Below are 57,067 nucleotides of genomic sequence, written 5' to 3'. Positions count from 1 at the left end.
CGCCATGTGCGCCTTCTACATGGGCAGTATCCCGAAGGCCATGCGCGACCTGGCATTGGCCGGTGACAACAGCTGGGCGGCACCGGCGCACATCAACCTGGCTGACTATCATCTGTTCCGCGGCCTGGCCCTGGGCAGCCCCGAGGCCCCGTGCAGTCTTGCCGACAAGCTGCGCCAGCTGCAGGCCCTGCGCGAGCGCTTCAGCCGCTGGGCCGGCTTCAACCCGGCCACCTTCCGCAGCAAGCAGTTGCTGATCGAGGGCGTCATCGCCAAGCTCGAAGGCGACGGCCTGGCCGCGATCCGCTGCTTCGACCAGGCGCAAATCGCCGCCACCGCTGCCGGTTTCATCCACGAGCAGGCACTGGCCCATGAACAGCTGGCCGAGGTGTGCATCCCCAGCGGCCTGATTTCCGGCGCCAACCTGCACCTGCGTATCGCCCGCGACTGCTTCCATATCTGGGGCGCGACCGGCAAGGTGCACCAGCTTGAGACGTTGCATCCGTTTCTGCGCACCCAGCCGATTCAGGAGACCTATCGGGCCACCCACCAGGCCAGGCTGGACCTCGAAGCCGGCATCGAAGCCGCGCGGGCGCTGTCCGAAGAAGTGCTGCTCGAAGGCCTGATCGAAACCCTGATGGGCCACCTGACCCAGCACTCCGGTGCCGACCATGGCGCGCTGCTGATTGTAAGCGGCGCCGAATTCCAGATGGCCGCCCTGGCCTACATCGACGATGCCGGGCTGCACGTGAGCATGGACAACTGCCAGAAGTTCATGACCCAGGCACCGCTGTCAGTCATCAACACCACCATGCGCACCCGCAAACCGCTGGTGCTCAACGATGCCCTCAGTGAGTGCCCGGAGGCCTTCCGCCAACAGCTGCAGGCGCGCAACGCCCGCTCGGTGCTGTGCCTGCCGCTGGTGATCCAAGGCGTGCTGATCGGCCTGGTGTACCTGGAAAACCGCCTTGTGCCCAACCTGTTCGGCGGTCAGCGCCTGGCCATGCTGGAAATCCTCGCCTCACAGGCAGCGGTGTCGCTACAAACGGCCAAGTTCTACACACGCCTGGCCGAAGAAAACCAGATCCGCGCACAGATGGAGGCTGAGTTGCGCCGCTCGCGTGCGGAACTGGCGCGCAGTGCGCACTTGCAGGCGATGAATGAGCTGTCAGCGTCCATCGCCCACGAGATCAGCCAACCGCTACTGGGCATCGCCTCCAATGCCGCGGCCAGCCTGCGCTGGTTGAAACGCCCCAACCCCGACCTGGAAGAAGCAATTGCCGGCCTGGAAGACATCCGCAACGACAGCGAACGGGCCGGCAACATCGTGCGGGCGCTGCGGTCCCTGGCCAAGCAGTCACCGATGCAACTCAAGGCGGTGAAGCTGGACGAATTGATCCGCGAGGTGGTGCGCCTGACCTCGGCCGACGCCGCCAAGGGCAAGGTGGATGTGCAGACGCAGCTGAAGGCCGGGGTGTGCGTGACAGCCGACCCGGTGCAGTTGCAGCAGTTGGTGTTCAACCTGATTACCAATGCCCTGGAAGCGTTGTCGGGGTATCGCAGTGACGGGGTGCTGAAGATTGCGTCGGCGGTGGTCGAGGATGGGGTGGAGGTCTGCGTGGACGACAACGGGCCGGGTATCGCGGCGGACGAGCGGGAGCGTGTATTCGATGCCTTTCACTCCACCAAGACCGGTGGCATGGGGATGGGCTTGGCGATCTGCAGTTCGGTGGCCCAGGCCCACGGCGGGCAGTTGCAGGCGCTGGTGTCGCAGTTGGGTGGATGCCGGATTCGTTTCAGTCTGCCTGTGAGTCACGCATAGCCTGTGCCGGCCTCTTCGCGGGTTTACCCGCGAAGAGGCCGATTCAGGATTACATCAACGCGAGGCCAGCGCCGCGTAGCTGTTCATCAGGTTGCGGTAGTTGGGAATACGCTGCGACAGCAGGTTGCCCAGCCCTTCGATGTCGTTGCGCCAGTCGCGGTGCAGTTCGCAGGCCACCGAGAACCAGTTCATCATCTGCGCACCCGCCTGGGTCATGCGCACCCAAGCCGCTTGCTGCACGGTTTCGTTGAAGGTGCCCGAGGCATCGGTCACCACGAACACTTCAAAGCCTTCCGCCAGCGCCGACAGGGTCGGGAATGCCACGCACACATCGGTCACCACACCGGCGATGATCAGTTGCTTGCGGCCCGTGGCCTTGATTGCCTTGACGAAGTCTTCGTTGTCCCAGGCGTTGATCTGGCCCGGACGGGCAATGTACGGCGCATCCGGAAACATTTCTTTCAGCTCGGGCACCAGCGGGCCATTCGGGCCTTGCTCGAAGCTGGTGGTGAGGATGGTCGGCAGGCCAAAGAACTTGGCCAGGTCGCCCAAGGCCAGCACGTTGTTCTTGAATTCGTTGGGCGAAAAATCCTGCACCAGCGAGATCAGACCGGTCTGGTGGTCGACCAGCAGCACCACGGCGTCGTCTTTGTTCAGGCGCTTGTAATCGGGTTGGCTCATGGGGTGACTCCTTGGGTTGGGATAACGGGCCGGCACTGTCCGCAGGGGGTTATACCGGTGGATAGCTTCGGCTTAAGAAAGTACCTGCGCCTGCCGCCAGGCCTTGGGTGGCTGGCCGACCAGGCGGCTGAAAGCGCGGGTGAAATGGGCCTGGTCGCAAAAACCGCATTCCAGGCTCACATGGGTGATAGGCGCCTCGGTGGTGAGCAAGCGCTTGGCCTTTTCCATGCGCGCCAGCAGGCGCCAGGCCTGCGGCGAAAGGCCGGTGTTGACTTTGAAGGCGCGGGAAAAGTGGCTGCGTGTGAGGTTGCATACCGCAGCGATCTCAATGATCGACAACGGGCTATGCAACATCAGCTCCTTGGCCCGGCGCAGCCGCGCGGGCGTGAGTGCGCCGGGGGGTTGCAGCGGCGCTTCGGGCGTCCCAGGGTACATGGCGACTCTCCTGTTCAATGCAGAAAGTCTCGCCCCCGGCACATGACGAAGTCCTGAGCCAAACCTGAATTGTTGTTAATTGTGCGCTGCTGGCCCTGGGCGTTTTGCCGATATCTTAAGATGCGTTTCGTATTCAGCTTCTGGCCGCTACCTGCGGCCGGCATTCAAGGCGACAGAGGCATGCAGGAAAAACCCGCCCACCGCACCGTGGCCATGGTGCTGTTCAACGATGTGCTACTGCTGGATGTCACCGGCCCCATGGATGCATTCGCCATCGCCAACCGGTTCTTGCCTGCAGCACGGCAATATCGGCTGCTGACCTTGGCCGAGGGGCAAGCAGTGGTGCGCGGCTCATGCGGCCTGAAGGTGGTGGCAGACCAGCGCCTGGAGGACTTGCCGGAGGCCGTCGACCTGTTGCTGGTGCCGGGCGGCCCAGGGGCCTATGACACCGCCCTGCCAGGGATTGAGCGCTGGCTGCCCAAGGCCGTACGCCAGGCGAAGCGCTTCGGCGCCATCTGCACCGGGGTGTTCCTGCTGGGGCGGGCCGGGTTACTGAATGGCTATCGCTGTACCACCCACTGGAACTACGTGGAGCGCCTGGCACAGGCGTTCCCCGAGGCCAAGGTGGAGACCGAGCAGATCTACGTGATGGACCGCTGCCTGATCACCTCGGGCGGTATCACTGCGGGGATCGACCTGGCATTGGCGGTGGTGGCCGAGGACCATGGCAAGGCGCTGGCCCTGGAAGTGGCCAAGGTACTTCTGGTTGCCCGCCACCGTCAGGGCGGGCAGACACCCTACGGGCCGTTGCTGGCTGCGGTACCACGCGATGACTCGCCGATTGCACGGGTACAGGCCTATATCGTCGACCACATCGAGCAGGCGTTCACCGTGCAGAAAATGGCCGAACTGGTGGCCATGAGCGGGCGCAACTTTGCCCGGACGTTTCAGCGTGAGGTGGGCATTACGCCGCTGCAGTACCTGCAGAATGCGCGCATCGATCGCGCACGCAAGCTGCTCGAATGCGGTGACCTGCCGATGAAGGTGGTGGCGGCGCAGTGCGGGTTTGGCAGTGACCGACACATGCGCAAGGTATTCTTTGAGCGAATTGGCATGACGCCGGCGCAGTATCGGGCACAGTTTGGTGGCGGTGAACAGTCGGATTAGCGCTGCCTTCCTCGCGGGCGCGCCCGCTCCCACAGAGACAGCAATGGCCTTGAAGCCTGGGTAATACCTGTGGAAGCGGGCATGCCCAGATAAGCGCCGGCACCGATTGTCACCCTGAACAGGACAATGTTTCTTCCCGTCAGATGATTGTCTGACCCCACCCCACCCCTCAGAATTGTCCGTCAAACTGTTCGAACGCTGCCCCGGCAGCTCATGGAGTACGAGCCAATGCCACACGAAGGCAGCCTTCTACAAACCGCGGTGATCTTCCTGCTTGCCGCCGTCCTCGCCGTCCCCCTGGCCAAGCGCCTGCAACTGGGTGCCGTGCTCGGCTACCTGCTCGCCGGTGTGGTCATCGGCCCGCAAGCACTTGGCCTGATCCGCGACACAGAAAGCGTGGCGCACATTTCCGAACTGGGCGTGGTCTTGCTGCTGTTCATCATCGGCCTGGAACTGTCGCCCAAACGCTTGTGGCTGATGCGCAAGTCGGTGTTTGGTGTCGGCACTGCCCAGGTGGTGCTGACCGGTGCAGTCATCGGCGCCATCGCCCTGTTCGGTTTCAGCCAGACGCTGCCAGCAGCCATCGTGCTCGGCCTGGGCCTGGCGCTTTCGTCCACCGCCCTTGGCCTGCAGAGCCTGGCCGAGAGCAAGCAGCTCAATGCACCGCACGGCCGTCTGGCGTTCGCCATCCTGTTGTTCCAGGACATCGCCGCGATCCCGCTGATCGCCTTGGTACCGCTGCTGGCCGCCAGTGGCCCGGACACCAGCCAAGGCGACAGCCTGCAACACGGCCTGAAGGTATTCGCCAGCATCGCCGTGGTGATCATCGGCGGTCGCTACCTGTTGCGCCCGGTGTTCCGCACCGTGGCTCGCACCGGCCTGCCGGAAGTGTCTACTGCCACCGCACTGCTGGTGGTGATTGGCACTGCCTGGCTGATGGAAGAAGCGGGTATCTCCATGGCCCTTGGCGCTTTCCTCGCCGGCCTGCTGCTGGCCGACTCGGAATACCGTCACGAGCTGGAATCGCAGATCGAACCCTTCAAGGGCCTGCTGCTGGGGCTGTTCTTCATCAGCGTGGGCATGGGCGCCAACCTGCGCCTGCTGCTGGAAATGCCACTGGTGGTGCTGGGCCTGACCCTGTTGCTGGTGGCCGTGAAGCTGCTGTTGCTGATAGGCGTCGGCCGCTGGGTCGGCGGCCTGAACAGCGCCAGCGCCCTGCGCCTGGGCATGGTGCTGGCGGCCGGTGGCGAGTTCGCCTTCGTGGTGTTCAAGCTGGGCAAGGACCAGGGCCTGTTCGACACCCAGACCTACGACCTGCTGCTGATGACCATTACCCTGTCGATGGCCATCACCCCGCTGCTGATGCTGGGTTGCGCCCGCGCCCTCAAACGCCCGCAACCGGCGCGTGAAGTGCCCGAGCAATATAAGCAGATCCAGACGGATACGCCGCGGGTGGTGATCGTCGGCATGGGCCGCATGGGCCAGATCGTCGCGCGCATCCTGCGGGCACAGAAGATCCCGTTCGTTGCCCTGGAAACCTCGGTGGACACCATCGAGATGACCCGTATGTTCGAACAGGTGCCGGTGTTCTACGGCGACCCGCTGCGCCCGGAGGTGTTGCACGCCGCCAAGGTGGGTGAAGCGGAGTACTTCATCATCACCATTGATGACCCTGAAGCCGCCATTCATACCGCCGCACGGGTGAAGCGTCTGTACCCTCACCTGAAGGTGCTGGCCCGGGCGCGCAACCGACAGCATGTGCACAAACTGGCGGATGTGGGCGCCGAGCCGATTCGCGAGACGTTTTATTCCAGCCTGGAAATGACTCGCCGGGCACTGGTGGGGTTGGGCCTGAGCGATGAACAGGCGGCGGACCGCATTGCGCGGTTCACCCAGCATGACGAAGAGGTGCTGGAGGCCCAGGGGCAAGTGCGTGATGACCGGGCCAAGGTGATGCAGACGGCCAAGGAGGCGCGGGTGGAGTTGGAAAGGTTGTTTGATTCGGATGCGGATTGAGGCCTTTTGGCACATGCCTTGAGGGTTGTAGTGCCTGTGAGATCGAGCGCCGCCCGCGCGGCGCTTCGCGGGTAAACCCGCGCCTACGTTTGTTTCGGGCCAGTTATTCCTGTGGGACGCGCACGCGAGCCCCCTGGCGCACGCCTCGATATCGCGTCGTACAAACAAGGCGGTCGCGCGCGCCTGGCGCAGGAGGGACTGGCCAGAAACAAACGTAGGAGCGGGTTTACCCGCGAAGCGCCGCGCGGGCGGCGCTCGATCTCATGGGCGCCCAAAAACTATCGCCAGGCACCTAGAAGCCATCCTGCAATGTCCTGACGATCACCTCGCCGCCATTACGCGAACACACAAAAGCCATCACAAAATCGTCTAATTCTCAGCTGGGTCCTACTTCCCCGCGAACCATTTCCTACGTTCACGCCAATCCCAAGGAATTATCCTACACACCGTGTCGACGCCCGTCTGATTGTCCAGGGAAGGCCTGCTCTCTAGGCTAACCGGGTCGCTGTCGGTTCAGCGATCGGGTGTGGAAACCCGGATGTGATGAAGGGCTGCCGTTATGGCAGTTGTGCGCGTGAGGCCGTTTGGCCTACCGGCTTGCCTTCTCACCGGTTTTCCACCCCGCGCACAACTGCCGCCTTCTGCGTGGAAACGGGTGGTTGCAGTTCAATCCTGGAGAAGGAATTGCCATGAAAAGAATCGTCCCCGATCCACCCCTCCCCAACACCACACAACGCTCTTTCAGCCGCTGCGATGCCGGCCATCCCCCATTGTTCACCGTAAACCCAGGCGTTTCCGCCCACGATGCCCTGGTGCATGTCGCCCAATACCTGCGCGGTGCCTACGACTGTGGCTACAAAGCCTTGGAACATCTGGATGACACAGGCAAGAGCATGTTCTGGAGCAACCTGAACGCGCTTGAAATGGCAGAAGGTCTGGTTGAGGCATTGCTGGATGGGATTGAGTCACAGCCCATGAACTGAGTCGCCTGCACCGGCCCTTTCGCGGGCACGCCCGCTCCCACAGGTACTGCACTGGCGTTGAATCTTGCGCGATCCCTGTGGGAGCGGGCTTGCCCGCGAAGAGGCCGGTACAGCAAACAGAAAAGGCCGGCTCCCTACAGAGAGAGCCGGCCTTTGTGCGCGTTGCTGATGGTTGATTACTTACCCGCAGTCAGCGCGTTATAGCTAGTCATCAGGTTGCGATAATCCGGAATGTGGTTGGAGCAAAGTGCAGCCAGCCCTTCGACATCGTTGCGCCAGTCGCGGTGCAGCTCGCAGGCCACGCCGAACCAGGTCATCAGTTGGGCACCCGCCTGGCTCATGCGGTCATGCGCGGCATCACGGGTCATTTCATTGAAGGTGCCGGAAGCATCGGTCACCACGAACACCTCAAATTCTTCCTCCAAGGCCGACAGCGCCGGGAACGCCACGCAAACCTCGGTCACAACACCTGCAATGATCAGCTGCTTCTTGCCGGTCGCCTTCACCGCCTTGACGAAATCCTCGTTGTCCCAGGCGTTGATCTGGCCAGGGCGGGCAATGTACGGCGCGTCCGGGAACAGGGCTTTCAGTTCCGGCACCAGCGGGCCGTTGGGGCCTTGCTCGAAGCTGGTGGTGAGGATGGTCGGCAGGTTGAAGAACTTGGCCAGGTCAGCCAGCGCCAGCACGTTGTTCTTGAACTTGTCCGGCTCGATATCGCGCACCAGCGACAGCAGGCCAGCCTGGTGGTCAACCAGCAGTACGGCAGCGTCGTCTTTGTTCAGGCGGTTGTAGGTGAATTTGCTCATGGTCTGTGCTCCCAAGGGTTATGAATTTTTCAGCAATCCGGGGTGTTTCGCGTTGATGGGCACAGATTAAAATCATCACCTTTGCGGCGGTAGTTAGCAGAATCTGGCTTTAGCGTTCTGAATTATGAACGATGGATTTGTAGGGGCTGTGCCGGCCTCTTCGCGGCTAAAGCCGCTCCTACAAGCGAAGAGGCCGGCACAGGCAACCAAACACCCGGAGACCGATCATTGGAAGACCTCAACTCCCTCTACTACTTCACCCAGGTCGTCGAACATGGCGGCTTCGCCCCGGCCGGGCGGGCGCTGGACATGCCCAAGTCAAAACTCAGCCGGCGCATCGCCGACCTTGAAGACCGCCTGGGTGTGCGGCTGCTGCACCGCACCAGCCGGCACTGCTCGCTGACCGAGATCGGCCAGGCCTACTACAACCGTTGCCTGGCCATGCGCGTGGAGGCCGAGGGCGCAGCAGAGATCATCGAGCGCAACCGCAGCGAACCGCGCGGCTTGGTCCGCATCAGCTGCCCGACCACCCTGCTCAACTCCTGGGTCGGGCCGATGCTGACCCGCTACATGCTCAAGTACCCGCAGGTGGAGCTGTTCATCGAAAGTACCAACCGCCGTGTCGACCTGTTGCACGAGGGCTTCGATATTGCTCTGCGGGTGCGCTTTCCGCCGCTGGAGAACACTGACATGGTGATGAAGGTGCTGAGCAACAGCACCCAGTGCCTGGTCGGTCAACCTCAATACCTGGCGCAACTGCCCAAAGGCTTTGATCCGCAGCTGCTGGGCACGCTACCCAGCGTGCATTGGGGCAGTGCCCAGCGCGAGTACCAGTGGGAACTGTTCCAGGGTGAGGACAACAGCCGCAGCATCGTCATCCCGCATACACCACGCATGGTGACTGATGACCTGTTTGCCTTGCGCCACTTCGTGGTAGCCGGAGTGGGGATTGCACACTTGCCGCGGGTGGCGGTGCGTGAGGACCTGGCGGCAGGACGCCTGGTTGAGCTGATTCCGGACTGGCACCCGCGTTGCGGCATCGTGCATGCGATCTTCCCATCGCGACGTGGGTTGCTGCCTTCGGTGCGAGCGCTGATCGATCATCTGGCTGAGGAGTTCGCCATCAGCGACATGGCTTGAGTGCCTGGCTGGCTGAGCCGGCCTCTTCGCGGGCCTGCCCGCGCCCACAGGTATTGCACAAGGCTCGGGGCCGGTGGTGGCCCTGTAGGAGCGGCTTTAGCCGCGAAAGGGCCGGTACAGGTAATGCAAATCCCCACCCAGCACACCCTTACAAGACCTTGGGTCTACTCTTCTTCCACACTCCCGGATCATCCCCCGGAGCCCCTCATGATCCGCGCCACTCACGGACCAGGCCGCGCCCTGCTCGCCACCCTCGCCCTCTGGCCGGCGCTGAGCCACGCCGAGGCGCCCGGCTGGTCGCTGCTCAGCCGCAACTATTTCCTGCACAGTGACTTCCGCTCGCCCTCCGGCAGCGGCCAGAACTACCGCCAGGAATGGGCCCAAGGCTTCATCGGCGAGGTCCGTTCCGGCTTCACCGAAGGCACTGTCGGCGTCGGCATCGATGCCCATGGCTTTCTTGGCCTCAAGCTCGACGGCGGCCGCGGCCATAGCGGCACCGGCCTGCTGCCACGCGACAGCGATGGCCGCGCCGAGTCCGAGTACTCCAGCGCCGGTGCCGCGCTCAAAATGCAGTTAGGCAACACCCAACTGCGCTATGGCGAGATGATGGTGGAAACCCCGGTGTTCGACACCGGTGACAAACGCCTGCACCCGGAATACGCCACCGGCTGGTGGGTGGAAAACACCGACCAGCCCGACTGGCGCCTGCAGGCCGGGCGTTTCACTGCCTTCAACAACCAGGACAACAGCTCCACCCACGACGACTTCAGCGGCTACGGCGCGACCACCCATAACCGGGCCATCAGCCTGGCCGGTGCCACCTTCGCACCCAACGGGCCGTTCGGCGCCGCACTGTATGCCGGGCAGCTGGAAAACACCTGGCGCCAGGCTTACCTCAACCTGAACGTGGCCGAGGGCAACTGGCGCGTGGACGGCAACCTGTACAAAACCCGCGACACCGGCAACGCCAGCGCCGGGGCGATCGGCACCCTCGCCTACAGCCTGCTGGCCAGGTACAGCTTCGGCGCCCAGGCGCTGAGCCTGGCCTACCAGAAGGTCGAGGGCGACACCCCGTTCGACTTCGTCGGCGGCGACGCCATCTACCTGGCCAACGCGATCAAGTACGCCGACTTCAACGGCCCTGGCGAGCACTCGTGGCAACTGCGCTATGACCTGAACTTCGCCACCCTCGGCGCACCTGGCCTGAGCCTGATGGGCCGCTATGTCAGCGGCCGCGGCATCGACGGCAGCCATGCGCCGGCGGGCGGCGCCTATGTGAACCAGTACGGCGACGGCGGCAAGCACTGGGAACGCGACATCGACCTGAAATACGTGGTGCAGTCGGGGGCTGCCAAGGACCTGAGCCTGTCGCTCTCCCACGTCAGCCACCGCGCCAACCAGGCCCAGGCGGGCAATGATATCGACCGCATCTACCTGATCATCGAATACCCACTCAAAGGCAGCTTCTGACATGAGTACATCCCCTTCAGGTGCCTGGAGCCCGTTGCGTAACACCACCTTCCGCATGCTGTGGATCGCCACCATCGCCTCCAACATCGGCACCTGGATGCACGAGGTGGGCGCCGGCTGGCTGATGACCACGCTGTCGGCCAGCCCGCTGCACGTGGCGTTGATCCAGGTAGCCGGCTCGTTGCCGATGTTCTTCCTGGCCCTGCCGGCGGGCGCAGCGGCGGACATCGTCGACAAACGCCGCTACCTGTTGCTGGTGCAACTGTGGATGTCTTGCGTAGCGGTTGTGCTGGCGGCCCTGACCTTGCTCGGGATGATGAACGTCACCTTGCTGCTGGTGCTGACCCTGGCACTGGGCATTGGTACAGCGCTGATGATGCCGGCGTGGAGCGCACTGACACCGGAACTGGTGGGCAAGGAGGACCTGGCCAACGCGGTGGCGCTTTCCAGTGTCGGCATCAACGTGTCACGGGCCATCGGCCCGGCACTGGCGGGGGTGGTGGTGAGCATGGTCGGCCCGTGGCTGACCTTTGCCCTGAATGCCATCTCGTTCGCGGGTGTGATTCTGGTGTTGTTCCTGTGGAAGCGCGAGGTGAAGGAACCACTGCTCCCGGCCGAACGCTTCGTTGGCGCCATGCGCACTGGGTTGCGCTTTGCCCGCAGTGCCAAGCCTTTGCAGGCCGTGATGCTACGCGCGTTGGCGTTCTTTTTCTGCGCCAGCGCCGGCACTTCGCTGCTGCCACTGATCGTGCGTGGCGAGATGCACGGCACTGCAGCGGACTTCGGCCTGCTGCTGGCGGCCATCGGTATTGGCGCAGTGGCGGGTGCCACCTTGCTGCCGCGCCTGCGTGAGCGCATCAGCCGTGACCGCCTGGTGTTACTGGCCAGCCTGCTGTATGCCCTGTTCCTGCTGGCCCTGGCGTTGGTACGCAATTTCTATGCGCTGCTGCCCGCGATGCTGCTCAGTGGCGCGGCGTGGATCGCGGTGCTGTCCAACCTGCAGGTGGCTGCGCAGACTTCGGTGCCAGCCTGGGTACGGGCGCGGGCTTTGTCGGTATACATTCTGATTTTCTTCGGCGCCATGGCCTGTGGCGGCCTGCTGTGGGGCACGCTGGCCAGCCATGCAACGCTCACCTTCAGCCTGCTGGTGGCCGCAGGCGGCCTGGCGCTGGGTACCTTGCTGACCTGCAAGGTGACGCTGCCGGAAACCGAGGCAGAAGAGCTGACGCCGTCGCTGCATTGGCCGGTGCCGGTGTTGAGCGATGACATGGACAAGGAAGTCGGACCGGTGATGGTCACCGTCGAGTACCACATCGCCCCCACCAAGGCCGAGGCCTTCCAGCAGGCGGCGCGGGAGCTGGAAGCGATGCGCAAGCGCAATGGCGCATTGTCGTGGGGGTTGATGCGGGACAGTGCTGATCCGGCGTTGTGGCTGGAGTTCTTCTTCGAGGAATCGTGGCTGGAGCATCTGCGGCATCACCACCGGGTGACCCGTGGTGAACTGAAGATCGAGGCGCGGGTCAGGATGCTGCAGACCGATGGGGTTGAAGTGCGAATTCGGCATTTGTTGGCTGGCGGGGAGCATAAGGCTCACCATTGATGCTGGCCTTTGCGGCCCTTTCGCTACAAGGACCGCGCAGCCCCCGTATGCGCGGGTTTACCCGCGAAAGGACCACAAAGGCCCCGTAGGTGCGGGTTACCTGCGAAAAGGCAGCAAAGGCCCTGTAGGAGCGGGTTTACCCGCGAAAGGGCCGGCACTGAAGACACAAGAAAGGGGCCAGTTATTGGCCCCCGTTCTTCAAATCAGCTCAGCTTAGAAAGCGAAGCACGAACAGCCCAGCGCCCCCCAGAATCCCTGGAAATCATTGACCGGAACACTCGATTTGCGCGCCTTGTCATGGCTGTGTGCATGCACCCCGCACGGCCCCGAGCACTGGTGCACCGCGGCTGCCAACGATGGCGTACCAACGCGCCAGTGCCCAGGCACCTTGGTCACCGGCGACCACTCTGGCAGCACCGGCACCTGCGGCGGGCCAAGCTTGTCGAACTCGCCAGCACCGTACACCACCTTGCCATCAACGATGGTCAGCACCGACTCGATGCCCTTGATCGCCTCTTCATCGACACTGAAGAAGTCCAGCGACAATGCTGCCAGGTCAGCCAGCTGGCCTACCTTGATCTGGCCCTTCTTGCCTTGCTCGCTGGAGAACCAGGCGCTGCCCTGGGTGAACAATTGCAGCGCGGTGTCACGGCTCAGGCCTTCCGGGTACAGCTCCATGCCACCGACCGTCTTGCCGCTGACCAGCCAGTACAGCGAAGTCCACGGGTTGTAGCTGGACACTCGGGTGGCATCGGTACCGGCACCGACCGGCACGCCCATCTCGAGCATGCGTTTGATCGGCGGGGTCTGCTCGGCGGCCTTGGCGCCGTAGCGGTCGACGAAGTACTCACCCTGGAAGGCCATGCGGTCCTGGATGGCAATACCACCGCCCAGCGCACGCACGCGCTCGATGTTCTGCGGGGTGATGGTTTCGGCGTGGTCGAAGAACCAGGGCAGGCCGTTGAATGGAATGTCGCGGTTGACCTTCTCGAACACGTCGAGCATGCGCGTGATCGATTCGTTGTAGGTGGCGTGCAGGCGGAATGGCCAGCGCTGCTCGACCAGGTGGCGCACCACCGGCTCCAGTTCTTCTTCCATGGTCTGCGGCAGGTCCGGGCGCGGCTCGAGGAAGTCCTCGAAGTCGGCGGCAGAGAACACCAGCATTTCGCCCGCGCCATTGTGGCGCAAGAAGTCGGTACCGCTGTGCAGCTTGACGCTGGAGGTCCACTTCTTGAAGTCGTCCAGTTCTTCCTTGGGCTTCTGGGTGAACAGGTTGTAGGCGATGCGTACGGTCAGCTGGTTGTTGTCGGCCAGCTCCTGGATCACCGAGTAGTCATCGGGGAAATTCTGGTAGCCACCGCCGGCATCAATGGCGCTGGTCAGGCCCAGGCGGTTGAGTTCGCGCATGAACTGGCGGGTGGAGTTGACCTGGTACTCCAGCGGCAGCTTCGGCCCCTTGGCCAGGGTGGCGTAGAGGATCATTGCGTTGGGGCGGGCGATCAGCATGCCGGTCGGGTTGCCGAACTTGTCACGCTGGATTTCGCCACCTGGCGGGTTCGGGGTGCTCTTGTCGTAGCCGACGGCCTTGAGCGCAGCGCGGTTGAGCAGCGCGCGGTCATACAGGTGCAACAGGAACACCGGGGTGTCGGGCGCAGCCTGGTTGATTTCTTCCAGGGTGGGCATGCGTTTTTCGGCGAACTGGAATTCGTTCCAGCCACCGACTACCCGCACCCACTGCGGGGTTGGCGTGCGCGCGGCCTGGTCCTTGAGCATGCGCAGGGCATCGGCCACCGACGGCACCCCTTCCCAGCGCAGCTCGAGGTTGTAGTTCAGGCCACCGCGGATCAGGTGCAGGTGCGAGTCATTGAGGCCCGGGATCACCGTGCGCTGCTTGAGGTCGATGATTTGCGTGGCGGCGCCCTTGTGGGCCATGGCCTCGGCGTCGCTGCCCACGGCGATGAAGCGGCCGTCCTTGATGGCGACGGCGGTCGCGGTGGGCTTTTCGCGGTCAACGGTGTGCAGTTTGCCGTTGAACAGAATCAGGTCGGCGGTCATGGAACCTCCTTGGCTGGATGCGTGAGCGGAACCGGCTTGGCCGGTGAAGGGCAATGCGGACCAGAGCGCGCCAGCGGCACCGAGCACAGTGCTGGTGGCGAGGAACTGGCGACGGGTCTTGTCGTTGCGATCCTGGGACATGGGCTTCTCCGACTAGGGGCCGGCAGGGGACTGCGAAGCATGCCGGTTGATGCAAGGCCTGGGCTTGAATGGATGTGCGGTGGGTTGAAGAAGGTTAGTCCTGGTCAAGCTTTTTGCTGCCTGGGCCGGCCTCTTCGCGGGTAAACCCGCTCCTACAACGTCTGTAGGAGCGGGTTTACCCGCGAATGTTTCCCACCATTACCGCTGAAGGAACGCCAGCAAGTCCTCATTCAGTTGCTGTGCATGGGTCACCGCAAACCCGTGCGGCGCCCCGGCATACACCTTCAGCTCGGCGCCGCGAATCAGCTCCGCCGCCTGCTTGCCGGTGGTCTCGAACGGCACGATCTGGTCGTCATCGCCATGGATCACCAACGTCGGCACATCGACCTTGGCCATGTCGGGACGGAAATCGGTCTCCGAGAAGGCTGTCACACAGTCCAGGGTGCCTTTGATTGACGCCATCAGCGCAATGTTCAGGGTCTGCGTCTGCACACCCTGGGACACCTGCTGCCCATGGTTCAGGCCGTAGAACGGCGTGGCGAAATCGGCGATGAACTGCGCGCGGTCGGCACGCAGGCCGGCCTGGATGCCCTCGAACACCGACAGGTCGACACCGTCAGGGTTGTCCTCACGCTTGCCGAACACCGGCGTCACCGCGCCCAGCAACACCAGCCCGGCCACCCGCTCGCTGCCGTGGCGGGCGATATAGCGGCTGACGTCACCGCCCCCCATCGAGAAGCCCACCAGGGTGACATCGCGCAGGTCGAGGTGCTCGATCAGCTGGGCAATGTCATCGGCGAAGGTGTCGTAGTCGTAACCGTTCCACGGCTGGCTCGATCGGCCGAACCCCCGGCGGTCGAAGGCGATGGCGCGGTAACCGCGGCTGGCCAGGAACTCCATCTGCGAGTCCCACATGTCGGCATCCAGCGGCCAGCCGTGGCTGAACAGCACGGGCTTGCCGCTGCCCCAGTCCTTGAAATAGATCGAAGTGCCATCGCGGGTAACGAACGTGCTCATAGCGGTATCTCCTTGAAAGTGTCGAGATGAAGGCGTCGGCTCAGCCGCGCAGCCAGTTGGCGCAGCGGCGGGTTACCCAAGGCATGATGTAGAACACCACGGGCAGGATGACGAACAGGTTGACGATCAGGTTGCCGGTGATCACGCCGCCCAACTGCGGGAAGCGTGCAAACAGCGGCGCCAGCAGTTGCGGGATGACCATGGTCATCGGGCAGATCACCAGGTAGGTCAGCAGCGCCTGTTTCCAGCGCGGCGGTTGCGCTGCGGGGGTGCCCGGCGAGCTATCAAGCACCTTGTGTTGCAGGCATACGGTCACCACTTCGCGGTTGTCATGGAGTGCGGTGTTCATCGGCGTTCCTTGGGATGAGCTTGCCCGCATCCACTGTGCAACGGCGGACGGGCGCTGGATTGGATAGGTGTGCTGCCCTGGGCGGGCACCGATTGGCGGTGCCCGCGGCGTTTGCGCTTACTTGTTGGCGTTGAAGGCGTTGTAGCTGGTCATCAGGTTGCGGTAATCCGGGATGTGGTTGGAGCACAGTGCGGCCAGGCCTTCGATGTCGTTGCGCCAGTCGCGGTGCAGCTCACAGGCCACGCCGAACCAGGTCATCAGTTGCGCACCTGCCTGGCTCATGCGGTCGTGGGCGGCGTCGCGGGTCATGGCGTTGAAGGTACCGGAGGCATCAGTGACCACGAACACGTCGAACTCTTCTTCCAGGGCAGACAGGGCCGGGAAAGCTACGCACACTTCAGTCACAACGCCGGCGATGATCAGTTGCTTCTTGCCAGTGGCCTTCACGGCCTTGACGAAGTCTTCGTTGTCCCAGGCGTTGATCTGGCCAGGGCGGGCAATGTACGGGGCGTCCGGGAACAGGGCTTTCAGTTCTGGCACCAGTGGGCCGTTGGGGCCTTGCTCGAAGCTGGTGGTGAGGATGGTCGGCAGGTTGAAGAACTTGGCCAGGTCGGCCAGGGCCAGCACGTTGTTCTTGAACGCGTCCGGCTCGATGTCGCGGACCAGGGACAGCAGGCCAGCCTGGTGATCGACCAGCAGTACGGCGGCGTCGTCTTTGTTCAGGCGGTTGTATTTGAAGTGGGTCATGGGGGTAGCTCCTAAGGGTTTTGATGTTCAGTAAGTTGGGTGTTTCGCGTTGATGGGAGAAGATTAAAACCATCACCTTTGGAGCGGTAGATAGCGGTTTTTGGCTTTAGCGTTCTGTTTTGGGAACGATAGATTGGCGTTGGTTTTGCTGGCCTTTTCGCGGGCTCGCCCGCTCCCACAGGGATCGCACAAGGTTCAAAACCAGCGCTTTACCTGTGGGAGCGGGCAAACCCGCGAAGGGGCCAGCACAGGCTTGCATTGCCTGCCCGGCAAACCTGCTCTATTACTACCCACAGCCCTCCCCTCACCCCCGAGACCACCATGCTGGCGTTCATCCAGTCGTCCCCGTTGTTGCTCGGTTGCGCCCTGATCCTGCTCGACCTCGTGCTTTGGCAACTGATCCCCATTCAGCGTCATGCCTGGCGCATCAGCGCGCGCCTGGTGATCTTCCTGCTGTTCAGCGCGGTGCTGATGGCCGCCGGCATGAGCCCGCTGCAACCACCGCCGTGGCCCGACGATCTTTCGCGCAACCTGATGGCCACGGTATTGGCCATCGGCTGGTGGCTGTTCGGTGCGCGCACGGTGACCGTGGTGTTCGGCCTGTTGCTGGTGGCCCGTGGCAGCCATGGCGGGCGCTTGCTGCAGGATGTGCTGGGGGCGTTGATCTTCCTCGCCGCCGTGGTCGCGGCCGCAGGCTACGTGCTGCAACTGCCGGTGAAGGGCCTGCTGGCCACCTCCGGGGTAATGGCCATCGTCATCGGCCTGGCGCTGCAGAGCACACTGGCTGACGTCTTCAGCGGCATCGTGCTGAACACCACGCGGCCCTATCAGATTGGCGACTCAATCTCCATCGACGGCACCGAAGGCAAGGTCCTGGACATCGACTGGCGCGCCACGCGCCTGCTGACCGGTACCGGCAGCCTGGCGGTAATCCCCAACTCGGTGGCGGCCAAGGCGCGGCTGCTCAACCACAGTCGCCCGGCCGATGTGCACGGGGTATCGATCAGCGTGGTGGTCCCGGCCAAGGTGCGGCCCAAGCGTGTGTTCGATGCGCTGGAAAAAGCCTTGCAGGGCGTCAGTGCCATCCTTGCGACCCCGAAGCCGAAGGTGACGGTAAAGGCCTCGACTCTGGAGTCGGTGGAGTACGAGGCCAGCGGCTTCGTGGCCGATGCGGGCACCAAGGGCGATGCACGTAACCAGTTGTTCGACCTGGCGCACCGGCATCTGGAGGCCAGCGGGGTGATGTGGAACGTCGACCTGGCTGTGCCGCCGCGCAGCCGCCAGCGCGAGGTGCTGGATGAGGTTCGAGTGTTCCGCTCGCTAAGTGATGAAGAGCGCGATGCGTTGAGCCAGCGCATGACTGCAGTCGAGTACCTGGCGGACCAGGTGATCCTGGAGGTGGGCGAGCATTCCGATCATCTGCTGGTGATTGGCAGCGGTGTGGTATCGGCCTCGGTGCGCGACGGAGACAAGCGGCTGGAGGCCGGGCGCATGGGGCCGGGAGAGGTGCTTGGGATCGAGGGGATCATCGACGACGAAGATTCGCTGGCCGAATTCCGCACGCTGACCAGTTGCGTGCTGTACCGGATCGACAAGGAACAGGTGAAGAGCTGTTTGCAGCAGCGTGGCGAAGTGCAGACGGCGTTGAGCAAATTGCAGCGGTTCCGGCGGCAGAGCCGGGAGTCGTTGTTGCTGCAGAAGCCGGCCCTGATCAAGAAAGGTGGCTTCCTCAGCTGGCTGCACAAGTAAGCCTGTGCTGGCCTCTTCGCGGGTAAACCCGCTCCTACAGGTTCACCACAGCCCTCTCAGGCGGTGAACAATTTGTAGGAGCGGGTTTACCCGCGAATAGGCCAGTACTTACAACACAACCCTCAGGCACTGCCCCGCGTGGTACAGCGAGAAGCCGGACTCGTAGAACGCCGTCCGCAGCGAAGGCGCGCTCACACCGCTCATCGGCGAAAACGGAATCGGCAGGCTGTCCGCCTCGCCCTTGAGCAGGAACTCGGCAAACGCCCGGCCAATCACGGTGCCGGTGGTATTACCGCGCCCGTTGTACCCGGTCACCGCCACCAACCCAGGCGCCGGCTCGAACAGGCGCATCAGGTGGTCAGGCGTGAAGTCGATGCAGCCGGTCCAGTGCATTTCCCACTCGACCTTGCCCAGCTCCGGGTAGTAATGGCCCTGGATGCGGTCGGCCCAGCTGCGCACGAACCACGCCGGCTTGTTGTCGACCCGGCCCAGGCTGCCGAGCAGCAGGCGGCCCTGATCGTCGCGGCGGATGCTGCTGAGCACGGTGCGGGTGTCCCACGAACCTTGGCCATGTGGCAGCACCTTGTCGGCTGCGGTGCCCTGCAGCGGTTTGGAGGCTACCTGATAGTAATAACCGCGGAAGAACTGCTTCTGCAGGTTGCTCCAGTCGCCTTCGGTGTAGGCGCCGGTGGAAATCACCACCTTTTCGGCGCGCACAGCGCCACGCGCAGTCTTCACCCGCCAGCCATCACCTTCACGCTCCAGGCCTTCGACCGAAGACTGCTGGAAAATCTTGCCGCCCAGGCGCGTTACAGCAGCCGCCAGACCCTGGGTGTAGCCCATGGGGTTGATGGTGCCGGCACGGCGATCAAGCAGCGCAGCGGAAATCTTGTCAGTACCGCAGTATTCCTGGCACTGGGCACCGGTCAGCAGCTCGACGTCGGCACCTCGGCGGCGCCATTGTTCGTGACGCGCTTCGAGGTCGGCGATACCGGTGGCGTTGTGCGCCATGTGCAGCGTGCCTTTGTGCTGGGCCTGGCAGTCGATGCCGAGGCGCTCGATCATGGCGAACACTTCAGCCGGGGCTTCGCCAAGCACCTTGTTCAGGCGGCTGCCCTGCTTCTGGCCAAGGGTGGCCTCGACGTCGTCGGGGCGGATCCAGGTACCGGCGTTGACCAAGCCGACGTTGCGCCCGGAGCCACCGTGGCCGATCTTCCAGGCCTCCAGCACGATCACCGACTTGCCCTGTTCGAGCAGGTGGATGGCCGCCGACAGGCCGGTAATACCGCCGCCGATCACACAGACATCGGCCTTGTGCTCACCGGCCAGGGCCTGGGCGGCGACGGTCGGTTTGCTGACGTGTTCCCACAAGCATTGTTGACGCAGTTCGGACATGGCCGGCTCCAGCAATTTGTTCTTGTTGGGGCCGCAGGGCGGCCCATTCGCGGGTAAACCCGCTCCTACAAGGATCGGCGTCGCTTGGACGAACCCTGTAGGAGCGGGTCTACCCGCGAACCGGGGGCCAGGCCCCCGGCCATGCAGCATCAATACATCAGTCGAACACGATACCCTGCGCCAGCGGCAGCTCGCGCGAGTAGTTCACGGTATTGGTCTGGCGACGCATGTAGCCTTTCCAGGCATCCGAGCCCGACTCACGGCCACCGCCGGTTTCCTTCTCGCCACCAAACGCACCGCCAATCTCGGCGCCGCTGGTACCGATGTTGACATTGGCGATGCCGCAGTCGCTGCCCGAGGCGCTCTGGAAGCGCTCGGCTTCACGGATGTCGGTGGTGAAAATGCACGACGACAGGCCTTGTGGCACTTCGTTGTTCAGGCGCAGGGCCTCCTCGAAGTCGTCGTAGGCCAGCACGTACAGGATCGGTGCGAAGGTTTCGTGGCGCACCACGTCACTTTGCGCCGGCATTTCAGCAATGGCTGGCGAAACGTAGTAGGCGTTCGGGTACTGGTCGGCCAGCTGACGCTCGCCACCAAATACCTGGCCACCTTCGTCACGGGCCTTGGCCAGTGCACCCTGCATGGCGTCGAACGACTGCTTGTCGATCAGCGGGCCGACCAGGTTGTCTTTACGTGGGTCGCCGATACGCACTTTGCCGTAGGCGGCTTTGACGCGGGCAACCACTTCGTCCTTGATCGAGCGGTGCACGATCAGGCGGCGCAGGGTGGTGCAACGCTGGCCGGCAGTGCCGACAGCCGAGAACAGGATGCCGCGCACGGCCAGGTCCAGGTCGGCGCTCGGGGCCAGGATCATGGCGTTGTTGCCGCCCAGTTCCAGGATGCTGCGGCCGAAGCGGGCAGCAACGCGTGGGCCGACTTCGCGACCCATGCGGGTGCTGCCGGTGGCGCTGACCAGCGGTACGCGCGGGTCGTCGACCATGGCTTCGCCAGCTTCACGGCCGCCGATCACCAGTTGTGCCAAGCCAGCCGGAGCATCGCCGAAGGCTTTCAGGGCTTTTTCGAACAACGCCTGGCAGGCCAGGGCGGTCAGCGGAGTCTTCTCGGACGGTTTCCATACCACCGAGTTGCCGGCCACCAGGGCCAGGGCGGTGTTCCAGGCCCACACGGCAACCGGGAAGTTGAAGGCGCTGATCACGCCGACCACACCCAGCGGGTGCCAGGTTTCACGCATGTGGTGGCCCGGGCGCTCGGAAGCGATGGTCAGGCCGTACAGCTGGCGCGACAGGCCAACGGCGAAGTCGCAGATGTCGATCATTTCCTGCACTTCACCCAGGCCTTCCTGGGTGATCTTGCCGGCTTCGATCGAGACCAGCTCGCCGAGATCGGCCTTGTGCTCACGCAGCACTTCGCCGAACAGGCGCACCAGTTCGCCACGGCGCGGAGCAGGCACACTGCGCCAGGCTTCGAAAGCGCTCTGGGCCTGATCGATGCGGGCGATGGTCTCGGCCTTGCCGAGCAGTTTCACCGAGGCGATCTGGCTGCCGTCGATCGGCGTGTGAACAGGGTAGTCGCCCTGGGTGTAAGCCTCGGCGGCAACGCCAAGGCGCTCGAGCAATCCAGCAACCATTTGTGCATCTCCTACATCGGTGATGGGGTGGAAAAATGATGTGGATCAGTATTAATCCGATCACATAGGTACAACAAACGACCTTTATTCCGCATATCATTCCGTCAGGTAATGATTTGAGCCGCAGAGACCGCTATGTCAAAACGCCTGGTACCCTCCATGACCGCCCTGCAGTGCTTTGAAGCTGCAGCCCGCCATCTGAGTTTTACCCGTGCCGCCGAAGAACTGCACCTGACCCAGAGCGCGGTCAGCAAGCAGGTGGCGCAGCTGGAAGACATGCTGCGCCACCACCTGTTCCTGCGCATCCGCCGGCGCTTGCAACTGACCCCGGCCGGCAGCCTGTACCTGGCCGAGGTCAACAAAATCCTCACCCAGGTGGACATGTCCAGCCGCTACGTACTCACCTACGGCGAGCAGACCGAGATATTGAAGGTAGCCACTCAACCGAGTTTTGGCGTGCGCTGGTTGATCCCGCACCTCAAGGGGTTTGGCAAACGGCACAGCAATATCCACCTGGACATTCGCAACGAAATGGAGCCGTTCGCCCTGCTGCAAGGCTCGGCTGACGTGGTGTTCTTCTATGGCCAGGGCACCTGGCCGGGGGCCACTTGCGTGGAGTTGTTTCGCGAAGAGGTGGTGCCGGTGTGTGCGCCAGAGCTGCTGGCCGGGCGCAAGCTGGCCGGTGCCGAGGAGCTGGCCGAGTTGGTGCTGCTGCAAAGCACCTCGCGCCCGGAGGCCTGGCATGAGTGGTTCCTGGAGCAGGACCTGCAGAGCGTCAGCGCCTACCACGGGCCGCGCTTCGATACGTTCTATATGGCGTTGAGCGCAGCACAGGCCGGGTGCGGGGTAGCGCTGGTGCCGCGCTACCTGGCGGCGAAGGAACTGGCCGACGGTAGCCTGGTGGTGCCGTGGAACCATGCGATGCGCAGTGCCGGGGCGCACTATCTGGCGTACGCTGAACATGCGGCGGAGGTGCCCAAGGTGCGGGCGCTGGTGGAGTGGATCCACGAACAGCTTCAGGCTTGAGGGCCTCTTCGCGGCTAAAGCCGCTCCTACGGGGCCCTGCGCAAGACCCCAACCTTGCACGGTCCCTGTAGGAGCGGCTTTAGCCGTGAAACGGCCGTCGAGGTCGATCAAAAAAGGAATGACACACTCACTTTTTTTCGCTTGTGAGCAAAGTGCATTCCCAGCTTTCATGTAAGCGTCCGAACCCAACCAGGAAGCTAGCGATGCCCGCCAACGATTTCGTCAGCCCAGACAGCATCCGCGCGCAGTTCTCTGCCGCCATGTCGCTCATGTACAAACAGGAAGTGCCGCTGTACGGCACGCTGCTGGAGCTGGTGAGCGAAATCAACCAGCAGGTCATGGCCCAGCAACCCGAAGTGGCCGAGGCCCTGCGCTGGACCGGCGAAATCGAGCGCCTGGACCAGGAACGTCACGGCGCCATCCGCGTCGGCACCGCCGAAGAACTGGCCACCATCGCCCGCCTGTTCGCTGTCATGGGCATGCAGCCGGTCGGCTACTATGACCTCAGCTCCGCTGGCGTACCGGTGCATTCCACTGCCTTCCGCGCGGTGCACGAGCAATCGCTGCATGTCAGCCCGTTCCGTGTGTTCACCTCGCTGCTGCGCCTGGAGCTGATCGACAACCCGCAGTTGCGCGAGCTGGCACAGAGCATCCTGGCCAAGCGCCAGATCTTCACCTCCCGCGCCCTCGAACTGATCGCCCAGTGTGAGCGCGAGGGTGGCCTTGACGCCGCGGATGCAGAGACGTTCGTGCAGGAGGCGCTGCACACCTTCCGCTGGCACCAGGACGCTACCGTTACGGCCGAGCAGTACCAGCAGCTGCACGACCAACACCGCCTGATTGCCGATGTGGTGGCCTTCAAGGGCCCGCACATCAACCACCTGACCCCGCGTACCCTGGATATCGATGCAATCCAGCTCGGCATGCCTGCCAAGGGCATCCCGCCGAAGGCCGTGGTTGAAGGCCCGCCCACCCGCCGCCACCCGATCCTGCTGCGCCAGACCAGTTTCAAGGCCCTGCAGGAAACGGTCGCCTTCCGCGACCAGCAAGGCCGCGAAGGCAGCCACACCGCGCGCTTTGGCGAAATCGAGCAACGCGGCGCGGCGCTGACGCCGAAAGGTCGCCAGCTTTACGACAAGTTGCTCGACGCTACCCGCGCTGCGCTGGGTGGCGCCCCGGCCGAAGCCAATGCCGAGCGTTACATGGCGCTGCTGCAGGCAAACTTTGCCGAATTCCCGGATGACCTGGCGCAGATGCGTGAACAGGGCTTGGCGTACTTCCGCTACTTCGCCACCGAGAAAGGCCTGGCCGCACGCGACCAGGAAGGCCGCCCGACCACCCTGCAAGGCTTGATCGACGCGGGCCACGTGCACTTCGAGGCGCTGGTGTACGAGGACTTCCTGCCGGTGAGTGCGGCGGGGATCTTCCAGTCCAACCTGGGTGACGATGCGCAGGCCGAATACGGCAGCAACGCCAACCGCGAAGCGTTCGAAGCGGCGCTGGGGTTGCAGGTACAGGATGAGCTGGCGCTGTATGCGCAAAGCGAGCGCCGGTCGCTGCAGGCCTGCGCACAGGCGTTGAACCTGGGCTCGATGTAAATCTGCACCGACCTCTTCGCGGGCGAGCCCGCGAAGAGGCCGGTGCAGGTGATCAAAGAGGCGGCAGGATTTCCACATCCGGCAAATCCATTGCCGCCACCTCGCCTTCCAGGAACGCACTCAACCGCCGCAACCGCTCGCCGCCTCGCCGGGTGCGCGGCCACACCAGGTAGTAATCCATGCCGCTGGGCACCGCCGTCGGCCATGGCAGGCTCAAGCGCTTCTGCGCCACATCTTCGGCCACCATCAGCAAATCGCCCATGGATATTCCATAGCCACGCGCCGCGGCAATCATGCCCAGCTCAAGGGTATCGAACACCTGGCCGCCCTTGAGCGACACCTCGTCGCCAAGCCCCATACGCTCCAGCCATTCCCGCCAGTCACGCTTGTCCACCGTAGGGTGCAGCAGCTCGATAGAGGCCAGCCTACGTACATCCCAAGGTTCCTCGTCGAGCAGGTCCGGCGCACCGACCGGGATCAGTAACTCAGGGAACAGCTTGCGCACCTCCCACTCCGCCGGGAACACCCCATCACTGAGCAACACCGCGCAATCGAACGGCTCCTGGTTGAAGTCCACATGGTCGACATCCATCCAGGCACTGGTCAGTTGCACCTCATTGCCCGGCTGCAGGTGGCGAAAGCGGCTGAGGCACGCCAGCAACCAGCGCATGGTCAGGGTCGAGGGGGCTTTCATGCGCAATATGTCGTCTTCACCGCACAAGGTTTCACAGGCCCGCTCAAACGCCGCGAAGCCCTCGCGCACGCCCGGCAGCAGTACCCGCCCCGCTTCGGTAAGTTGCAGGCTGCGGCCACTGCGCACGAACAGGCGGCAGGCAAAATGCTCCTCCAGCGTACGGATATGCCGGCTGATGGCGCTTTGGGTGATGGAAAGCTCTTCGCCCGCACGGGTGAAGGAGCTTAGCCGCGCGGCAGCTTCGAATGCGCGCAGGGCATACAGCGGTGGTAGCTGGCGTGGCATGAGGCACCTGCAATATGGGCGTGTGAGGCAAATCACCGAGAAGCCTATATACATGAGTTCAACTCATGCCAACTATCGCTTTTATCCTTTTGTGCAAAGTTGACCGAAGCCTCAGAATCGCCCTTCGTTGATCACCCCAGAATGAAGGACTGCCCCCATGCACGTCGCGCCCACCACAGAACTCAAGGCTTTGCTGCGCCTGGCCGGGCCGCTGATTGCCTCGCAGTTGGCGCACATGCTGATGGTGCTGACCGACACCCTGATGATGGCCCGCATCAGCCCCCAGGCCTTGGCGGGGGGTGGCCTGGGGGCAGCCAGCTATTCGTTCGTATCGATCTTCTGCCTGGGCGTGATCGCCGCAGTCGGCACGCTGGTGGCCATTCGCAAGGGTGCCAACGACATCGAGGGCGCCACCCGGCTGGCGCAGAACGGCCTGTGGCTGGCCTGGGCCTTGGCGCTGTTCGCCGCGCTGGTGCTGTGGAACCTTGAACCTGTGCTGCTGCTGTTCGGGCAGAAGCCCGAGAACGTGGCCTCGGCCGCCGAATTTCTCACCCTACTGCCACTGGCCCTGCCCGGCTATCTGACCTTCATGGCCTTGCGTGGCTTCACCAGCGCGCTGGGCCGCTCGACCCCGGTGATGGTCATCAGTTTGTTCGGCACAGTGCTCAACTACCTGTTCAACGTGGCACTGATCGAAGGCATGTTCGGCCTGCCCAAGCTGGGCCTGATGGGTATCGGCCTGGTCACTGCAGTGGTGTCGATGGGCATGGCCGCTGCCTTGGCGTTGTATATCCGCTGGCATTCGGCCTATGCCGCCTACCCGCTGCGCAAAGGCCTGTCACGCCCATCACTGGCGGCCCTGCGCGAGCTGTGGCGGCTGGGCCTGCCGATTGGCGGTACCTACATGGTGGAAGTGGGCCTGTTCGCCTTCGCCGCGCTGTGCATGGGCGTGCTGGGCAGCACCGAGTTGGCGGCGCACCAGATTGCCCTGCAGATCGTGTCTACGGCATTCATGGTGCCGACGGGCTTGTCCTATGCGGTGACCATGCGCGTCGGCCTGTACTACGGCGCTGGCAACCTGCTGGCGGCGCGCAGCGCCGGGCGGGTGGGCATCGGGTTCGGGGCCATGATCATGTTTGCCTTCGCCGCGCTGTTCCTGCTGCTGCCCGAAGCACTGGTAGGGCTGTTTATCGACCGTAATGACCCGGCCTTTACCGCGATCTTCCAGGTGGCCGTGCAGTTGTTGATGGTGGCGGCGTGGTTCGAACTGTTCGACGGCATGCAGACGATTGCCATGGGCTCGATCCGTGGGTTGAAAGATGCCAAGACCACCTTCCTGATCGGGCTGGTGTGCTATTGGCTGGTGGGGGCGCCGAGTGCCTGGCTGTTCACCTTTACGCTGGGCGGTGGTGCAGTAGGGATCTGGTGGGGGCTAGCGCTGGGGCTGGCATGTGCGGCGGTGGCGCTGACCTTTGGCTTTGAGTGGCGGATGAAGCGGTTGTTGGGGAAGGCTTGGGCTACCGGAAAGGCGACGGCTTCGGCCTGACGTGGGGGCCTCTTCGCGGGTAAACCCGCTCCTACAACGGCCTGTGTCCAACGCCGGTGTGTGTCCACCGCAGATCAGTGTGTAGGAGCGGGTTTACCCGCGAATACGGTGGTGGCGGCAACGGTGAACGTCTGGTGGAGATTGGCCAGCAGGCCCGGCCCATTCGCGGGTAAACCCGCTCCTACAGGACAGCCTCCAACTGGCGTCCGGGCGCCTGCAGCAAATACGCCATCAATTCCCCTATCGGTAGCGGTTTGCTGACCAGAAAACCCTGCACCTGGTCGCAGCCAAACCCACGCAGCAACGCCAGTTGCTCTTCACTCTCCACACCCTCGGCCACCACCTCGAGGTTGAGGTTGTGCGCCAGGTTGATCATGGCGTGTACCAGCTTGCGGTTCTCTTCACGCATTTCCATTTCCGCAACAAAGCTGCGGTCCACCTTGAGCAAGGTGATCGGCAGGCTGTTGAGGTGCACGAACGAAGAAAACCCGGTGCCGAAATCATCGAGCGAGAAGCGCACGCCCAGGCGACCCAGCGCGTCCATGGTCTGGCGCACCACCTCGTTGCGGCGCATCACCGCCGTCTCGGTCAGCTCGAACTCAAGCCAGCGGGCATCCACACCGTGCTCGAGGATCAGGCGACTCAACGTGGCCAGTAGCTGGCTATCCTGGAATTGGCGAAAACTCAGGTTGACCGCCATGTGCAGCGGTTCCAGGCCGCGCTCGCACAATGCCTGCATGTCACGCAGGGCACGGGAAATAACCCAATAACCCAAGGGCACGATCAGGCCGCTCTGCTCGGCCAGTGGCACGAACTCACTGGGTGGCAGCAGCCCGCGCTCGGCATGGCGCCAGCGCACCAGCGCCTCCAGGCCAACAATGCGCCCGTCAGCCAGGTTCAGGCGGGGCTGATAGTGCAGCTCCAGTTCATCGCGGCGCAGGGCGCGGCGCAACTCGCTTTCCAGGTCGGCAAGGCTGCGGGCGTTGCGGTTGATGCGTTCGTTGAACACATGGAAGGTGCAGCCCTGGCTGCCCTTGGCCTGACGCATGGCGATGTGCGCGTGCCACATCAGCGGATCGGCGCCGCTCTGCGCGCGAGCATGTGCAATGCCCAGGCTGCAGCCCAGCAGCAGGCTTTCGCCGTCGATCCAGTAGGGCTCTGCCAAGGCCTCGACGATGCGTTCGGCAATCCATTCGGCGCGGTTGGCATCGCGACGGGTGTCGATCAGCAGGGCGAACTCGTCGCTACCCAGACGTGCCAGCTGGTCGCCCGCCTCCAGCTGATGCTTCAGCCGTGCCACCACCTGCAGGATCAACCGGTCACCGCTCTGGTGGCCCAGGGCGTCGTTGACGTGGCGGAAGTTGTCCAGGTCCAGGTGGCCAAGCGCGACACCACGGCCTTCGTTTTCGGCCAGGCGTGCATTGAGCAAAGCCTGGAAGCCCTGGCGGTTGGCGATGCCGGTCAGCGGGTCCTGCTCGGCAAGGCGCTGCAAGGTGGCGACCAGCACCCCTCGCTCTCGCACATGGCGCAGTGAGCGGCGCAGGGTATCGGCGTTGAGCTGGTCGCGCACCAGCCAGTCACTGACAGCGCTGGGCGCTGCCTCAGGCTCGTGTTCAAGCAGCAGAATAGTCGGCAGCTCGCAACGCCCGGGGGCGGGCTGCAAGGCTGGTGTTGCCAGCACGACGGCCTGACGATCATGGCTGAACAGGCTGTCGACCGCCTCCCAGTTTGGCGCAGTCAGTAACACGGCGCTGCCACCCAGTGCGGGCATGCACGCGTGCAACGAGGCAGCCCATTCCGGCTCATCGGCCAACAGCAGCAAACGCAAAGGTTCGACAGGCGTGGACAAGCGGGCTCCTTAGGGCTTGACGGTGCAACGAGATCTGGAGGGGATGCTACTGCATTCAATGAAAATGATTTTCACTTTTATACATGGTTTTTTCGAGCGTAGCATTCCGACGTATTTTGTCGTGCATCCTGCGCGAAACGAGTCAAACCGGCAAATATGATTTTTTCAGCTACTAGCATTAGTGACACTAATAATTAGGCGGACAAAAGTCTGACTCAGACGTCAGACGGTCGCGCCACAACGGCCCCATGCCTGTTAGAATGCGCGGCTATTTTCTGGCGACCCCCGGTTTCTAGCATGTCCCGACTCAATCCCCGGCAGCAGGAAGCCCGTGACTATGTCGGCGGCCCTCTTTTGGTGCTCGCCGGTGCAGGTTCGGGCAAGACCAGCGTGATCACGCGCAAGATTGCCCACCTCATCCAGAACTGCGGCATCCGCGCCCAGTACATCGTGGCGATGACCTTCACCAACAAGGCCGCGCGCGAGATGAAGGAGCGGGTCGCCACCTTGCTGCGCCCGGGCGAAGGCCGTGGCCTGACCGTGTGTACGTTCCACAACCTGGGCCTGAACATCATCCGTAAGGAACACGAGCGCCTGGGCTACAAGCCGGGTTTCTCGATCTTCGACGAGTCCGACATCAAGGCGTTGCTGTCGGACATCATGCAGAAGGAATACTCCGGCGACGACGGCATCGACGAGATCAAGAACATGATCGGTGCCTGGAAGAACGACCTGGTCCTGCCGCCAGAAGCCCTGGAAAAGGCGCGCAACCCGCGCGAGCAGACCGCCGCCATCGTCTACACCCACTATCAGCGCACGCTCAAGGCGTTCAACGCGGTGGACTTCGACGACCTGATCCTGCAGCCGGTCAAGCTGTTCCAGGAGCACCCCGAGGTGCTGGAGCGCTGGCAGAACCGCGTGCGTTACCTGCTGGTGGACGAATACCAGGACACCAACGCCAGCCAGTACCTGCTGGTAAAAATGCTGATCGGCATGCGCAACCAGTTCACCGTGGTGGGCGACGACGACCAGTCGATCTACGCCTGGCGTGGTGCGCGCCCCGAGAACCTGATGCTGCTCAAGGAGGACTACCCCTCCCTGAAGATCGTCATGCTCGAACAGAACTACCGCTCCACCAGCCGCATCCTGCGCTGCGCCAACGTGTTGATCGCCAACAATCCGCATGCGTTCGAAAAGCAGCTGTGGAGCGAAATGGGCGTGGGCGACGAGATCCGCGTGATCCGCTGCAAGAACGAGGAAGCCGAGGCCGAACGCGTGGCCATGGAAATCCTCACCTTGCACCTGCGCACCAACCGCCCGTACAGCGACTTTGCCATCCTTTACCGCGGCAACTACCAGGCCAAGCTGATCGAACTGAAGCTGCAGCACCACCAGGTGCCGTATCGCCTGTCGGGCGGTAACAGCTTCTTCGGCCGCCAGGAGGTCAAGGACCTGATGGCCTACCTGCGCCTGCTGGTGAACCCGGACGATGACAACGCCTACCTGCGGGTAATCAACGTGCCGCGCCGCGAGATCGGCTCCACCACCCTGGAAAAGCTCGGCAACTACGCCACCGAGCGCGGCATTTCGATGTACGCCGCCAGCGAAGAGCTGGGCCTGGGCGAGCACCTGGACGCGCGCTACACCGAGCGTTTGCAGCGCTTCAAGCACTGGCTGGACGGGGTGCGCCACAAGGTTGCCCTGGAAGACCCGATTGCCGCGCTGCACGAGATGATCCGCGACATCGACTACGAAAACTGGATCCGCCAGCAGACCGCCAGCGACAAAGCTGCCGAGTTCCGCATCAGCAACGTCTGGTTCCTGGTCGAAGCGCTGAAGAACACCCTCGAGAAGGACGAAGAGGGTGACATGACCATCGAGGACGCCATCGGCAAGCTGGTGCTGCGCGACATGCTCGAGCGCCAGCAGGAAGAAGAAGAGAACGCCGAAGGTGTGCAGATGATGACCCTGCATGCCTCCAAGGGCCTGGAATTCCCCTACGTGTTCATCATGGGCATGGAAGAGGAAATCCTCCCGCACCGCTCCAGCATCGAGGCCGACACCATCGAAGAGGAACGCCGCCTGGCCTACGTGGGTATCACCCGCGCGCGCCAGACCCTGGCCTTCACCTTCGCCGCCAAGCGCAAGCAGTACGGTGAAATCATCGACTGCACGCCCAGCCGGTTCCTCGACGAACTGCCACCGGACGACCTGGCCTGGGAGGGCCTGGACGATGCGCCGGTCGAGGTGAAGGCCGCTCGCGGCAACAACGCCCTGGCCGATATCCGGGCAATGCTCAAACGCTGATCAACCATTACTCTTTAACTTTGCCGCCTCCAGCGGCAACCTTTGTTACATCGAGGAAATCACAGTGGAAGCACTGCATCAGAAGATTCGCGAAGAAGGCATCGTGCTTTCCGATCAGGTTCTCAAAGTCGACGCGTTTCTCAACCACCAGATCGATCCGGCGCTGATGCAGCTGATCGGTGACGAGTTTGCCCGCCTGTTCGCCGATGCCGGCGTGACCAAGATCGTCACCATCGAAGCCTCGGGCATTGCCCCGGCGGTGATGACCGGTCTGAAACTGGGTGTGCCGGTCATCTTCGCTCGCAAGCACCAGTCGCTGACCCTGACCGAAAACCTGCTGACCGCCTCGGTGTATTCCTTCACCAAGCAGACCGAGAACACCGTGGCCATCTCGCCGCGTCACCTCAACAGCAGCGACCGCGTGCTGGTGATCGATGACTTCCTGGCCAACGGCAAAGCCTCGCAGGCGTTGATCTCGATCATCAAGCAGGCAGGTGCCACCGTGGCGGGCCTGGGTATCGTGATCGAGAAGTCGTTCCAGGGCGGCCGTGCCGAACTGGACAGCCAGGGCTACCGCGTTGAATCGCTGGCCCGGGTGAAGTCGCTGGAAGGTGGTGTGGTCAGCTTCATCGAATAAGGCCTCACCGTCCCGGTGTAGGAGCGGGTTTACCTGCGAATGCGATGGCAGATTCAATATCGCATTCGCGGGTAAACCCGCTCCTACATGGGGCCAGTGTGCGCAAACGATTATCCTGTCGCCTGTAACCCTGCCAGCAGTAGCCGCTGATAAAGCTCCTCTTTCAACCCTTGCGGAACCTCCAGCCCCATCCGCGCCAGATGCCGCTCATACCCTTCCGGCCCCGGTGCATCCAACGCTGCCTTGCCCAGCTCCAGCACCTCGCTCAGCTTGAACTTGCTCTTCAACCAGTTCAGCGCCCGCAACAGATCCCGCTCCTCGGCCGTAAAGTCCGTGCCCATCGGATACTCCGGGAACAGCCGCGCATGCTGTGCCCTGATCGCCTCCAGGCGTTGCGGGGTATTGTCGGTAAAGCGCGCCTCCAGCTGAAAGTCGTCGGCAAGCTTGCCAGCGTCTTTGGCCTGCTTGATCAGGCCCGGCTGGAACCGCGAATCGCTCACCGCCAACAACCGCGCAATCACCTCGCTGTCAGTCTGCCCACGCAAGTCCGCAATCCCGTACTCGGTCACCACGATATCGCGCAGGTGCCGGGGAATGGTGCAGTGGCCATAGGTCCAGAACAGGTTCGAGGTCACCTCTCCGCCTGCCTCGCGCCAACTGCGCAATAGCAGGATCGAACGCCCGCCCTCCAGCGCATGGCCCTGGGCAACGAAGTTGTACTGCCCGCCCACGCCACTGAGCACGCGGCCGTCTTCAAGCTGGTCGGCCACCCCGGCGCCGAGCAGGGTCATGCCGAACGCGGTGTTGATGAAGCGCGCATCACGACGTTGTCGACGCTTGAGTGCCTCCTGCCCATAGAGCTCGTTGATGAAGCTGATACGGGTCATGGCAAACTGCGCGCGCTGCTCCAGCGGCATCTCGCGCAAGCGCTGGTAGAACGCTTGCGGGCCTAGGAAAAAGCCGCCATGCAGTATTGCGCCTTGCTCGTCCGCCGGGCGTCGTAGCAGCCCTGCTTCGGCCAGCACGAGCAGGCCGTTGACGAACATCTCGCTGCAGCCGTACAAGCCATGGGCAAAGGTGTCCAGGCCCCCTTCTCGCTCGATCAATGTCTGCCACGGTCCGACATCCAGCGCCTTGAGCACCGCACGGTAACTGGCGTTGTCGCCCTGACGTGCCAGCAATGCCGCGGCAACCGCATCGCCCATGGCACCAATGCCGATCTGCAGCGTACCGCCATCGCGTACCAGGCTGCTGACGTGCAGGCCGATGCAGTGGTCCTGGATGCCGACCGGCATGTTTGGCGTGGAAAACAGCCGACGTTGCTCGGCTTCGTCGAGCAGCAGGTCGAACGCATCGATAGGCAGCTCGGCATCGCCTGGCATATAGGGCAGTTCGGCATGCACCTGGCCCAGCATAAGGATGGTTTCGCCAGCCGCGCGGCGCTTGGCGATCATCGGCAGCAGGTCGAGGGTGATGTCTGGGTTGCAGGCCAGGCTCAGGTGCACGGGCTTTTCAGGGGTGGCGGCCACCAACTGGGCGATCAGGTTCAGGCCTTTGGCGTTGATATCCCGTGCGGCATGGCTGTAGTTGCTGCTGACGTAGTCCTGCTGCGCCGATTCGCTGTGCAGCAGGCTGCCGGGCTGCATGAAGAACTGTTCGACCCGAATATTGGGTGGCAACGTGTCGTTGCGCAGGTCTGCAAGGTAACTGAGCTCTTCGTAGTCAGCGAAGACACGCTCGACGAAGGGTTCGAGAAAGCGCCGCTGCAGGCCATCGCCCAGTGGCGGGCGGCCGAGGGAAAGTGCGGTATAGATGGTCAGGCGCCGTTCGGGCAGCTCGCGTACGCGGGCGTAAAGCGCGTTGACGAAGGCATTGGGTTTGCCCAGGCCCAAAGGCAGCCCCATGTGGATATGGGCTGGCAGCCGGGACAAGACCTGCTCGACAGCCTGGTCGATGGCGCAGAGGTGCATCAGAGCCTCCTGAAACATCCGTGGGTTCAGGGGTTGGACATGAGCTCAAGCGGGTTGGTTGCCTAGGGCAAACGCTGGTCAACCCCACCTTACTTTAAGCGTCTTACTAATTAAAAATGGAAATACCACTTCTTCGCTCACATGAACCTTGTGATATGCGCTCTTATCGATCGCTATCGCATTTTTATGAACATACCAATAGTCCTTACCGCGGACCCAGGATTCAGACTCATGGACGTAAAACCCTACTATAGATCCGTCCTGGCCTGTGTAGTTGCTGGCCGCATCAATATTCGTTGTGCCATAAACGTGCGCGCCGTAGGATCCATTCTTTGCATAGCCAGGATCGAGCCCGCTCAACAATGATTGAACATGCTTTTTCTGAGTGCCATGCACCATCCTCAATACATAGCCATCCGGCACACTTTTCAGCGATTTGACCACTTTGATCTTTGTATCGGAAGGTATATCACTGTAGGTCTTGGTAATTACTTCGGTTTCAACAACAATCGCCCGGTGCAACGTACCAGACGTCGTAGGCTTTTTCTTTGGAAAAAAATACCTGAACAATCGCGAGATAGGTTTGAATAAAGAGAAATAACCACTCGGATCTTCCCGGTTTACCGGATCCCCTAGACAGTAGGCATATGAGTTCAGACCACCCGCTGCGAACGGGCTCATGCTGTCGGGGCTAATGAAGCGCATCAATGATGGGTTGAATGCTCGACGACCGTTACCCAGTAGATAACAGCCGGTAACAGGGTCCTGTCGGCCACCATTAAAGCCGAGCACGGCCTGGAAAATCGAGAGATAGCCATAAGACGAATAGGCCAGATGCCGAAGGGCGCTGCCGGGGATCAGCTTTTGCGGCTGTGTTCGACCGGCTGCATGTTGCTCGGGACAGTTATCGCCCAGATCCATTGTTAGCCACCACTGCAATCAGAAGCGTCAGTGTTCTTCAGAACCCTGAAAAATAGAACTGGTAAAAATGCTAGTTCTCATGGAATCAGGCTCAGCCCGATCGGGGCTTCTGGAGACATCCATGGACATGGCTCTAGCGGGTTGGTTGCCTGTGCTGGCCCTTTCGCGGGCAAGCCCGCGAAAGGGCCAGCGCAGGCATCACAAAAACAAAGCCCGCCATCAACGGCGGGCCTCATGCAATTCAGCTGTAAATCACAACCCGGACATTTTCTTGATCGCCCCTTTCAGGTCTTCATCCGAGCAGTCTGCACAGGTGCCCTTTGGCGGCATGGCGTTGATGCCTGTAATGGCCTTGGCCAGGATGCCATCCAGGCCGCCCTGGTGGTCGGCGCGTTCTTTCCACGCGGCGGTGTCACCAATTTTAGGCGCGCCGAGCAAGCCGCTGCCATGGCAGGCATTGCAGTGCTTGGCGATGATTTCATCCGGCGTCTTGGCTCCCCCGCCACCCGCTGCAGCGGCCACTTCCATGCCTTTGCACTCCTGGCCCTGGACGCACACCTGGCCAACCGGCTCCAGCCGCTTGGCAATGTCGTCATTGGTCGCAGCGGTTGCGCTCATTGCCCAGAGGGCGAATACGGCTGCTGGTACGGCCAGCATCTTCTTGATTTGATTCACGCGAACACCCTCATGGTGGCTAATCACGCTCGCGGCCACGGATCGGCGAGCGTTGAAAAGTATAGCGGGAACCCAGAGGCCGTGAAACGACCCCACACAGGAAAGGGGTATTGCCGAATCAATGCACTGCGCTGGATCAAAAGTTTGAAGGCGTCGCAGCACTGATCAGCCGCGCCGGCTGGTCGAATGGGTTGCGGAAGCGGTGCGGGCGGGTGCTTTCGAAGTAGTAGCTGTCGCCTTCTTCGAGAACGAAAATCTCGTTGCCGACCACCAGTTCCAGGCGGCCTTCAAGCAGGATACCGGTCTCCTCGCCGTCGTGGGTCAGCATCTCGGCACCGGTGTCCGCACCTGGCGGGTACACCTCGGTCAGAAAAGCGATGGCACGGTTGGGGTGCGACTTGCCCACCAGCTTCATGGTCACCGCACCGTCCGAGATATCGATCAGCTCGTGGGCCTTGTAGACGATCTGAGTGGGGCTTTGCGGCTCCAGCTCGACCGAAAAGAATTCGACCATGGACATGGGAATGCCGCTCAGCACTTTGCGCAGCGAGCTGATAGAGGGGCTTACGCTGTTCTTCTCGATCATCGAGATGGTGCTGTTGGTCACGCCAGCACGCTTGGCGAGTTCGCGCTGCGACAGGCCCTTGAGCTTGCGGATGGCTTGCAGTCGTTCGCCGACGTCCAAAGCTGGAGCCTCCTGAAACGGTGAAAGGGGGGTGGATGTGAACGATATCATGGCAATGCCGTTCAGTATTTACAACACACCGCCCCCAACCTGTCCGCTTCAGCGTCTCATTCGCCGACGTAGTCCCGTGGTACTCGCTTCAGGTTGCAGAAGATCTGGTACGGAATGGTGCCCGCCTGCGCGGCCACTTCACTGGCCAGCACCTGCTTGCCCCAGAGTTCGACCGGGCTGCCGACAGTGGCTTGCGGTACGTCGGTGAGGTCGATGCTGAGCATGTCCATCGACACCCGGCCGATCAGGTGGGTACGCTTGCCGGCGACCAGCACTGGGGTGCCGTTGGGCGCCTGGCGCGGGTAGCCATCGGCATAGCCCATGGCGACCACACCCACGCGGGTCGGCCGAGGGCTGACGAACTTGGCACCATAGCCCACCGGCTCGCCGGCAGGCAGCTCGCGCACGCTGATCACCCGCGATTGCAGGGTCATCACCGGTTGCAGGCGTGCGGCCTCGGCCTGCGCCACTTCGAACGGCGTGGCGCCGTACAGCATCAGGCCTGGGCGTACCCAGTCGCTGGGCGCTTGCGGCCAGCCCAGCACGCTGGGTGAGTTACGCAGGCTGCATTCGGCGGCCAGGCCCTGTCGGGCAGCTTCGAACACGGCAATTTGCTGGGCGGTAGCGTCAGCGTCCAGTTCGTCGGCGCGAGCGAAGTGGCTCATCAACACGATGCGCGAAACCTTGCCACTGGCCAGCAGTCGCTGGTAGGCATCGTGGTAGTCCTTGGGGTGCAGGCCAACGCGGTGCATGCCACTGTCCAGCTTCAGCCAGACGGTGAGCGGTTTGTGCAGCGGGGTTTTCTCGATGGCTTCCAGCTGCCACAGCGAGTGCACCACGCACCACAGGTCGTGCTCGGCGATCAGTGCCAGTTCGCTGGCTTCGAAAAAACCTTCCAGCAGCAGCACCGGGGCATTGATACCGGCGGCGCGCAGTTCCAGTGCCTCCTCGATGCAGGCCACCGCAAAGCCGTCGGCCTCGGCCTCCAAGGCCAGGGCGCAGCGCACGGCGCCGTGGCCATAGGCGTCGGCCTTGATCACGGCGAGGGCTTTGGCACCGGTCAGTTCACGGGCCAGACGGTAGTTGTGGCGCAGGGCCTGGAGGTCGATCAGGGCGCGGGCGGGACGCATGGCGGCTGCCTTATGGTGGTTCGGGTTGAAATCGGTGGTGGATTCTTCGCGGGCTTGCCCGCTCCCACAGGTCGTGCACAGCTTTCAAAAGCGGTGGTGTTCCTGCGGGAGCGGGCAAGCCCGCCAATGGGCCGGCACAGGCTATTACTGCTGGTGAGCCGGCGCGCTTTGCCCGTGCTTGGCCACTTCCCGGCTGTTGCCATACCGGGAGATATCCAGGCCTTCGGCACTGATCTGCGGCTTCTTGCGCGCAATCAGGTCGGCCAGCAAGCGACCGGAACCGCACGCCATGGTCCAGCCCAAGGTACCGTGACCGGTGTTCAGGAACAGGTTGCGGAACGCCGTGGCGCCCACGATCGGCGTGCCGTCCGGGGTCGCCGGGCGCAAGCCGGTCCAGAAGCTGGCCTGGCTCAAGTCACCGCCGCGAGGATAAAGGTCGTTGACGATCATCTCCAGTGTTTCGCGCCGGCGCGGGTTCAGCGACAGGTCAAAGCCGGCGATTTCAGCCATCCCGCCAACGCGGATGCGGTTATCGAAACGGGTGATCGCAACCTTGTAGGTCTCGTCGAGAATGGTCGAGGTCGGAGCCATGTCGGCGTTGGTGATCGGCACGGTCAGCGAATAACCTTTCAGCGGGTACACCGGAGCCTTGATGCCCAACGGCTTGAGCATCTGAGGCGAGTAGCTGCCCAGCGCCAGCACGTAGCGGTCTGCCGTCTCCAGCTTGCCGTCGATCCACACGCCATTGATGCGGTCACCGGCGAAGTCCAGGCGCTGGATGTCCTGGCCGAAGCGGAACTCCACGCCCAGCTTCAACGCCATGTCGGCGAGCTTGGTGGTAAACAGCTGGCAGTCGCCAGTCTGGTCGTTCGGCAGGCGCAGGGCGCCGGCCAGGATATCTTTCACGCCGGCCAGGGCGGGTTCGACGCGGGCAATGCCGTCGCGGTCGAGCAACTCGTAGGGCACACCGGACTGTTCGAGTACGGCAATGTCCTTGGCCGCAGCATCGACCTGGGCCTGGGTGCGGAACAGCTGGGTGGTACCCAGGCTGCGGTTTTCGTAGTTGATGCCGGTTTCGGCGCGCAGCTCGTCGAGGCAGTCACGGCTGTACTCGGACAGGCGCACCATGCGCTCCTTGTTCACCGCGTAGCGGCTGGCGGTGCAGTTGCGCAGCATCTGTGCCATCCACAGGTACTGGTCGACATCGCCCGTGAGCTTGATGGCCAGGGGAGCGTGACGCTCCAGCAGCCATTTGATGGCTTTGAGCGGTACACCAGGGGCAGCCCAGGGCGAGGCATAGCCGGGCGAGATCTGGCCGGCGTTGGCAAAGCTGGTTTCCATGGCCACCGCTGGCTGGCGGTCGACCACCGTCACTTCGAAACCTTGCCGGGCCAGGTAGTAGGCACTGGCGGTTCCGATTACACCGCTACCAAGTACCAGAACTCGCATCGTTTTATCCCTCACACGCGGCGCGCCGCACACTTTTATTGAAATGGCATGAATGGGCGCAGTATAGGAATTTGAGACCAGTGCAATTCACTATATAAAAGCCTATTATTGGCGAGAATTCTCGGCAAAATCGCCTTTCACGGAGGGGCATCCCCTATGAGAACCCAGCACCAGACCAAGCGTGAACTGGACAAGATCGACCGCAACATCCTGCGTATCCTGCAGAATGACGGGCGTATTTCCTTCACCGAACTGGGCGAGAAAGTTGGGCTGTCCACCACCCCTTGCACCGAGCGGGTTCGCCGCCTGGAGCGCGAGGGCATCATCATGGGCTACAACGCCCGCCTGAACCCGCAGCACCTCAAGGGCAGCCTGCTGGTGTTCGTGGAAATCAGCCTGGACTACAAGTCGGGCGATACCTTCGAGGAGTTCCGCCGCGCGGTTTTGAAGCTGCCCCACGTGCTGGAATGCCACCTGGTGTCGGGCGACTTCGACTACCTGGTGAAAGCGCGTATTTCGGAAATGGCCTCGTACCGCAAGCTGCTCGGCGACATCCTGCTGAAACTGCCGCACGTGCGCGAATCGAAGAGCTACATCGTGATGGAAGAGGTGAAGGAGAGCCTCTGCCTGCCGATCCCGGACTGAGGCTAGACCAGCACCTGGCGGGTGGTGGCAATGAACTGGTGGACCAACTGTTCAGCGGCGGGGTCGATCATCGGTTCAGGGCCACGACCACGCGGGCAGGCCATGCGCGGGGTGGTACCGAACAGCCGGCAGATCATCGGCCGCTCTTCATACACCGTGCAGCCGTTGGGGCCCAGGTGCACGCAGTCCAGACGCTCCAGAGCAGCGTCCTGCTCGGCCTGGGACTTGCGCGGCAGGCGGGCCATTTCCTCCGCCGAGGTGGTGACCGGGCCGCAGCAGTCGTGGCAGCCGGGCTCGCACTCGAAAGAGGGGATGAGTTCGCGCAGGAAGTGGATCTTGTGGCGGTTGCAGGACATGACGGGATACAAGCTGACAAAGTGATTGGATTATAGGCTTATTCGCGGGTTCACCCGCGAACGAGTATGAAGCCCTCGCTGGTTGCCCGGCCGCGATGGCACAGCTTATCCTCGTCCCCCCTCCATTTTTCAGGGCCGCCCCAATGATCCACAGCGCGCAGCACGCCGCCTCCTATTACGCCGCCAGCAGCGCGCCACACCCCGACCACGCCTTCCTGCAAGGCGAACACAACGCCGACGTGTGCATCATCGGCGGCGGCTACTCGGGCCTGAACACCGCCATTGAGCTGGCAGAGCGTGGTTTCTCGGTCATCCTGCTGGAAGCGCGCAAACTTGGCTGGGGCGCCAGTGGGCGCAATGGCGGGCAACTGATCCGAGGGGTCGGTCATGGTCTGGAGCAGTTCCTCCCGGTCATCGGAGAAGAAGGCGTGCGCACCATGAAACTGATGGGCCTGGAGGCCGTACAGATCGTGCGCGAGCGGGTAGAAAAGCATGCCATCGCCTGCGACCTGGCCTGGGGCTACTGCGACCTGGCCAACAAACCCGCCGAGCTGCTGGGCTTTGCCCAAGACGCCGAGGAACTGCGCAGCCTGGGCTATGCACATGAGCTGCGGCTGGTCGGCAAGGACGATATCCACAGCGTGGTCGGTGCCGATTGCTACGTGGGCGGGTTGGTCGACATGGGCTCCGGGCATCTGCATCCGCTCAATCTGGCACTGGGTGAAGCCGCCGCAGCCGCCCGCCTGGGCGTGAAGTTGTTCGAGCAATCCGAAGTCACCCGCATCGACTACGGCACTGAAGTGCAGGTGCATACTGCCCAAGGCCGGGTACGCGCCAAGACCCTGGTACTGTGCTGCAACGCCTACCACAACGACCTCAATCGCGAGCTGGGCGGCAAGGTGCTGCCGGCCGGCAGCTACATCATCGCCACCGAGCCGCTGGGCGAAGAACGCGCACGCACATTGCTGCCGCAGAATATGGCGGTGTGTGACCAGCGCGTGGCGCTGGACTACTACCGCCTGTCCGCAGACCACCGCCTGCTGTTTGGCGGTGCCTGCCACTATTCAGGCCGCGACCCGAAGGACATCGCCGCCTATATGCGGCCGAAGATGCTCAAGGTGTTCCCGCAGCTTGCCGACGTGCGCATCGACTACCAGTGGGGCGGCATGATCGGCATTGGTGCCAATCGCCTGCCGCAGGTTGGCCGCCTGGCCAGCCAGCCGAACGTGTATTACGCCCAGGCCTACTCGGGCCATGGGCTCAACGCCACCCACCTGGCCGCGCGCCTGCTGGGTGAAGCCATCAGTGGCCAGGAAAGCGGGCGCTTCGACCTTTTCAACAAAGTGCCGCACATCACCTTCCCTGGCGGCAAGCACCTGCGCTCGCCACTGCTGGCGCTGGGGATGCTGTGGCATCGCCTCAAAGAGCTGACTTGAGTGCTGTGCGGCCCCTGAACTGCGCCCTGACGTTGGATAAAAATCCAACCTCAGGGCGTTTCACATGAGCAAAACCAGGTTAACCGTGTCAGTCCTTCCAGAAGGGTTTCCGCCCTTCTATCCGGGCCTGCTCCCAGCTCAGCCCGACATCGCGCAACTCGTCATCGGTCAGCTGCAGCAACGCCCTGCGGGTATGCCAGCGATGCAGCATCAGCCCCCAACGCCCCAAACCCTCTGGCGCGTTGAACACCTTGGCCTGCTGCCCGGCTTCCAGTTCCTTGGCCAACAGTTGCAAGCGCACATCGCTCATGCCACCCATCACCGCATCCTCCCGTTCAGTGGTTACCGTGGAGAAAGCATGCGCGTCGGCACCCTCGACAATACAGATCCAATACAGCCTTATTATTCCCATACAGAATTGGCCGCTGGCCGACTGAATGCTGTATTTTCGGGCCAACTGTACCGGTCGCTATGCCAATGCAGCGCAGGAGTATGCCGTGACCCTCTACCTGAATCTCGCCGAAATACTCGGCGCCCGCATCGAGCAGGGGCTCTATCGCCCCGGCCAGCGCCTGCCGTCCGTGCGCGCACTGAGTGAGGAGCACGGGGTCAGCCTGAGCACCGTGCAGCAGGCCTATCGCATACTCGAAGACAGCGGTATGGTCTCGCCGCGGCCCAAGTCCGGCTACTTCGTCAGCGACCAACGGCAGTTGCCGGCACTGCCCGCAGTTAGCCGCCCGGCCCAGCGCCCGGTGGACATCTCGCAGTGGGAACACGTGCTGGAGCTGGTGCGCAGTACGCCGCGCCAGGATGTGGTGCAACTCGGCCGCGGCATGCCCGACATCGACAGCCCTACCCTGAAGCCGCTGCTGCGCAGCCTTGCCCAGTTGAGCCGGCGCCAGGACATGCCTGGCCTGTACTACGACAACATCCACGGTAACCTGGCCCTGCGCGAACAGGTGGCCCGGCTGATGCTCGACTCCGGCTGCCGCCTGGGGCCGGCCGACCTGGTGATCACCACCGGCTGCCATGAGGCGCTGTCATGCAGCATCCGCGCGGTCTGCGAGCCAGGCGACATCGTCGCGGTCGACTCGCCCAGCTTCCACGGCGCCATGCAAACCCTCAAAGGCTTGGGCATGAAAGCGCTGGAAATCCCCACGGACCCGGTCACCGGCATCAGCCTGGAGGCGCTGGAACTGGCCCTGGAGCAGTGGCCGATCAAGCTCATCCAGATCACCCCCAACTGCAACAACCCGCTGGGCTACATCATGCCCGAGGCACGCAAGAAGGCCCTGTTGAGCCTCGCCCAACGCTATGACGTGGCAATTCTGGAAGACGATGTGTACGGCGACCTGGCCTATACCTACCCACGCCCACACACCCTGAAGTCGTTCGACGACGATGGCCGCGTGCTGCTCTGCAGTTCGTTTTCCAAAACCCTCGCGCCCGGCCTGCGGATCGGCTGGGTGGCGCCCGGGCGCTACCTGGAGCGCGTGCTGCACATGAAGTACATCAGCACCGGCAGCACCGCCAGCCAGCCTCAGCTGGCCATCGCTGACTTCATCGCCGGCGGCCACTACCAGCCCCATGTGCGGCGCATGCGCAGCCAGTACCAGCGTGGCCGCGACCTGATGGGCGACTGGGTGACCCGCTACTTCCCGGCGGGCACCCGGGTGAGCCGGCCCCAGGGCGGCTTCATGCTGTGGGTGGAATTACCCGAACATCTCGATACGCTTCGGCTGAACCGCGCTTTACTGGAGCAGGGCGTGCAGGTTGCCGTGGGCAGCATTTTTTCGGCCTCGGGCAAGTTCCGCCACTGCCTGCGCATAAATTTCGCCGCCAGGCCAACGCCGCAAATCGAAGCCTCCGTGCGTAAGGTAGGTGAAACCGCCCTTCGTCTACTGGATGACGAAAGCGCCGACGCGTAACTTTGCGCCGCCCGTCACGGTCAAACCCCTAAAGCCCCTGCTGCACAGGACGGTCCACCCTTGAGACTCCAGCGAGCCTTGCCTCTGCTGCTGGTGTTGTTGCTCGGCCTTGCCGGTTGCACAAGCATCAGCGCGCCCCGCGAAACCAGTCAGGCGTTGCCTGCCCACGACTCGGCCTTTGGCCGCTCGGTGCTGCGCCAAGCCGCGCCCTATGGCGGCCGCTCGGGCTTTCGCCTGCTGCCCAACAGCAACGAGGCATTTCGCGCCCGCGCCGAACTGATACGCAACGCCCAGGCGAGCATCGACCTGCAGTACTACATCGTCCACGACGGCCTCAGTACCCGCGCCCTTGTGCATGAACTGCTGCGCGCTGCCGACCGTGGCGTGCGCGTGCGCATCCTGCTCGACGACACCACCAGCGACGGCCTGGACACCGTCATGGGCACCCTTAATGCCCACCCGAACATCCAGATTCGAGTGTTCAACCCACTGCATCTGGGGCGCAGTACCGGCGTTACGCGCGCCGTGGGCCGGCTGTTCAACTTGTCGCGCCAGCACCGGCGCATGCACAACAAGCTGTTCCTGGTGGACAACAGCATGGCCATCGTCGGCGGGCGCAACCTGGGCGACGAGTATTTCGATGCCGAGCCCAACCTCAACTTCACCGACATCGACCTGCTGGGCGTGGGCCCGGTAGCCGAGCAGTTGGGGCACAGCTTCGACCAGTACTGGAACAGCGCCCTCAGCCGGCCGATCACCGACTTCCTCTGGCATGACCCGGATGCCAACGACCTGCGGGCCAGCCGCCAGCGCCTGGAAGTGTCGCTGGCTAAAGCCAGGACCCAGCGCAAGGCCCTGTACGACCGCTTGATGGCCTACCAGTCGCAGCCGCGCCTGGATGTGTGGCGCAACGAGCTGATCTGGGCTCACGCCCAGGCGCTATGGGATGCGCCCAGCAAGGTGTTGGCCGAAGACGAACCGGACCCGCAATTACTGCTGAGCCAGCAACTGGCACCGGACCTGGCTAACGTGCACCGCGAGTTGGTCCTGGCATCGGCCTACTTTGTACCGGGCGAACCGGGGCTGCTGTACCTGACCGGCCGCGCCGACGCTGGCGTTTCGGTGAAGCTGCTGACCAACTCGCTGGAAGCCACCGACGTGCCGGCAGTGCATGGAGGCTATGCCCCCTATCGTCGTGCCTTGCTTGAGCACGGGGTGCAGCTTTACGAGCTTCGCCGCCAGCCAGGCGACCCCAGCGCGGGGCGACTGAGTTTCCGTGGCAGCTCGGATTCGAGCCTGCACACCAAGGCGATCGTGTTCGACCGGCGCAAGACCTTCATCGGCTCGTTCAACTTCGACCCGCGCTCAGTATTGTGGAACACCGAGGTTGGGGTACTGGTGGACAGCCCGGAGCTGGCCGAATACACCCGCGAGCTGGCCCAGCAGGGTATGGCGCCTGCGCTGAGCTATCAGGTGAAACTGATAGGTAACAAGCTGGTGTGGGCGACCGAGGACAATGGCCAACGGCACGTGCTGACGTCTGAGCCGGGTGGGGTCTGGCGGCGGCTCAATGCCTGGATCAGCAAGGCGGTTGGCTTGGAGAAGATGCTGTAGCTGCGATTCCGGGGGCCTTGCGGCCCCCAACAATCATCAGGCAGAAACCGGCTCAAAGGCTCCGCGCCGCCGGGTCAATACCACCAACCCCGCAGCCCCGGCCGCCATCAGGAACAGCAACGCATGCCCGCTGATCCACTGGCTCCCCGCCCCCGCCAACAACGGCCCGAGCAAACAGCCAATACCCCACAGCTGAGCCACGTGGGCATTGGCCCGTACCAACTCATCATCGCGGTAGCGCTCACCGATCAGCACCAGCGACAAGGTGAACAGGCCGCCGGCACTGGCGCCGAACAACACCCACAATGGCCAGATAACCGGTGTGTGCAACAGCAGCGGGATCGCCAGGCTGGACACCAGCAGGGTCACCGCACAGCCAGTAAACAAGGTACGTCGCGACATATGGTCGGCCAGCGCGCCGATGGGCAACTGCAGCACCGCATCACCCACCACCACGGTACTCACCATGAACAAGGCGATTTCGGTACTGAAGCCCTGCTGCAGGCAATACACCGGCAGCAACGTGAGGATCATCGCCTCGAACGAGGCGAACAGGGCAATGGCCCAGGCAATTACCGGCAAGCGTCGGCAGAAAGCGAACAGGTCGCCAAAGGTGACACTGCAGGCTTCCGTGCTCGGCGCCCCACCACGCCCCAGCAGAACCAGCGGCGCGGCCAGCAGCAGGCCGGTCGCCGCCCAGAAGCCAAAGTCGTCATCAGAGCCAAGGAAACCCAGCACCAACGGCCCGGCCAACTGGCTCAAGGCGTAGCTGCTGCCATACAGCGCCACCAACCGGCCACGCCACTGTTCGACCACCAGTTGGTTGATCCAGCTTTCGCCGAGGATGAACACCACGGTCAGGGACATGCCGATCATCAGCCGCAGCAGCAGCCATAACGGGTAACTAGGCAGCAACGCGAGCAGGCCAATCGACAGCGCCCCGCCCCACAGGCACAGGCGCATCGCCGACGGTACGCCAACCCACCCTGCCAGGCGGCTGGCCAGGCTGGCGCCGGCCAGTACGCCCAACGCCGGCATTGCCGCCATCACGCCGATGGCGAAGCTGCCGTAGCCCCAGGCCTCCAGGCGCAGGGACACCAGCGGCATGCTCACGCCGAGCGCCAGCCCGACACTGAGCACCGATGCCAGTACGGCGAAGTAGGTACCCCAACGCATTACAGCCTCCCAGCCAATATTTCCAGGGGCCCATTTGCGGGCAAGCCCGCTCCTGCAACGGTCACTAAGACCTGCAGGAGCGGGCTTGCCCGCGAAAAGGACCTACCGGGTTACAGCTTGATCCAGGTCGCCTTCAGCTCGGTGTACTTCTCCAGTGCGTGCAGCGACTTGTCACGGCCGTTGCCCGACTGTTTGAAGCCACCGAACGGCGCGGTCATGTCGCCACCATCGTACTGGTTGACCCAGACGCTGCCCGCACGCACGGCACGGGCGGTCTTGTGGGCTTTGGAAATGTCCGAAGTCCAGATACCAGCGGCCAGGCCATACGGGGTGTCGTTGGCAATGGCCACGGCTTCTTCGGCGGTGTCGAAGGCAATCACCGACAGCACCGGGCCGAAGATTTCTTCCTGGGCAATGCGCATGGCATTAGTCACGCCGTCGAAGATGGTCGGCTCGACGTAGGTGCCGCCGGTCTCTTCCAGGGTGCGCTTGCCGCCGGCCAGCAGCTTGGCGCCGTCCTTGTGGCCAGCCTCGATGTACGACAGTACGGTGTTCATCTGCTGGGTATCGACCAAGGCACCGACAGTGGTCTGCGGGTCCAGCGGGTTGCCTGGCTTCCAGCCTTTCAGGGCTTCTACCACCATCGGCAGGAACTTGTCCTTGATCGAACGCTCGACCAGCAGTCGGGAACCTGCAGTGCACACTTCGCCCTGGTTGAAGGCGATGGCGCTGGCGGCGGCTTCGGCGGCAGCTTGCAGGTCCGGGGCGTCGGCAAAGACGATGTTCGGGCTCTTGCCACCGGCTTCCAGCCAGATGCGCTTCATGTTCGACTCGCCCGCGTAAACCATCAGCTGCTTGGCGATCTTGGTCGAACCGGTGAACACCAGGGTATCGACGTCCATGTGCAGGGCCAGTGCCTTGCCCACGGTGTGGCCATAGCCTGGCAGCACGTTCAGCACGCCAGCCGGGATACCGGCTTCGATCGCCAGTTGGGCGATGCGGATGGCAGTCAGCGGCGATTTTTCGGACGGCTTGAGCACGACCGAGTTACCGGTGGCCAACGCCGGGCCGAGCTTCCAGCAGGCCATCAGCAGCGGGAAGTTCCACGGCACGATGGCACCAACCACACCCACGGGTTCGCGGGTAACCAGGCCAAGCTGGTCGTGCGGGGTCGGGGCGACTTCGTCGTAGACCTTGTCGATGGCTTCGGCAGTCCAGTGAATGGCCTGGGCCGCACCTGGGATGTCGATGCTGGAGGAGTCGCCGATCGGCTTGCCCATGTCCAGCGTTTCCAGCAGCGCCAGCTCTTCGACGTTCTTGCGCAGCAGGTCGGCGAAACGGATCAGCTTGGCCTTGCGCTTGGCCGGGGCCAGCTGCGACCACACGCCGGAGTTGAAGGTGGCACGGGCGTTTTCAACAGCGCGGTTGGCATCGGCCAGGTCGCAGCTGGCAACCTTGGCCAGGAAGCGTCCGTCGACCGGGCTCAGGCACTCGAAGGTTTCACCGGATGCGGCATCGGTGTATTCGCCGTTGATGAAGGCACGGCCTTCGATCTTCAGTTGCTGGGCACGTTGTTCCCAGTCCGCACGGGTCAGGGTGGTCATACGAAACTCCTCCTCTTGTTTAGGTGCAACGCCGCACTGAGGACTCACAGGCGTTGTCAGAATTCTGGCCGGGCGCCAAGCGCACACTGGCAAGCGATACCCTAAACCAGCCGGTGTAAACTATCAATATATTTGACACGAGAGGCTCAAAAGCCTACTGATGTTCATTTTATTAAACAACAACAGGAGCCGAACCATGAGTATCGATAGCATCATCGACTTCGCGCAGGTCCTCACCGAAGCCGAACGCTACCGCCCGGCTGCAGAGAAAATTCTCAAGGGCGAACCGGACCAGGCGGTCTACAACCATTATTCCAGCCCGTGTGGGCAGTTTGCCGCTGGCGTATGGGAAGGTGAGGTGGGCCAGTGGACAGTGAACTACACGGAGCACGAATACTGCGAGATCGTCCAGGGCGTTTCGGTGCTGCGCGACCAGGACGGTGGGGCTAAAACCCTGCGTGCCGGCGATCGGTTTGTCATCCCCGCCGGCTTCAAAGGCACTTGGGAGGTGCTGGAGCCGTGCCGCAAGATCTATGTGATGTTCGAGCAGAAATAATTATGTAGCGCAGGGATTTTGCAGGCATGCGTGAGGATGACCCTGCCCGTTTTGGGCCATTCAGCCTCACAAGGAAAATCAGCATGACGAACGAAGAAGTTCTGCAAACCCTCGCTCACCTGGTCGGCACCCGCTACGTGCCGGAACTGAAAGGCACCATCTGCGCCCTCACCGGGCGCACTCGCGTGGTTGGCCCCAACGAGATGTCCACCCGCGACTACGACGCCGAGCGCATCCAGATCAAGGCCGACGCCGACCTGATGATCCAGAGCTTCGCCTTCAACTGACCCTGCTGCAGCCCAAAAAAAACCCGCGTCCTTTCGGATGCGGGTTTTTTTTTCAGGTCGCCGATCAATTACTTGATCTTGGCTTCCTTGTACACCACGTGCTTGCGAACAACCGGATCATATTTCTTGATCTCGATTTTGTCCGGGGTGGTGCGCTTGTTCTTGTCGGTGGTGTAGAAGTGGCCGGTACCGGCACTCGAAACCAGACGGATCAATTCACGCATGATGCTCTCCCTTAAACCTTGGCGCCAGCTTTACGGATGTCAACCAGAACGGCGTCGATGCCGCGCTTGTCGATGATACGCATGCCTTTGGCGGAAACGCGCAGACGCACGAAACGCTTCTCGGATTCAACCCAGAAACGGTGGTGCTGCAGGTTCGGCAGGAAACGACGACGGGTTTTGTTGTTTGCGTGGGAAATGTTGTTCCCGGTTACTGGACCCTTACCAGTAACTTGACAGACTCTCGACATGACTCAGCCCTCTAAAACCACATGCCCAACCCGGCATGGGTTGGCCGCTTAATCTCTCAGTCTTTGGCGCCTGGGCGCCGTGATTCTGGAGGCCTTATCGACCGGATCCGCTGATGCGACAGGCCGAGCCCCTAGAAAAGAGCGCTGCTTTATACCAGAAAGACTTGGCTGCAACAACAGTAGATGCACATTACCGCTAGCCAGAACGCGCCGGGCCAGCATAGCGGCAGGCCCCGCCAGTCGTCGACCGCTCGTCGCAAGATTTGCAAAAAAGGGTGTGGTCATTTGCCGGCGGGCGCACTAGGGTAGGCCTTTTACAGACTGCACTGGCAGATGGGCCACTGACAGCCAAGGAGCCACCATGCGTGCCGCCGCACTTTCCTTATTGTTCACCTCCCTGTTCGCCGCCGGCGTTGCCCAGGCCGCTCCGCTGAGCGTTTGCAGCGAGGCCAGCCCCGAAGGTTTCGACGTGGTGCAGTACAATTCGCTCACTACCACCAACGCCACCGCCGACGTGCTGATGAACCGCCTGGTGGAGTTCGATGCGGCGCAAGGCAAGGTGGTGCCGAGCCTGGCGACCAACTGGACGGTATCGGCCGACGGTCTGGTGTATGACTTCACCCTGCGCGATGACGTCAAGTTTCACAGCACCCCCTACTTCAAGCCAAGCCGCAAGCTGAATGCCGACGACGTGCTGTTCAGCTTCCAGCGCATGCTCTACCCGGCCCATGCCTGGCACAAGACTGCGCCGGGCGGCTACCCGCATGCCCAATCGCTGCAGCTGGGCAGCCTGATCAAGGCGATCGAGGCACCGTCGCCGAACACCGTGCGCTTCACCCTCAGCCACCCGGACGCCACCTTCCTGGCCACCCTGAGCATGGGCTTCGCCTCGATCTACTCCGCCGAATACGCCGACAAGCTGCTCAAGGCCGGCACACCGGAAAATCTCAACAACCAACCGATCGGCACCGGGCCGTTCGTGTTCCAGCGTTTCCAGAAAGACGCCGTGGTGCGCTACCGCGCCAACCCGGACTACTTCGCCGGCAAGCCGGCGGTCGACCCGCTGATCTTCGCCATCACCACCGATGCCAACGTGCGCCTGCAGAAGCTCAAGCGTGGCGAGTGCCAGGTTGCCCTGTCGCCCAAGCCGTTGGACATTGCCGAAGCGGGCAAGGACGGTAACCTCAAGGTGGCCACCACCCCGGCATTCATGACTGCCTTCGTCGCCATCAACAGCCAGCACCCGCCGCTGGACAAGCCGGAAGTGCGCCAGGCGATCAACCTGGCCTTCGACAGGCAGGCCTACCTCAAGGCCGTGTTCGAAGACTCTGCGGTGGCTGCCAACGGCCCCTACCCGCCTAATACCTGGAGCTACGCCAAGGACCTGCCCGGCTACCCGCTGGACCTGAAGAAAGCCAAAGCCCTGCTGGCCAAGGCCGGGCTGGCCGAAGGCTTCAGTACCACCATCTGGACCCGGCCCTCGGGTAGCCTGCTCAACCCCAACCCCAGCCTTGGCGCGCAGATGCTGCAAGCCGACCTGGCGAAGATTGGCGTGAAAGCGGAGATCCGCGTGATCGAGTGGGGCGAACTGATACGCCGCGCCAAGGCCGGCGAGCATGACTTGCTGTTCATGGGCTGGGCGGGCGACAACGGCGACCCGGACAACTTCCTCAGCCCGCAGTTTTCCTGTGCGGCGGTCGAGTCAGGGACCAACTTCGCACGCTTCTGCGACAGCCGCCTCGACCAGCTGATCAGCGCCGGGCGCACCACCAACGACCAGAGCGTGCGCAGCCGGCTGTACCAACAGGCGCAGACACTGATCCAGCAGCAGGCGCTGTGGGTGCCACTGGCGCACCCGACGGCGGCGACCTTGCTGCGCCAAGGCGTCGAGGGGTACCAGGTGAGCCCGTTCGGGCGGCTGGATTTCAGCAAGGTGACGGTGACCAAATAAGCCTGTACCGGCCTCTTCGCGGGTAAACCCGCTCCTACAGGACAGCGCCAGCCTGGCAGTTGACGCTACCCCTGTAGGAGCGGGTTTACCCGCGAAAGGGCCCGTACTGACCCTATAAGGCTCTCAGTAGTCCCTCAGGCCACAATCCACCCATGCTCGACCATCGACAACGGCTCCCCATCACCAATGATGATGTGATCCAGCACCCGCACATCAATCAACGCCAGCCCCCGCTTCAACGACAGGGTCAAATGCACATCGTCCTGACTCGGTTCACTGATCCCTGACGGATGGTTGTGGCACAGGATCAATGCCGCAGCGTTGTGCACCAACGCCCGCCGCACCACCTCTCGCGGATAGACACTCGCCCGATCTATCGTGCCCCTGAACAGGATCTCAAATGCCAGTGGCCGGTGCTTGGTATCGAGAAACAGACACCCGAACACCTCGCTGGCCTCATGCCTGAGCATGGCTTTCAAGTAGCGTCGCACCGCTGCCGGGCTGTCCATGGCAGACTCGCGCTCAATCGACGTTGCAAGATGCCTGCGGCCGATCTCAAGCAGTGCCTGCAGCTGGCTGTACCTCACCGGGCCCAACCCAAGCTCGCCGACGAAGGCCTCGCGGTCGGCCTCCAGCAACCGGCGCAAGCTGCCGAACTTCACCAACAAGCCTCGCGAAAGCTCCACGACATTACGCCCACGTACGCCTGAGCCGAGAAAAACGGCCAGCAGCTCCGTATCTGTCAGGCTCCCTGCCCCTCGCTGCAACAACTTCTCCCTAGGCCGTTCTTGCGCCGGCCACTCCCTGATGTTCATTCCACCCCTGCCTTTGCTGCGGCCCATTTCGGCCCTGTGTTAATCTATTTCGCCTCGTACATGCGACGTTCCGCCGCAGGCATTTCAAACGTCGTCGCCCGCTCTCACTGGAAAAAGGCAAGCCTATGCAGCGGCTGTATCGCAAGCGCATCGTTCTCGGCGTGGGTGGCGGCATTGCCGCCTACAAAAGCGCCGAGCTGATTCGCCGTCTCCTGGAGCACGGCGCGCAGGTGCGCGTCGTCATGACCCGGGGTGGTGCAGAATTCATCACCCCGCTGACCCTGCAGGCGCTGTCGGGCCACCCCGTACACATGGACCTGCTCGACCCGGCCGCCGAAGCTGCCATGGGCCATATCGAACTGGCCAAGTGGGCGGACCTGGTGCTGATCGCCCCAGCTACCGCCGACCTCATGGCACGCATGGCCCAGGGCATGGCAGACGACCTGCTGACCACGCTGGTGCTGGCCACTGACGCCACCGTCGCCGTGGCGCCGGCGATGAACCAGGCCATGTGGCGCGACCCGGCCACCCAGGCCAACCTCGAGCTGCTCAAGAGCCGTGGCATTCAGGTGTTCGGCCCGGCATCCGGCAGCCAGGCCTGTGGCGACGTCGGCCTGGGGCGCATGCTAGAAGCCACCGACCTGGCCTGGTGCGCCGCGGAAAGCTTCAAGCGCCAGGCACTGACCGGCAAGCACGTGCTGATCACCGCCGGGCCGACCCAGGAAAACATCGACCCGGTGCGCTACATCACCAATCATAGCTCCGGCAAGATGGGCTTCGCCCTGGCCGAAGCGGCCGCCGAAGCAGGGGCTCGGGTGACCCTCGTCACGGGCCCTGTGCACTTGCCAACCCCTGACCGGGTCAGCCGCATCGACGTCGTCAGCGCGCGAGACATGCTCGCGGCCTGTGAAGCGGCCATGCCGTGCGACCTGTTCATTGCCTCGGCAGCGGTTGCGGACTACCGCCCCGAAGTGGTTGCCACACAAAAACTGAAGAAAGATCCTACGACCGGCGACGGCATGCTGCTGCAGATGGTGCGTAATCCCGATATCCTTGCCACCATTGCTGGCCGCGCCGACCGCCCGTTCAGCGTCGGCTTTGCCGCCGAAACCGAGCACCTGCTCGATTACGCCACGCGCAAGCTCAAGGACAAGAACCTCGACCTGATCGTCGCCAATGATGTGGCCAACCCCAGCATCGGCTTCAACAGCGAAGAAAATGCCTTGACCGTGATCGACCGCCAGCAGCACCAGACCCTCTTCGCGCAGACCAGCAAGGGCAAGATTGCCCGGCAACTGGTCGCCTTCATCGCCGAACGGCTTAACCAGGTTCAATAAGTTACATGCACGCTCTTCAAGCCAAGATCCTCGACCCACGCCTGGGCAGCGAATTCCCGCTACCCGCGTACGCCACCCCCGGCTCCGCCGGCCTCGACCTGCGCGCCCTGCTCAAGGAAGACACCCTCCTCGAGCCGGGCCAGACCATTCTGATTCCTACCGGTCTGTCGATCTACATCGGCGACCCGGGCCTGGCGGCAGTCATCCTGCCGCGCTCGGGCCTGGGCCATAAGCATGGCATCGTGCTGGGCAACCTGGTCGGCCTGATCGATTCGGACTACCAGGGCGAGCTGATGGTGTCGTGCTGGAACCGCGGCAACACGCCGTTCACCATCGCGGTGGGCGAGCGCATCGCCCAGCTGGTGCTGGTACCGGTGGTGCAGGCTCACTTCGACATCGTCGAAGCATTCGACGAAAGCCAGCGTGGCGCTGGCGGCTTCGGTCACTCCGGCAGCCACTGAGCCGGCAAATGACCGTTCAGGCCAAGGATGGCGAACTCTCTGGCGAAACCACCGTCCAAGCGTTCAGTTTGCGCCTGCCCAGAAAGCCTTTGACTAATGGAGCTTCCAGAGATGAACGACATGGCCCACCTGGTCCCCGCCGCATTGCCCGACAGCATTTTCCGCGCATATGACATACGCGGCGTGGTCGGCAAGACCCTTCACGCCGAAACCGCCTACTGGATCGGCCGCGCCATCGGCGCGCAAAGCCTGGCCCAGGGCGAACCGCAGGTTTCGGTAGGGCGCGATGGCCGCCTGTCGGGCCCGATGCTGGTGGAACAGCTGATCAAAGGCCTGGTCGATGCGGGCTGCCACGTCAGCGACGTCGGCCTGGTGCCTACCCCGGCGCTGTACTACGCAGCCAACGTGCTGGCCGGCAAGTCCGGTGTGATGCTGACCGGCAGCCACAACCCGTCGGACTACAACGGTTTCAAGATCGTCATCGCCGGTGACACCTTGGCCAACGAACAGATCCAGGCCCTGCTGACCCGCCTGAAAACCAACGACCTGACCCTGGCCCAAGGCCGCGTGGAAAAGGTCGAGATCCTCGACCGCTACTTCCAGCAGATCGTCGGCGACGTAAAGCTGGCGAAAAAGCTCAAGGTGGTGGTGGACTGCGGCAACGGCGCCGCTGGCGTGGTTGCACCGCAATTGATCGAAGCCCTGGGCTGCGAAGTGATCCCGCTGTTCTGCGAGGTCGACGGCAACTTCCCCAACCACCACCCGGACCCGGGCAAGCCGGAGAACCTCGAAGACCTGATCGCCAAGGTCAAGGAAACCGGTGCCGATATCGGCCTGGCCTTCGACGGTGACGGCGACCGCGTCGGCGTGGTGACCAACACCGGCAGTATCGTCTACCCCGACCGCCTGCTGATGCTGTTTGCCCAGGACGTGCTGTCGCGCAACCCAGGTGCCGAGATCATCTTCGACGTCAAATGCACCCGCCGCCTGACCCCGCTGATCGAACAGCACGGTGGCAGCGCCTTGATGTGGAAAACCGGCCATTCGCTGATCAAGAAGAAGATGAAGCAGACCGGTTCGCTGCTGGCAGGCGAGATGAGCGGTCACATCTTCATCAAGGAACGTTGGTACGGTTTTGACGACGGTATCTACAGCGCCGCGCGCCTGTTGGAGATCCTCAGCAAGACCCAGCAGAGCGCCGAAGACCTGTTTGCCGCCTTCCCGAATGATATTTCCACGCCGGAAATCAATATTGATGTGACCGACGAGGGTAAATTCAGCATCATTGATGCACTGCAACGCGACGCCGACTGGGGCGAAGCCCACCTGACCACCATTGACGGTGTGCGGGTCGACTACGCCAATGGCTGGGGCCTGGTTCGCGCCTCCAACACCACCCCGGTGCTGGTGCTGCGTTTCGAGGCCGACAGCGACGCCGAATTGCAACGTATCAAGGATGTTTTCCGCACCCAGTTGCTGCGGGTAGAGCCTGAGCTGCAACTGCCGTTCTGACCGACTATCTGTTCCTTACAGGAGCCCTGCATGACCCTCGATCGCGATGCCGCTTCCCATGTAGCCGAGGTTTTGTCCGAAGCACTGCCTTACATCCGCCGCTTTGTCGGCAAGACCCTGGTGATCAAGTACGGCGGCAACGCGATGGAGAGCGAGGAGCTCAAGACGGGCTTCGCCCGTGACATCGTGCTGATGAAGGCTGTGGGCATCAACCCGGTGGTGGTCCACGGCGGTGGCCCGCAGATCGGCGACCTGCTCAAGCGCTTGTCGATCGAGAGCCACTTCATCGACGGCATGCGCGTCACCGACTCGGCGACCATGGACGTGGTGGAGATGGTGCTGGGTGGCCAGGTCAACAAGGACATCGTCAACCTGATCAACCGCCACGGCGGCAGCGCCATCGGCCTGACCGGCAAGGACGCGGAGCTGATCCGCGCCCGCAAGCTGACCGTCAGCCGCCAGACGCCAGAGATGACCACTCCGGAAATCATCGACATCGGCCACGTCGGTGAAGTGGTGAGCGTGAACACCGACCTGCTGAACATGCTGGTGAAGGGCGACTTCATCCCGGTCATCGCGCCAATCGGCGTGGGTGCCAACGGTGAGTCGTACAACATCAACGCCGACCTGGTGGCGGGCAAGGTTGCCGAGGCGCTGAAGGCCGAGAAGCTGATGCTGCTGACCAACATCGCCGGCCTGATGGACAAGCAGGGCCAGGTGTTGACAGGCCTGACCACCGAGCAGGTCAACGAACTGATCGCTGACGGCACCATTTATGGCGGCATGCTGCCGAAGATCAAGTGCGCGCTGGATGCGGTGCAGGGCGGCGTGAACAGCTCGCACATCATTGATGGCCGCGTGCCGAATGCAGTGCTGCTGGAGATTTTCACCGACAGCGGCGTGGGCACCCTGATTACCAACCGCAAGCCGCGCTGATTGATCGGTTAGCCTGCACTGGCCTCTTCGCGGGTAAACCCGCTCCCACAAAGGAAATCCCCATGTAGGAGCGGGTTTACCCGCGAAAGGGCCAGATCAGGCGGCACAAAAAAAGGCGACCCTCTGAAGAAGGTCGCCTTTTTCATTCCTAGGCCAGGATCAGATCCCGTACTGCGCCCGATAGGCCTCCACAGCCGGCAGGTGCTGCTTCAACTGTGGATCGTCAGCCAGGAACTCCAGCACCTGGGTCAGCGAAACAATGCTGACCACCGGGATACCGAAGTCGCGTTCCACTTCCTGGATCGCCGACAGTTCGCCATTGCCGCGCTCTTCCCGGTTCAGCGCGATCAGTACACCAGCGGCCTTGGCCTGCTGGGCGTTGATGATCTGCATGACCTCACGAATGGCGGTACCGGCAGTAATCACGTCGTCGATGATCAGCACGTCACCGGCCAGCGGCGCGCCGACCAGGCTGCCACCTTCGCCGTGGTCCTTGGCTTCCTTGCGGTTGAAGCACCATGGCACGTCGAGCTGATGCTGGTCGGCAAGGGCCACGGCGGTAGTCGCCGCCAAAGGGATACCCTTGTAGGCCGGGCCGAACAGCACATCGAAGGGGATTTTGCTGTCGACGATGGCGGCGGCGTAGCAACGGCCCAGTTCAGCCAGGGCGGAACCGGTGTTGAACAGGCCGGCATTGAAGAAATACGGGCTGGTACGCCCCGATTTCAGGGTGAATTCACCGAAACGCAGTACCCCGCGATCGATGGCAAAACGGATAAAGTCGCGCTGATACGGCTGCATGAATAGTCCCGGACACCACGGATTTAGCTAAATGGGTTGAGCTCGGGTATCATACACGCACGAGATTTATGGGGCCATTTATGCGGATCATCAGTGTGAACGTAAATGGCATTCAGGCTGCGGCCGAGCGTGGTTTGCTCAGCTGGCTGCAAGCCCAGAATGCCGACGTCATCTGCCTTCAGGATACCCGCGCCTCGGCCTTTGAACTCGACGACCCAGCTTTCCAGCTCGATGGCTATTTCCTTTATGCCTGCGACGCGGAGGTGCCAGCCCAAGGTGGTGTGGCCCTTTACTCGCGCATGCAGCCCAAGGCAGTCATCACCGGCCTGGGCTTCGAGACAGCCGACCGCTACGGGCGTTACCTGCAAGCAGATTTCGACAAAGTCAGTATTGCCAGCCTGCTGCTGCCTTCGGGCATGAACGGCGACGAAGACTTGAACCAGAAGTTCAAGTTGATGGACGACTTCGCCAAGTACCTGGACAAGCAGCGTCGCAAGCGTCGCGAATACATCTATTGCGGCTCGTTCTACGTGGCGCAGCAGAAGCTCGACATCAAAAACTGGCGTGACAGCCAGCAGTCGCCAGGCTTCCTGGCGCCAGAACGCGCCTGGATGGATGCAATCACTGGCGAGATGGGGTATGTCGATGCCTTGCGCGAAGTCAGCCGTGAAGGCGACCAGTACAGCTGGTGGCCAGACAACGAGCAGGCCGAGATGCTCAACCTGGGCTACCGGTTCGACTACCAGATTCTCACCCCGGGCCTGCGCCGCTTCGTACGCAACGCTCGCCTGCCGCGTCAGCCACGCTTCTCCCAGCATGCGCCGCTGATCGTCGACTATGACTGGACGCTGACCATCTAAAAGGCCATTGGGGCTGCGTTGCAGCCCCAGTGGCTATTTGATCGGCCGCCAGATCATCGGGTAGCGATAAGGCTTGCCCTCATTCGCCCGCACCGCCGCAATGATGATCAATATCATCACTGCCACCGTGAGCATGGCAAACAGCACCAGCCCGATAAACACGAACATCAGCAGAAAGCAGATGAACCCGGCAATGGTCACGCTGATTTGAAAGTTCAGCGCCTCTTTGCCCTGGGCGTCGATAAAAGGGTCTTGCTCGCGCTTGAGGTGCCATAGCAC

Annotated in this window: 50 protein-coding genes and 1 pseudogene (2 of these 51 cut by a window edge); 25 read left to right on the top strand and 26 right to left on the bottom strand. The window is 62.7% G+C overall.

Annotation, left to right across the window (positions count from 1 at the left end):
- Positions 1-1,819: the 3' end of an ATP-binding sensor histidine kinase gene (locus AA098_RS00765; RefSeq protein WP_064613736.1), read on the top strand. The gene continues 3,230 nt to the left of window position 1, outside the view; 1,819 of the gene's 5,049 nt are visible here — the last part of the coding sequence; its start codon lies off the left edge, out of view; it ends in the stop codon at positions 1,817-1,819.
- 54 nt (positions 1,820-1,873) lie between these two features.
- Here the strand turns inward: AA098_RS00765 and ycaC (AA098_RS00760) are convergent, their stop codons facing one another.
- Both ycaC (AA098_RS00760) and AA098_RS00755 read right to left on the bottom strand, forming a co-directional pair.
- Positions 1,874-2,500, bottom strand: coding sequence for an isochorismate family cysteine hydrolase YcaC (gene ycaC, locus AA098_RS00760; RefSeq protein WP_003253573.1), 627 nt, complete (start codon positions 2,498-2,500; stop codon positions 1,874-1,876).
- 72 nt (positions 2,501-2,572) lie between these two features.
- Entirely contained in the window at positions 2,573-2,935 is a 363-nt protein-coding gene (locus tag AA098_RS00755) for a helix-turn-helix domain-containing protein (protein ID WP_060544902.1), read from the bottom strand.
- 180 nt (positions 2,936-3,115) lie between these two features.
- Here AA098_RS00755 and AA098_RS00750 point away from each other — a divergent pair, with 180 nt between their 5' ends.
- From AA098_RS00750 to AA098_RS00740, 3 genes are all read left to right on the top strand, one after another.
- Complete coding sequence (locus tag AA098_RS00750) at positions 3,116-4,102, top strand: GlxA family transcriptional regulator (RefSeq protein ID WP_054888384.1); 987 nt, start codon at positions 3,116-3,118, stop codon at positions 4,100-4,102.
- A gap of 228 nt (positions 4,103-4,330) precedes the next feature.
- Positions 4,331-6,118 carry a monovalent cation:proton antiporter-2 (CPA2) family protein gene (locus AA098_RS00745; RefSeq protein WP_003253568.1) on the top strand — a complete coding sequence of 596 codons (1,788 nt, stop codon included), beginning with the start codon at positions 4,331-4,333 and terminating at the stop codon, positions 6,116-6,118.
- Between the two features lie 689 nt (positions 6,119-6,807).
- On the top strand, positions 6,808-7,101 hold the full coding sequence (locus AA098_RS00740) for a hypothetical protein (protein WP_064613735.1): 294 nt from the start codon (positions 6,808-6,810) through the stop codon (positions 7,099-7,101).
- Positions 7,102-7,277: 176 nt separating this feature from the next.
- Here the strand turns inward: AA098_RS00740 and ycaC (AA098_RS00735) are convergent, their stop codons facing one another.
- A complete protein-coding gene (gene ycaC, locus AA098_RS00735; RefSeq protein ID WP_010955763.1) occupies positions 7,278-7,907 on the bottom strand; it encodes an isochorismate family cysteine hydrolase YcaC in 630 nt (209 codons plus the stop codon).
- Between the two features lie 228 nt (positions 7,908-8,135).
- Here ycaC (AA098_RS00735) and AA098_RS00730 point away from each other — a divergent pair, with 228 nt between their 5' ends.
- The 3 genes from AA098_RS00730 to AA098_RS00720 all read left to right on the top strand — a co-directional run bounded on the left by AA098_RS00730 (position 8,136) and on the right by AA098_RS00720 (position 12,117).
- Positions 8,136-9,047 (top strand): LysR substrate-binding domain-containing protein, encoded by a 912-nt coding sequence (locus tag AA098_RS00730; protein WP_003253563.1) that lies wholly within the window; start codon positions 8,136-8,138, stop codon positions 9,045-9,047.
- Positions 9,048-9,254: 207 nt separating this feature from the next.
- The gene (locus tag AA098_RS00725; RefSeq protein ID WP_064613734.1) at positions 9,255-10,517 is read left to right on the top strand and encodes an OprD family porin; all 1,263 of its coding nucleotides are present in this window, start codon (positions 9,255-9,257) and stop codon (positions 10,515-10,517) included.
- Position 10,518: 1 nt separating this feature from the next.
- Entirely contained in the window at positions 10,519-12,117 is a 1,599-nt protein-coding gene (locus AA098_RS00720) for an MFS transporter (protein ID WP_033725851.1), read from the top strand.
- Between the two features lie 213 nt (positions 12,118-12,330).
- Here the strand turns inward: AA098_RS00720 and AA098_RS00715 are convergent, their stop codons facing one another.
- From AA098_RS00715 to ycaC (AA098_RS00700), 4 genes are all read right to left on the bottom strand, one after another.
- Positions 12,331-14,313, bottom strand: a complete 1,983-nt coding sequence (locus AA098_RS00715; RefSeq protein ID WP_003253557.1) for an amidohydrolase — start codon at positions 14,311-14,313, stop codon at positions 12,331-12,333.
- Between the two features lie 198 nt (positions 14,314-14,511).
- Positions 14,512-15,330 (bottom strand): alpha/beta fold hydrolase, encoded by an 819-nt coding sequence (locus tag AA098_RS00710; RefSeq protein ID WP_003253555.1) that lies wholly within the window; start codon positions 15,328-15,330, stop codon positions 14,512-14,514.
- Positions 15,331-15,370: 40 nt separating this feature from the next.
- Positions 15,371-15,679: a hypothetical protein gene (locus AA098_RS00705; RefSeq protein ID WP_003253554.1), complete on the bottom strand. Its 309-nt coding sequence runs from the start codon at positions 15,677-15,679 to the stop codon at positions 15,371-15,373.
- Between the two features lie 117 nt (positions 15,680-15,796).
- Positions 15,797-16,426, bottom strand: coding sequence for an isochorismate family cysteine hydrolase YcaC (gene ycaC, locus AA098_RS00700; RefSeq protein ID WP_003253552.1), 630 nt, complete (start codon positions 16,424-16,426; stop codon positions 15,797-15,799).
- Positions 16,427-16,747: 321 nt separating this feature from the next.
- On the opposite strand from ycaC (AA098_RS00700), the gene AA098_RS00695 reads away from it, so the two are divergent.
- On the top strand, positions 16,748-18,175 hold the full coding sequence (locus AA098_RS00695; RefSeq protein ID WP_003253551.1) for a mechanosensitive ion channel domain-containing protein: 1,428 nt from the start codon (positions 16,748-16,750) through the stop codon (positions 18,173-18,175).
- Between the two features lie 108 nt (positions 18,176-18,283).
- Here AA098_RS00695 and AA098_RS00690 read toward each other — a convergent pair whose 3' ends face one another.
- Both AA098_RS00690 and AA098_RS00685 read right to left on the bottom strand, forming a co-directional pair.
- On the bottom strand, positions 18,284-19,570 hold the full coding sequence (locus tag AA098_RS00690; RefSeq protein ID WP_003253548.1) for an FAD-binding oxidoreductase: 1,287 nt from the start codon (positions 19,568-19,570) through the stop codon (positions 18,284-18,286).
- A gap of 157 nt (positions 19,571-19,727) precedes the next feature.
- Complete coding sequence (locus tag AA098_RS00685) at positions 19,728-21,218, bottom strand: aldehyde dehydrogenase family protein (RefSeq protein ID WP_003253547.1); 1,491 nt, start codon at positions 21,216-21,218, stop codon at positions 19,728-19,730.
- Positions 21,219-21,353: 135 nt separating this feature from the next.
- Between AA098_RS00685 and AA098_RS00680 the strand changes: the two genes are divergently transcribed.
- Both AA098_RS00680 and AA098_RS00675 read left to right on the top strand, forming a co-directional pair.
- Entirely contained in the window at positions 21,354-22,244 is an 891-nt protein-coding gene (locus tag AA098_RS00680) for a LysR family transcriptional regulator (protein ID WP_003253545.1), read from the top strand.
- Between the two features lie 203 nt (positions 22,245-22,447).
- Complete coding sequence (locus AA098_RS00675) at positions 22,448-23,842, top strand: VOC family protein (RefSeq protein WP_004575228.1); 1,395 nt, start codon at positions 22,448-22,450, stop codon at positions 23,840-23,842.
- A 52-nt stretch (positions 23,843-23,894) separates the two neighbouring features.
- Here the strand turns inward: AA098_RS00675 and AA098_RS00670 are convergent, their stop codons facing one another.
- Positions 23,895-24,821 carry a LysR substrate-binding domain-containing protein gene (locus AA098_RS00670; protein ID WP_012054085.1) on the bottom strand — a complete coding sequence of 309 codons (927 nt, stop codon included), beginning with the start codon at positions 24,819-24,821 and terminating at the stop codon, positions 23,895-23,897.
- Positions 24,822-24,978: 157 nt separating this feature from the next.
- Between AA098_RS00670 and AA098_RS00665 the strand changes: the two genes are divergently transcribed.
- On the top strand, positions 24,979-26,367 hold the full coding sequence (locus AA098_RS00665) for a NorM family multidrug efflux MATE transporter (RefSeq protein ID WP_060538446.1): 1,389 nt from the start codon (positions 24,979-24,981) through the stop codon (positions 26,365-26,367).
- 181 nt (positions 26,368-26,548) lie between these two features.
- On the opposite strand, the gene AA098_RS00660 is transcribed toward AA098_RS00665, so the two are convergent.
- On the bottom strand, positions 26,549-28,216 hold the full coding sequence (locus AA098_RS00660) for a bifunctional diguanylate cyclase/phosphodiesterase (protein ID WP_004575225.1): 1,668 nt from the start codon (positions 28,214-28,216) through the stop codon (positions 26,549-26,551).
- A 297-nt stretch (positions 28,217-28,513) separates the two neighbouring features.
- Between AA098_RS00660 and rep the strand changes: the two genes are divergently transcribed.
- Both rep and AA098_RS00650 read left to right on the top strand, forming a co-directional pair.
- Entirely contained in the window at positions 28,514-30,523 is a 2,010-nt protein-coding gene (gene rep, locus AA098_RS00655; protein ID WP_003253537.1) for a DNA helicase Rep, read from the top strand.
- Positions 30,524-30,587: 64 nt separating this feature from the next.
- Positions 30,588-31,160, top strand: a complete 573-nt coding sequence (locus tag AA098_RS00650; RefSeq protein ID WP_003253535.1) for a xanthine phosphoribosyltransferase — start codon at positions 30,588-30,590, stop codon at positions 31,158-31,160.
- A 110-nt stretch (positions 31,161-31,270) separates the two neighbouring features.
- Here AA098_RS00650 and AA098_RS00645 read toward each other — a convergent pair whose 3' ends face one another.
- The 6 genes from AA098_RS00645 to dadA all read right to left on the bottom strand — a co-directional run bounded on the left by AA098_RS00645 (position 31,271) and on the right by dadA (position 38,041).
- Positions 31,271-33,130 carry an acetyl-CoA hydrolase/transferase C-terminal domain-containing protein gene (locus AA098_RS00645; protein ID WP_064613733.1) on the bottom strand — a complete coding sequence of 620 codons (1,860 nt, stop codon included), beginning with the start codon at positions 33,128-33,130 and terminating at the stop codon, positions 31,271-31,273.
- A gap of 78 nt (positions 33,131-33,208) precedes the next feature.
- Positions 33,209-34,051, bottom strand: coding sequence for an RHS repeat-associated core domain-containing protein (locus AA098_RS00640; RefSeq protein WP_064613732.1), 843 nt, complete (start codon positions 34,049-34,051; stop codon positions 33,209-33,211).
- A gap of 252 nt (positions 34,052-34,303) precedes the next feature.
- The gene (locus AA098_RS00635; protein ID WP_033723760.1) at positions 34,304-34,708 is read right to left on the bottom strand and encodes a cytochrome c5 family protein; all 405 of its coding nucleotides are present in this window, start codon (positions 34,706-34,708) and stop codon (positions 34,304-34,306) included.
- A gap of 154 nt (positions 34,709-34,862) precedes the next feature.
- Positions 34,863-35,411: a cupin domain-containing protein gene (locus AA098_RS00630; protein WP_003253526.1), complete on the bottom strand. Its 549-nt coding sequence runs from the start codon at positions 35,409-35,411 to the stop codon at positions 34,863-34,865.
- 107 nt (positions 35,412-35,518) lie between these two features.
- On the bottom strand, positions 35,519-36,592 hold the full coding sequence (gene alr, locus AA098_RS00625) for an alanine racemase (RefSeq protein ID WP_060538445.1): 1,074 nt from the start codon (positions 36,590-36,592) through the stop codon (positions 35,519-35,521).
- A gap of 144 nt (positions 36,593-36,736) precedes the next feature.
- Positions 36,737-38,041, bottom strand: a complete 1,305-nt coding sequence (dadA, locus tag AA098_RS00620; protein ID WP_003253522.1) for a D-amino acid dehydrogenase — start codon at positions 38,039-38,041, stop codon at positions 36,737-36,739.
- Between the two features lie 156 nt (positions 38,042-38,197).
- On the opposite strand from dadA, the gene AA098_RS00615 reads away from it, so the two are divergent.
- On the top strand, positions 38,198-38,686 hold the full coding sequence (locus AA098_RS00615; RefSeq protein WP_003253520.1) for an Lrp/AsnC ligand binding domain-containing protein: 489 nt from the start codon (positions 38,198-38,200) through the stop codon (positions 38,684-38,686).
- A gap of 2 nt (positions 38,687-38,688) precedes the next feature.
- On the opposite strand, the gene AA098_RS00610 is transcribed toward AA098_RS00615, so the two are convergent.
- Positions 38,689-39,042, bottom strand: coding sequence for a YkgJ family cysteine cluster protein (locus AA098_RS00610; RefSeq protein WP_003253518.1), 354 nt, complete (start codon positions 39,040-39,042; stop codon positions 38,689-38,691).
- Positions 39,043-39,185: 143 nt separating this feature from the next.
- Here AA098_RS00610 and AA098_RS00605 point away from each other — a divergent pair, with 143 nt between their 5' ends.
- Entirely contained in the window at positions 39,186-40,478 is a 1,293-nt protein-coding gene (locus AA098_RS00605) for an FAD-binding oxidoreductase (RefSeq protein WP_003253517.1), read from the top strand.
- An 88-nt stretch (positions 40,479-40,566) separates the two neighbouring features.
- Here the strand turns inward: AA098_RS00605 and AA098_RS00600 are convergent, their stop codons facing one another.
- The gene (locus AA098_RS00600; protein ID WP_003253515.1) at positions 40,567-40,797 is read right to left on the bottom strand and encodes a DUF1127 domain-containing protein; all 231 of its coding nucleotides are present in this window, start codon (positions 40,795-40,797) and stop codon (positions 40,567-40,569) included.
- A 178-nt stretch (positions 40,798-40,975) separates the two neighbouring features.
- Between AA098_RS00600 and AA098_RS00595 the strand changes: the two genes are divergently transcribed.
- Entirely contained in the window at positions 40,976-42,406 is a 1,431-nt protein-coding gene (locus AA098_RS00595; protein ID WP_177342661.1) for a PLP-dependent aminotransferase family protein, read from the top strand.
- Between the two features lie 60 nt (positions 42,407-42,466).
- Complete coding sequence (locus AA098_RS00590; RefSeq protein ID WP_019752787.1) at positions 42,467-44,020, top strand: phospholipase D family protein; 1,554 nt, start codon at positions 42,467-42,469, stop codon at positions 44,018-44,020.
- A 36-nt stretch (positions 44,021-44,056) separates the two neighbouring features.
- Here the strand turns inward: AA098_RS00590 and AA098_RS00585 are convergent, their stop codons facing one another.
- Both AA098_RS00585 and AA098_RS00580 read right to left on the bottom strand, forming a co-directional pair.
- Entirely contained in the window at positions 44,057-45,196 is a 1,140-nt protein-coding gene (locus AA098_RS00585) for an MFS transporter (protein ID WP_003253511.1), read from the bottom strand.
- 110 nt (positions 45,197-45,306) lie between these two features.
- Positions 45,307-46,800 carry an aldehyde dehydrogenase gene (locus AA098_RS00580; RefSeq protein WP_003253510.1) on the bottom strand — a complete coding sequence of 498 codons (1,494 nt, stop codon included), beginning with the start codon at positions 46,798-46,800 and terminating at the stop codon, positions 45,307-45,309.
- 196 nt (positions 46,801-46,996) lie between these two features.
- On the opposite strand from AA098_RS00580, the gene AA098_RS00575 reads away from it, so the two are divergent.
- Together AA098_RS00575 and AA098_RS00570 are read left to right on the top strand one after the other, a co-directional pair.
- Positions 46,997-47,356: a cupin domain-containing protein gene (locus AA098_RS00575; protein ID WP_003253509.1), complete on the top strand. Its 360-nt coding sequence runs from the start codon at positions 46,997-46,999 to the stop codon at positions 47,354-47,356.
- Positions 47,357-47,439: 83 nt separating this feature from the next.
- Entirely contained in the window at positions 47,440-47,643 is a 204-nt protein-coding gene (locus AA098_RS00570) for a hypothetical protein (protein ID WP_003253508.1), read from the top strand.
- A 68-nt stretch (positions 47,644-47,711) separates the two neighbouring features.
- Here the strand turns inward: AA098_RS00570 and rpmG are convergent, their stop codons facing one another.
- Positions 47,712-47,867, bottom strand: a complete 156-nt coding sequence (gene rpmG, locus AA098_RS00565) for a 50S ribosomal protein L33 (protein ID WP_003253507.1) — start codon at positions 47,865-47,867, stop codon at positions 47,712-47,714.
- An 11-nt stretch (positions 47,868-47,878) separates the two neighbouring features.
- A complete protein-coding gene (rpmB, locus tag AA098_RS00560; RefSeq protein WP_003253504.1) occupies positions 47,879-48,115 on the bottom strand; it encodes a 50S ribosomal protein L28 in 237 nt (78 codons plus the stop codon).
- A gap of 361 nt (positions 48,116-48,476) precedes the next feature.
- On the opposite strand from rpmB, the gene AA098_RS00555 reads away from it, so the two are divergent.
- Positions 48,477-50,066, top strand: coding sequence for an ABC transporter substrate-binding protein (locus AA098_RS00555; protein WP_064613730.1), 1,590 nt, complete (start codon positions 48,477-48,479; stop codon positions 50,064-50,066).
- Between the two features lie 134 nt (positions 50,067-50,200).
- Here AA098_RS00555 and radC read toward each other — a convergent pair whose 3' ends face one another.
- Complete coding sequence (gene radC / locus AA098_RS00550; protein ID WP_004575218.1) at positions 50,201-50,881, bottom strand: DNA repair protein RadC; 681 nt, start codon at positions 50,879-50,881, stop codon at positions 50,201-50,203.
- 125 nt (positions 50,882-51,006) lie between these two features.
- Between radC and coaBC the strand changes: the two genes are divergently transcribed.
- From coaBC to argB, 4 genes and pseudogenes are all read left to right on the top strand, one after another.
- Entirely contained in the window at positions 51,007-52,218 is a 1,212-nt protein-coding gene (gene coaBC, locus AA098_RS00545) for a bifunctional phosphopantothenoylcysteine decarboxylase/phosphopantothenate--cysteine ligase CoaBC (protein WP_003253409.1), read from the top strand.
- A 5-nt stretch (positions 52,219-52,223) separates the two neighbouring features.
- On the top strand, positions 52,224-52,679 hold the full coding sequence (gene dut / locus AA098_RS00540; RefSeq protein WP_003253408.1) for a dUTP diphosphatase: 456 nt from the start codon (positions 52,224-52,226) through the stop codon (positions 52,677-52,679).
- A gap of 144 nt (positions 52,680-52,823) precedes the next feature.
- Positions 52,824-54,191, top strand: a pseudogene (locus tag AA098_RS00535) (phosphomannomutase/phosphoglucomutase); the annotation flags it as partial.
- Positions 54,192-54,221: 30 nt separating this feature from the next.
- Positions 54,222-55,127 carry an acetylglutamate kinase gene (argB, locus tag AA098_RS00530; protein WP_004575216.1) on the top strand — a complete coding sequence of 302 codons (906 nt, stop codon included), beginning with the start codon at positions 54,222-54,224 and terminating at the stop codon, positions 55,125-55,127.
- A gap of 159 nt (positions 55,128-55,286) precedes the next feature.
- Here the strand turns inward: argB and pyrE are convergent, their stop codons facing one another.
- Entirely contained in the window at positions 55,287-55,928 is a 642-nt protein-coding gene (pyrE, locus tag AA098_RS00525) for an orotate phosphoribosyltransferase (protein ID WP_003253405.1), read from the bottom strand.
- A gap of 80 nt (positions 55,929-56,008) precedes the next feature.
- On the opposite strand from pyrE, the gene AA098_RS00520 reads away from it, so the two are divergent.
- Positions 56,009-56,788, top strand: coding sequence for an exodeoxyribonuclease III (locus AA098_RS00520; RefSeq protein WP_003253401.1), 780 nt, complete (start codon positions 56,009-56,011; stop codon positions 56,786-56,788).
- Positions 56,789-56,821: 33 nt separating this feature from the next.
- Here AA098_RS00520 and AA098_RS00515 read toward each other — a convergent pair whose 3' ends face one another.
- Positions 56,822-57,067: the 3' portion of a DUF4870 domain-containing protein gene (locus AA098_RS00515; RefSeq protein ID WP_003253399.1), read on the bottom strand. Its footprint extends 123 nt past the window's final position; only the last 246 of its 369 coding nucleotides appear in the window; the start codon falls outside the window, past its right edge — the gene reads right to left on this strand; it ends in the stop codon at positions 56,822-56,824.

It is taken from the genome of Pseudomonas sp. JY-Q, assembly GCF_001655295.1.
GTDB lineage: Bacteria > Pseudomonadota > Gammaproteobacteria > Pseudomonadales > Pseudomonadaceae > Aquipseudomonas > Aquipseudomonas alloputida.
Note: the sequence above shows the minus strand (reverse complement) of the source record. Positions and strands in the feature narration are given on the sequence as shown.

What these genes read in the sequence shown, in the direction of transcription:
- AA098_RS00570 (WP_003253508.1), top strand. Translation starts at nt 47,440, where the DNA reads ATGACGAACGAAGAAGTTCTGCAAACCCTCGCTCACCTGGTCGGCACC.
- AA098_RS00675 (WP_004575228.1), top strand. Translation starts at nt 22,448, where the DNA reads ATGCCCGCCAACGATTTCGTCAGCCCAGACAGCATCCGCGCGCAGTTC.
- AA098_RS00715 (WP_003253557.1), bottom strand. Translation starts at nt 14,313, where the DNA reads ATGTCCCAGGATCGCAACGACAAGACCCGTCGCCAGTTCCTCGCCACC.
- AA098_RS00665 (WP_060538446.1), top strand. Translation starts at nt 24,979, where the DNA reads ATGCACGTCGCGCCCACCACAGAACTCAAGGCTTTGCTGCGCCTGGCC.
- dut (WP_003253408.1), top strand. Translation starts at nt 52,224, where the DNA reads ATGCACGCTCTTCAAGCCAAGATCCTCGACCCACGCCTGGGCAGCGAA.
- AA098_RS00575 (WP_003253509.1), top strand. Translation starts at nt 46,997, where the DNA reads ATGAGTATCGATAGCATCATCGACTTCGCGCAGGTCCTCACCGAAGCC.
- AA098_RS00750 (WP_054888384.1), top strand. Translation starts at nt 3,116, where the DNA reads ATGCAGGAAAAACCCGCCCACCGCACCGTGGCCATGGTGCTGTTCAAC.
- AA098_RS00685 (WP_003253547.1), bottom strand. Translation starts at nt 21,218, where the DNA reads ATGGTTGCTGGATTGCTCGAGCGCCTTGGCGTTGCCGCCGAGGCTTAC.
- ycaC (WP_003253573.1), bottom strand. Translation starts at nt 2,500, where the DNA reads ATGAGCCAACCCGATTACAAGCGCCTGAACAAAGACGACGCCGTGGTG.
- AA098_RS00680 (WP_003253545.1), top strand. Translation starts at nt 21,354, where the DNA reads ATGTCAAAACGCCTGGTACCCTCCATGACCGCCCTGCAGTGCTTTGAA.
- AA098_RS00645 (WP_064613733.1), bottom strand. Translation starts at nt 33,130, where the DNA reads ATGCACCTCTGCGCCATCGACCAGGCTGTCGAGCAGGTCTTGTCCCGG.
- ycaC (WP_010955763.1), bottom strand. Translation starts at nt 7,907, where the DNA reads ATGAGCAAATTCACCTACAACCGCCTGAACAAAGACGACGCTGCCGTA.
- AA098_RS00615 (WP_003253520.1), top strand. Translation starts at nt 38,198, where the DNA reads ATGAGAACCCAGCACCAGACCAAGCGTGAACTGGACAAGATCGACCGC.
- argB (WP_004575216.1), top strand. Translation starts at nt 54,222, where the DNA reads ATGACCCTCGATCGCGATGCCGCTTCCCATGTAGCCGAGGTTTTGTCC.
- AA098_RS00695 (WP_003253551.1), top strand. Translation starts at nt 16,748, where the DNA reads ATGCTGGCGTTCATCCAGTCGTCCCCGTTGTTGCTCGGTTGCGCCCTG.
- ycaC (WP_003253552.1), bottom strand. Translation starts at nt 16,426, where the DNA reads ATGACCCACTTCAAATACAACCGCCTGAACAAAGACGACGCCGCCGTA.
- AA098_RS00555 (WP_064613730.1), top strand. Translation starts at nt 48,477, where the DNA reads ATGCGTGCCGCCGCACTTTCCTTATTGTTCACCTCCCTGTTCGCCGCC.
- AA098_RS00600 (WP_003253515.1), bottom strand. Translation starts at nt 40,797, where the DNA reads ATGGGTGGCATGAGCGATGTGCGCTTGCAACTGTTGGCCAAGGAACTG.
- rpmB (WP_003253504.1), bottom strand. Translation starts at nt 48,115, where the DNA reads ATGTCGAGAGTCTGTCAAGTTACTGGTAAGGGTCCAGTAACCGGGAAC.
- AA098_RS00605 (WP_003253517.1), top strand. Translation starts at nt 39,186, where the DNA reads ATGATCCACAGCGCGCAGCACGCCGCCTCCTATTACGCCGCCAGCAGC.
- dadA (WP_003253522.1), bottom strand. Translation starts at nt 38,041, where the DNA reads ATGCGAGTTCTGGTACTTGGTAGCGGTGTAATCGGAACCGCCAGTGCC.
- AA098_RS00755 (WP_060544902.1), bottom strand. Translation starts at nt 2,935, where the DNA reads ATGTACCCTGGGACGCCCGAAGCGCCGCTGCAACCCCCCGGCGCACTC.
- radC (WP_004575218.1), bottom strand. Translation starts at nt 50,881, where the DNA reads ATGAACATCAGGGAGTGGCCGGCGCAAGAACGGCCTAGGGAGAAGTTG.
- AA098_RS00740 (WP_064613735.1), top strand. Translation starts at nt 6,808, where the DNA reads ATGAAAAGAATCGTCCCCGATCCACCCCTCCCCAACACCACACAACGC.
- rep (WP_003253537.1), top strand. Translation starts at nt 28,514, where the DNA reads ATGTCCCGACTCAATCCCCGGCAGCAGGAAGCCCGTGACTATGTCGGC.
- coaBC (WP_003253409.1), top strand. Translation starts at nt 51,007, where the DNA reads ATGCAGCGGCTGTATCGCAAGCGCATCGTTCTCGGCGTGGGTGGCGGC.
- AA098_RS00705 (WP_003253554.1), bottom strand. Translation starts at nt 15,679, where the DNA reads ATGAACACCGCACTCCATGACAACCGCGAAGTGGTGACCGTATGCCTG.
- AA098_RS00710 (WP_003253555.1), bottom strand. Translation starts at nt 15,330, where the DNA reads ATGAGCACGTTCGTTACCCGCGATGGCACTTCGATCTATTTCAAGGAC.
- AA098_RS00720 (WP_033725851.1), top strand. Translation starts at nt 10,519, where the DNA reads ATGAGTACATCCCCTTCAGGTGCCTGGAGCCCGTTGCGTAACACCACC.
- AA098_RS00745 (WP_003253568.1), top strand. Translation starts at nt 4,331, where the DNA reads ATGCCACACGAAGGCAGCCTTCTACAAACCGCGGTGATCTTCCTGCTT.
- AA098_RS00520 (WP_003253401.1), top strand. Translation starts at nt 56,009, where the DNA reads ATGCGGATCATCAGTGTGAACGTAAATGGCATTCAGGCTGCGGCCGAG.
- AA098_RS00635 (WP_033723760.1), bottom strand. Translation starts at nt 34,708, where the DNA reads ATGCTGGCCGTACCAGCAGCCGTATTCGCCCTCTGGGCAATGAGCGCA.
- pyrE (WP_003253405.1), bottom strand. Translation starts at nt 55,928, where the DNA reads ATGCAGCCGTATCAGCGCGACTTTATCCGTTTTGCCATCGATCGCGGG.
- AA098_RS00610 (WP_003253518.1), bottom strand. Translation starts at nt 39,042, where the DNA reads ATGTCCTGCAACCGCCACAAGATCCACTTCCTGCGCGAACTCATCCCC.
- alr (WP_060538445.1), bottom strand. Translation starts at nt 36,592, where the DNA reads ATGCGTCCCGCCCGCGCCCTGATCGACCTCCAGGCCCTGCGCCACAAC.
- rpmG (WP_003253507.1), bottom strand. Translation starts at nt 47,867, where the DNA reads ATGCGTGAATTGATCCGTCTGGTTTCGAGTGCCGGTACCGGCCACTTC.
- AA098_RS00690 (WP_003253548.1), bottom strand. Translation starts at nt 19,570, where the DNA reads ATGTCCGAACTGCGTCAACAATGCTTGTGGGAACACGTCAGCAAACCG.
- AA098_RS00670 (WP_012054085.1), bottom strand. Translation starts at nt 24,821, where the DNA reads ATGCCACGCCAGCTACCACCGCTGTATGCCCTGCGCGCATTCGAAGCT.
- AA098_RS00725 (WP_064613734.1), top strand. Translation starts at nt 9,255, where the DNA reads ATGATCCGCGCCACTCACGGACCAGGCCGCGCCCTGCTCGCCACCCTC.
- AA098_RS00585 (WP_003253511.1), bottom strand. Translation starts at nt 45,196, where the DNA reads ATGCGTTGGGGTACCTACTTCGCCGTACTGGCATCGGTGCTCAGTGTC.
- AA098_RS00580 (WP_003253510.1), bottom strand. Translation starts at nt 46,800, where the DNA reads ATGACCACCCTGACCCGTGCGGACTGGGAACAACGTGCCCAGCAACTG.
- AA098_RS00640 (WP_064613732.1), bottom strand. Translation starts at nt 34,051, where the DNA reads ATGGATCTGGGCGATAACTGTCCCGAGCAACATGCAGCCGGTCGAACA.